We start from the raw sequence: 57371 nt of genomic DNA on the forward strand, positions 1-57371 counted from the left end.
TGCACCCCGTGCTGGCTGATGGTTATCACTCATGATCGGAGCGTCCTTGCTCATGCGCCTGCACTCTGGCGGTTAAGGCTGGTGGGTTTCTGGGCACCGGCCAATGCCTTGAGCACCTCGGCCGTGGGCCCGAACGCCTGGGTCCGGCCTTCATTGAGGACCAGCAATTTGTCGGTCTGGGCCAACGATGAGGAACGATGGGTCACCAGCACCACCGTGCGCCCGTCAGCCTTGAGTTGGGCAATGGCACGGCTCAGCGCTGCATCGCCCACCGTATCGAGATTGGAATTGGGTTCGTCCAGCACCACCAGGCAGGGGCTGCCATACAAGGCCCGGGCCAGCGCCACCCGTTGTTTCTGACCGCCGGACAGACCACTGCCTGCATCCCCCAGCAGCGTGTCGTACCCCTGGGGCAGGCGCAGGATCATTTCGTGCACCCCGGCCTGGCGCGCCGCTTCAACCACTAGCTGCGCATCGGCCTCGCGGAAACGCGCGATGTTTTCGGCAATGCTGCCACTGAACAGCTCGATGTCCTGGGGCAAATAACCGAGGTGGGGGCCGAGCTGGTCGCGATTCCACTGATGGATATCGGCAGCGTCCAGGCGCACGGTGCCGGCCAGCGTTGGCCATACACCCACCAGCACCCGGGCCAGCGTCGACTTGCCGGAACCGGAAGCTCCCAGCACGCCCAGCACTTCCCCGGGGTTGAGGCTGAAACTGACCTGCTGCAAGGTCGCCAGCCGCTTGCCCGGCGGCGCGGCACTGACCTGCTCGAAGCTCACCTGCCCCTTGGGCACAGGCAATGTCATGTTGTCCTGGGTGACCGGATGCTGGCCAAGCAGGCTGTCCAGTCGCTGGTAGGCAAGTCGTGCCGAACTCCATTGTTTCCACACGCCAATCAACTGATCGATGGGGCTCAATACCCGGCCCATCAGGATGGAACCGGCAATCATCATCCCGGCGCTCATCTGGCCCTCAATCACCAGCCAGGCGCCCAGGCCGAGCACCAGCGATTGCAGGCATAAACGCAAGGTTTTGCTGATGGAGCCGATCACGGCCCCGGTGTCACTGGCCTTGTTCTGTTCAGCCAGAAACCGCGAATGCAGGTTGAACCAGCGCTTGCGCAACACACTCAGCATGCCCATTGCCTGAATGGTCTCGGCGTTGTGCAGATGGCTGCTGGCCAGTTGGCTGGATTGCTGGGAGTAGACGCTGGCCCGGGCCAGAGACTGGCGGGTCATGAGTTCGTTGATGCACGCCAGGCCAATTAACAGCACGGCACCGGCCGTGGCCAGCACCCCAAGCCAGAGATTGAACCCATAGATCACAAACAGATAAATCGGAAACCACGGCGCATCGAAGAACGCAAACAGCGCAGGGCCAGTGACAAATTGACGAATCAGGGTCAGATCGCCCAGCGCCTGGCCGGCCTGGGCCTGACCGTTGAGCAGGTTGCGCTCGAATGCCGCCCGATACACCTGTTGGTTGAAGCGGCGCTCCAACTGACTACCGATGCGGATAACAATAAAACTACGGACCGTTTCAAGCATCCCGATAAAGATAAAAAAACCCACGACCATTAATGACAACATGGCCAGTGTCGTGGTGTTTTGCGAAGACAAAACCCGGTCATACACCTGCAACATATAAATGGACGGCACCAGCATTAATATATTGATCAAGGCCGTGAAACAGCCGACGCTGATCAAAATACTTTTATAGTCAGCCAGCACATGTATTAACGGTGCGACAGGCGTATTGTTCAGCCGCTTCATGCATCTTCCTTGATGAATAAATCAGGTAGTACCCAAACACGTAAAACTGCTACGCAGATTAAACCAGCCACTGATCTGCCCACGCAGCGCTTTACGATTTCAAATAAATGCTTGTGCCCGGTTTATTCAGGCAACCGTTTCATCATCAGAACTTTGCTCCCCGCCAGTTGCGCTTCATAAAGACCGGGTTCAATACGATCCATATGCACCAGATCCGTGCCGTCCTTGCCCATCAGAAATATCCCGTCCGGAGTCGCAGACCAGCTCACGGGCGCTTGCCCCAGCCAGACTTCAAGACATTTGATTTCAGGGCTGAAGGTTTTGTCGGCAACCAGTTGCACCTGACAGGCCTGTGTGACGTCATCCTGGGGGTAAAAGGTCCAGCTGCCCGCCAGTTGCGCGGGGCTCAGTAACAACAGGGAATTGGCCATGGCGCTCTCTATGGTGAAGGTCAGCAATGCGGCGACATAGCCCGTTGCCTTGAAAAACCTGAATGCTCTTCGCGTGTTGTGCATGGGTGTGGAATTCCAGGCAAAAGGCAGCGCTTGCGCGCTGCCCATCCAGCGGCTGACTTAAACGACGATGTCGTACGTTGCCATTTGGCCCACGGTGTTCACCAGGAAATCGGCCACAGCGTGACCGCTGAAGTCGACGGCAAAGTGCCCCAGATTACTGGCCTGGTCGTAGCTGACGATCGCTTCACCGGCATGGCCGGTGAAGGTATCGACAAAATTCAGAGCGGCCAGGTTGCTGATGGCCGAGACGTCAATTTTGTCGATACCGGACTGGAAGTCCATGATGATATCGGCTGCCTGCGGCGCTGAGTCTGACACCGCTGCGAACACAAACACATCGGCCCCTGTGCCGCCCCACAAGGTGTCGGCACCACCGGCGCCGTAGATGATGTCGTTACCGGCACCGCCCTTGAGCACGTTATCGGCGCTGTTACCGATCAACAGGTCGTTGCCCGCGCCGCCAATGGCGTTTTCGATAATTACGCCCTGGGCAATCGAGACGTTACCGGTCATGCCACCGACGTCGGAGAACGAACCGGCAGTGAGGTTGATCTTCTGGTTCTGGCTGAAACCCGAGAAGTCCAGGGTGTCGTTGCCGCCGCCATCCCACACCGAGAAAATCAGCTTGTCGCTGGCTGAAGTTGCGCTGTAGTGATCACGGTCCGCCGTGGAGTTGAAGCCATAAACGGTGTCCTCGGCACGGGTTTGCAGGTTGGCACCGTACAGCTTCTGGATGGCTGCAATATCATCCATCTGCGGTGCTGATGCGTAGGCACCTTCACCGCTGTTGGTGAAGTGCTGACCGGTTTTACTTTCACTCCAGTAGCTCATCACGCTGTAGGCACGGGTGTCTTCGCCATAGACCGCATCGCGATAGGTGGGGTTGCCATTACCCGCGTTGTAGTCACCCGGGTGCGACAACCCCAGGGTGTGCCCGATTTCATGGGTCAGGGTTTGACGGCCGTAGTTGCCCTCGCCCGGTGTCTTGTTGACCTCATAGTCCTTGTTGATCAGATACCACGACTCGCCTTTGCGGGCGCTGTTTGGCAGGTAGGCAAAGGCCGCGCCGCCATTGCTGGCACTGAAATTGGCGAAGGTCATATGGCCGTCATCGCCACGGGCAGCCGGCCCTTCGGTGAAGGTCACTTTGGCCACGTCGGCCCAGGATTCCAGCGACAGCTTGGCCTGTTCCTTTTGCAGCGCCGAGAATTGGCCGAACGTGCCCAGGCCACGGGTGGCATAGCCCACAGGTGGCGCCGTGAGGAAGCTGTAGCTGAGGTTGATCACACCGTCGCCGTTAAGGTCATGCCAACTGGCACCGGAACGCGTCAACTGATCAGCCGCCTGATCGGTGGTCAACGAAGGCTTGCCGTTGACCAGATGATCGCCGCGGTCATAGAAGTGACTGAAGTTATCAATCTGGGTAAAAGCGGAACTGCTGCTGATTGCGGCCTGACTCTGGCCAACCGACAGTAACGCTTTCTCTTTAAGTTTCGACATGTAAACACTTCCTTGTTTAACAGTAGAAAATTTTGACAGACCACGACGACCCCATGGCGAGATCGTCCTATCACTCGCCGTTTATGGCCGGGCAAAACTGACACAAATCGAAATATTTAGTCCAGTGTTTTTTTGCCATCAAAACTCCAGAGCCGGATAAACAACAGCAAACATTGAACACCCCGGGAAATATTTTTTTCAGTCATCGAATATTAGAATCATCATATTCACTTGAGGAATAACAATAGCGATTTTATCGATAATGGCCTTTTGCAACATGACTGACCGGTCAGCACTTTTTTATTTAAATAAACCTGTCGCCAGTTCGTCTTTATATAGGGTTTTTAATTAACCAAAATACAGCAGGCACCCCACATTCCACATTCCACACTTGTGGGAGCGGGCTTGCCCGCGATGGCATCAGCGCGATCCTGCAGGTGTACCCCGTCGCCTGCATCGCGAGGCAAGCTCGCTCCTACAGCAGACACCCCACACCCACACCCCGCCACTGTGGGAGCGGGCTTGCCCGCGATGGCATCACCACGATCCTGCAGGTATGCCCCGTCGCCTGCATCGCGAGGCAAGCTCGCTCCTACAGCAGACATTCCACACCCACACCCCAGCACTGTGGGAGCGGGCTTGCCCGCGATGGCATCACCACGATCCTGCAGGTATGCCCCGTCGCCTGCATCGCGAGGCAAGCTCGCTCCTACAGCAGACACCCCATACCCACACCCACACCCACACCCACACCCCACCACTGTGGGAGCGGGCTTGCCCGCGATGGCATCAGCGCGATCCTGCAGGTATGCCCCGTCGCCTGCATCGCGAGGCAAGCTCGCTCCTACAGCAGACCCCCCACACCCACACCCCACCACTGTGGGAGCGGGCTTGCCCGCGATGGCATCAGCGCGATCCTGCAGGTATACCCCGTCGCCTGCATCGCGAGGCAAGCTCGCTCCTACAGCAGACACCCCACACCCACACCCCAGCACTGTGGGAGCGGGCTTGCCCGCGATGGCATCACCACGATCCTGCAGGTATGCCCCGTCGCCTGCATCGCGAGGCAAGCTCGCTCCTACAACAGACATTCCACACCCACACCCCGCCACTGTGGGAGCGGGCTTGCCCGCGATGGCACCAGCGCGATCCTGCAGGTATGCCCCCGTCGCCTGCATCGCGAGGCAAAATCGCTCCCTGTAACCCTGGTCCAGGGCACCGATATTACAAACGGCACTTGACTCGAACCGGTGATTTGAGTTTTCCTGAAACCGGTTTCAGCGCCCTCACGCGAAATCGCCTGCGATAACTCAAATAAAAGGTTTCAGGCCGTGAACAGTTTTTCTGCCGCCCAGCGCACCCGCGTGACCATGCTTGATGTTGCCCGACTTGCCGGTGTATCCAAGGCCAGCGTGTCGCGTTTTATCGGCGAAGACCGCGCCTTGCTGTCCGAAGCCATCAGCCAGCGTATCGAACGGGCAATCAACGAGCTGGGCTACCGGCCCAATCAAATGGCCCGCGGCTTGAAACGCGGACGCACCCGGCTGATCGGCATGCTGGTGGCCGATATCCGCAACCCCTACTCGATTGCAGTGATGCATGGGGTCGAAACCGCCTGCCGGCAGCACGGTTACAACCTGGTGGTGTGCAACACCGACCGCAACGATGAACAGGAGCGCCAGCATCTCGCTGCCCTGCGCTCTTACAATATCGAAGGCCTGATCCTTAACACCCTCGGCCATGATCCTGTGGCCCTGCAACAGTTGCATCAGGAAATGCCCATCGTCCTGATCGATCGCAAGGTCGAGCAACTGCAAACCGATCTGGTCGGCCTCGATAACGCCCATGCCGTGCGCATTGCCCTTGATCACCTTGAGCAACAGGGCTACCGCGATCTGTTGCTGGTCAGCGAGCCCGTCGATGGCACCAGCTCACGGATCGAGCGCATTCACAGCTTCACCACGCAACTGGCTGCACGCCCGGCACTGCGTGGTGCCGTGGTGCAAACCGGTACGCAACTGCGGGCCGACATCCAGTCCTTCCTGCAAACCCCCGGCAACGGCCCCAAGGCACTGTTTTGTGCCAATGGCGTGGCCGCGCTGGCCTGCACCCATATCTTGCGCGAGTTGAACTGTCGCTTGTTCGAGGATGCCGGCCTGATCGCCCTGGATGACCTGGAATGGTTCCCTCTGGTCGGCAGCGGTATCACAGCCCTCGCCCAACCCACCCAACAGATTGGCGCCAGCGCTTTTGACTGCCTGCTCAGACGCCTCAAGGGCGACAAGGCACCCGCTCGGGTCCTGGATTTTGCTGCAAGCCTGATCAAGCGCGGCTCCACTCAACGCCCTGCTACCTGACGCTTTATTGCCGCCGGTTGCCTGTTTAAACCTGCGGCACTTCCTAACAACAAAATGAAACCGGTTTCAGAGATTAATGACAATGACCACATTTCCCGTATCCATCAGCCTGTCGAGCTACGGCGCCGACCTGGTTCGCCAGCGCGGACAACACAGCTTCATCGAGGTACTGGCCAATGCCGGTGCAACCCGCATCGAGCTGCGGGAAGAATTGCTCACCGGCGAAGACCCGGTAGCCTTCAGCCAGGCCGTGCAGCTGCATGGACTTGAGTGCGTGTTCTCTTCGCCAATGGAGCTGTGGGAAGCCGGGCAGTCGCGCCCCAATCCACAATTGATCACCACCCTGCAGCGGGCCCATGCCTTCGGTGCGAAATGGCTGAAAGTCTCACTGGGCTATTTCACCGAACACTGCGATCTGCAAAACCTGGCTGCCTGCCTGAACCAGCAGTCCGTGAAATTGCTGGTAGAAAACGACCAGACGTCCCAGGGCGGTCGGATCGAGCCGATGCAGCGTTTCTTCGACAAGGTCGATCAACAGCAGGCTCCGATCAGCATGACCTTCGACATTGGTAACTGGCAGTGGCAGGACCAGTCAGCCGGCACCGCCGCCCGCCTGCTCGGCCGTTACGTCAGCTACCTGCACTGCAAAGGCGTGGCCCGGCGCCCGGACGGCAAGCTGATTGCCATAGCGCCAACCGCCACCGACCTGCAAATGTGGCAGCAACTGATGACCCACATGCCCCATGGTCTGACCCGCGCCGTCGAATATCCGCTGCAGGGCAGCGACCTCGACCGGCTGACCAAAGAGCATGTCGCGGTACTGGCCAAACTGAGCCAACAGCAACAGGAGCTGAGCCATGTCTAAGTTTGATGTGTTGTCGTTTGGCGAAACCATGGCCATGTGGGTGGCTGAACACTGCGGCGATCTGGACCAGGTCGAGCTGTTTCACAAACGCATTGCCGGGGCCGACAGCAACGTCGCCATCGGCCTGGCTCGCCTGGGTTTCAATGTTAAATGGCTGAGCCGCGTAGGCAACGATTCCCTCGGCCGTTTCGTGCGCAACACCCTGCAAGCCGAAGGGCTGGACTGCCAGCACGTGGCCATCGATCCGCAGCACCCCACCGGTTTTCAACTCAAGTCACGGGTAGATGACGGCAGCGATCCGCAAGTGGAGTATTTCCGCCGCGGTTCGGCCGCCAGTCATCTGGGCCTCGACGCCATTACCCCGCAATTGCTCGATGCCCGCCATTTGCACGCCACCGGCATTCCTCCAGCCCTCTCGGCCAGCTGCAATGAATTGTCCTTTGAGCTGATGAAGTCCATGCGCAAAGCCGGCAACAGCGTGTCGTTCGATCCCAACCTGCGACCGTCGCTATGGGCCAGCGAGCAGCAAATGATTCGCGACATCAACGCCCTCGCCGCCCACGCCGACTGGGTACTGCCAGGGCTGAGCGAGGGCCGGTTGCTGACCGGCTACGACGATCCGGGCGACATCGCTGCGTTCTACCTCGACCAAGGGGCAGAAGCGGTGATCATCAAGCTGGGAGCCAAGGGCGCTTACTGGCGCACCGCCGAGCTTGAACAATTCGTGCCCGCCGTACCGGTTGCCCGGGTGATCGACACCGTTGGCGCCGGCGATGGCTTTGCTGTGGGCGTCATCAGTGCCTTGCTGGAAAACCTCGACTTTGCCGAAGCCGTGCAGCGTGGCAACTGGGTTGGCAGCCGTGCCGTGCAAAGCCGTGGCGATATGGAAGGGCTACCGACCCGGGCCGAACTGACGCACCACAACGCGCAGACTGCGCCCGAATAAACACCGTGATTTTGCTGCACCCGTTACCTGCTGCGACAAAAAAAACAAGCTCAGGAGCACCACCATGCACTCGTTAAAACTCGCCGCCCGTCGTTGGTGGTACATCATGCCGATCGTATTTATCACCTACAGCCTGGCCTACCTGGACCGGGCTAACTACGGGTTCGCTGCGGCCTCCGGCATGGCCGAAGACCTCAACATCACTCCCGGGCTGTCGTCGTTGCTCGGCGCCCTGTTCTTCCTCGGGTATTTCTTCTTCCAGGTCCCGGGGGCGATTTATGCGCAGAAAAACAGCGTCAAGAAACTGATATTCGTCAGCCTGATCCTCTGGGGCAGCCTGGCGACCCTGACCGGCGTGGTGTCCAACGCCTACAGCCTGATTGCCATTCGCTTCATGCTCGGAGTGGTTGAAGCCGCAGTCATGCCGGCAATGCTGGTGTACCTGTGCCACTGGTTCACCCGTGCCGAACGCTCGCGCGCCAACACCTTCCTGATTCTCGGCAACCCGGTCACCATGCTCTGGATGTCGGTGGTCTCGGGCTACCTGGTGCAGCATTACAGCTGGCGCTGGATGTTTATCGTCGAGGGCCTGCCTGCTGTGCTCTGGGCATTTATCTGGTGGCGCCTGGCCGATGACCGTCCAAGCGAAGCCAAATGGCTCAGCACTCAAGAGAAACACGACCTGCAAAGCGCGCTGGATGCCGAACAGGTCGGAATGAAACCGGTAAAAAACTACGCTGCGGCCTTCCGCTCGCCGAAAGTGATCCTGCTGTCCTTGCAGTTCTTCTGCTGGAGCATCGGGGTGTACGGTTTTGTCCTGTGGCTGCCGTCGATTCTCAAACACGGCGCGCAGATGGACATGATCGAGGCCGGCTGGCTCTCGGCCCTGCCCTATCTGGCTGCAGTGATCGCGATGCTCGTGGTGTCGTGGGGCTCGGACAAACTGCAAAAACGCAAACGCTTCGTCTGGCCGCCGCTGCTGATCGCCTCCATCGCCTTCTACGGCTCCTACGTGCTGGGTGCGGAACACTTCTGGTGGTCCTACAGCCTGCTGGTGATTGCCGGTGCCTGCATGTATGCACCCTACGGTCCATTTTTCGCCATCATCCCGGAAATACTGCCGTCCAACGTGGCCGGGGGCGCCATGGCGCTGATTAACAGCATGGGGGCCCTGGGTTCGTTTGCCGGCTCCTATCTGGTCGGATACCTGAACAGCGAGACCGGTTCACCGGGAGCTTCCTTCCTGTTGATGAGCGGCGCGCTGATGATTTCCGTGCTGCTGACCCTGATGCTCAAACCCACGGTCAATGACACCCCTGCGCCCAAGCAATTGGCTACGCAGGGTCTGGCCCACTCTTGATTTCAACGTCGGTGAATACCTTGAAAAAGAATGTCGTGCTGTACAAAGAACTGTCCGCGCCCCTGATGCAACGCCTGGAAGATCAGGTCAATGTCACCCTGATCAAGCGCCTTGATGCCCAGGGCCTGGAGCAACTGCGGGCGGCCCTGCCCCAGGCCCAGGGATTGCTGGGGGCCAGCCTCAGGCTGGATGCGCAGCTGCTGGAGCTGGCACCGGCACTGGAGGCCGTGGCCAGCGTTTCGGTGGGGGTTGATAACTACGACATCGACTACCTGACCGAGCGCAAAGTCCTGCTCACCAACACCCCCGACGTGCTCACCGAAACCACGGCCGACACCGGTTTCGCCCTGATTCTGGCCAGCGCCCGGCGCGTGGTGGAGCTGGCCAACCTGGTGCGCAATGGCCAGTGGCAAAAAAACGTCGGCCCCGAGCAGTTCGGCACCGACGTGCATGGCAAAACCCTGGGCATCATTGGCATGGGCCGCATCGGCGAAGCCCTGGCCCAGCGCGGCCACTTTGGCTTCGGCATGCCGGTGATCTACCACAGCAATTCGCCAAAACCTGCAGTAGAGGCACGCTTCAACGCGCAGTACCGCAGCCTCGATGAACTGTTGCAGCAAGCCGACTTTATCTGCCTGACCCTGCCCCTGACCGCGCAAACCGAAGGCTTGATCGGCGCAGAGCAATTTGCCCTGATGCGCCCCGAGAGCATCTTTATCAATATCTCCCGGGGCAAGGTGGTGGACGAAGCGGCACTGATTCAGGCCTTGCAAGAGGGCCAGATTCGCGCAGCCGGGCTGGATGTGTTCGAGCGCGAACCGCTGGAGCTGACCTCGCCGCTACGGCAGCTGGATAACGTGGTGGCCACCCCGCACATAGGTTCGGCCACCCACGAAACCCGCGAAGCCATGGCCCGCTGTGCGGTCGATAATCTGTTGGCAGCACTGGCCGGTGAACGCCCGGCCAACCTGGTTAACCCACAAGCACTGGGCTGATCATTCACCGGCCTTGATTTTGGTCCATAGCCGCGTGCGGATGCGGTCGATATTCAACGGCATGGCCTGGAGGGCAAACAGCTTGTCCATCATCGCCGCCGTTGGATAGACCTTGGTGTCAGCCTTGATCTCGGGGCTGACCAGGGCATCGGCCTGTTCATTGCCATTGGCGTAATGCACATAGTTGGTGATACCGGCCATCACGTCCGGGCGCAGCAAGTAGTTCATGAAGCTGTAAGCGGCCTTCTCGTCCGGCGCGTCGACGGGCATGGCCACCATATCAAACCAGATCGCCGCACCTTCCTTAGGTATCGAATAACCGATATCCACCCCGTTACTGGCCTCTTTGGCCCGGGTTTCGGCCTGCAGAATGTCTCCCGAAAAGCCTACCGCCACACAAATATTGCCATTGGCCAGGTCGCTGGTGTACTTGGACGAGTGAAAGTAGCTGATATAGGGCCGTACTTTCATCAGCAGCGCTTCGGCTTTTTTGTAGTCCTGCGGGTTCTTGCTGTGATGGGGCAAGCCCAGGTAATTCAGCGCCGCGGGCAGCACTTCCGGACCGTTGTCCAGTATCGCGACCCCGCATTTACTGAGCTTTTCCATGTTTTCAGGCTTGAAAATCAGGTCCCAGGAATCCACCGGGGCATTCTCGCCCAGTACCGCTTTGACCTTGGCCACGTTGTAGCCGATACCGGTACTGCCCCACAGGTACGGAAAACCATGCTGGTTCCCCGGATCGTTGACCTCCAGCGCCTTGAGCAGCACCGGGTTGAGGTTTTTCCAGTTGGGCAACTGGCTTCTGTCGAGCTTCTTCAGGGCCCCACCCTGAATCTGCCGGGCCATAAAGTGGTTGGATGGAAACACCACGTCATACCCGGAATTGCCGGTCATCAACCTGCCGTCCAGGGTCTCGTTGCTGTCAAACAGGTCGTAGGTAAACGCAACTCCGGAATCACGGGAAAAGTTCTTCATCGTGTCGGGTGCGATGTAGTCGGACCAGTTATAGACCTTCACGGTCTCGGCGGCCTGACACAAAGTCCCGGCCAACATCAGGGGCAACAGGGTCATACGGATCATGATTCGATTCCTTGCATGTTCTGGCAGCTTTTTTATAGGCAGGTATCGGCAGTTTTAAGTGAGCAAAGGCTTACAGGATCAGGACATAGGTCTTGCGCACGATCTCCTGAATGTCCCAGATGCCGGTGCTGTTGGCAGGCAACATCAGTGCATCCCCTGCTTCTATGGTCAGGGTTTCTCCGTCATCCGGAGTGAAGGTGCAGCGCCCTTGAATGAAGTGACAAAATTCTTGCGCCACAATCTGTCGGCGCCAGCGACCCGGCGTGCATTCCCAGATGCCGGTTTCGACCCCGTCGTTACGCTCGACACAGGTGACCGAGGTGATAGCCACCGGCGTACCCAGCGGCACGGCCACCGGGAAGGACTCTTGTAGCGGTACCAGGGCCGTGTTTTTGAATTGAGTGATGCTCATGAAATGCTTCCTGATCAAGACGACGTTTAATTACTGCATGAAACCTTCCATAAACCCGGCCACGCGGCTGGCCAGGCGCCGACGCAAGGGCGAGCTGTGGGGGTTGGCCAGGGTTTGGTCTTCGTAGACGAAGCTGCGGATAATTGCGTTGTAACCCAGCCAGCGGCAGGGCTCCGGCTCCCAGGCCTTGAGCGCAGCGAGTCCGCCTTCGGTCAACACCCAGGGCTGTGTCACCTCGAGGGTGTCGCGTTGCAAAATCAGGTCGGCCAGGGTGCGGCCGCCCAGATGACTGGCGCCTACCCCTTCGCCGCCATACCCGCCGGCCAGGGCGATGCCTTGCTGGCGATCACAGAGCATGTGTGGCTGAAACCGCCGCGACATGCCCAGATTGCCGCCCCAGGCATGGCTGATACGCACGTCTTTAAGCTGCGGGAACAGTTCGCCAAACAAATAACGGCGCAGTTCAATTTCGCTTTCGCTGAGGTCGAAATTGCCTCGCAGGCGTCCGCCAAACTGATAACCGCCCCGCGCACCGAACACCAGGCGGTTATCCACCGTGCGCTGGCCGTAAGTGACCTGACGGCTGCTCTCGCTGAAGGCCTGGCCCCGGGACAGTCCGATCTCGTCCCACACGGCCTGGGACAAAGGCTCTGTGGCCACCAGCAGGCTCTGTACCGGCAGTTGATAGCGGCCCAGGGTTGGCAAGGTATTGGCGTAGCCTTCCACGGCCGGCACCACCCAACGGCTGCGCACCCGGGCTTTGGCTGTGACCACCTGGCCCGACTGCCATTGCGTGACCGGGCTTTGCTCGAATATCTGCACCCCCATGCGCTCAACGGCGCGGGCCAGGCCGCGTACCAGTCTGGCCGGGTGAATGGTTGCAACATGGGGAGTGAAGATGCCGCCATAGGGCCTGGCGACGCGGATCTGTTGCGCCAGTTCGCCCGGGCTCAGCCAGCGGTAGTCGGATTCGTTCAAGCCCTGGGCGTAGAGGCTGGCCAGATAACTGCGCAGACTGGCTTCTTGCTCGGGGTAACGGGCCGCGCAATACAAAGCGCCCCCTTTGCGGTAATCGCAGTCGATGCCTTCACGATCGATGACGTTTTTCACTTCATCAGGTATGCCGTGCAGCAAATCGAAGGAGGCCCGACGCTGCTCGGCAGACAAGCCCGCCAGCAACCGGTCCTCGCCCAGCAAATTGCCCATCAGCCAGCCGCCGTTGCGACCGGAGGCGCCAAAGCCCGCCGTTTGCGCTTCAACAATGGCAATGTTCAGTTGCGGCGCATGGCGCTTGAGGTAGTACGCGGTCCAGAGCCCGGTGTAACCGGCGCCGATGATGGCCACATCGACGTCCAGGTCGTGTTCGAGCGCCGGTCGGGGAGCAAGCTCATCCCCGAGCTGGTCCATCCATAAACTGATTGAGCGCCATGCTGGCATCACCGACTCCACACTGCTTCAAAGAATGGGTCGACCCTACCTCCTGGCGTCAGGAAAAGTCTTGCGCGCGTGCCCGCAAAGAAATTTGTCTGGCGTAAGCCTTGGGTGACTGGCCGGTGTGTTGGCGAAAACAGCTGTAGAACGCCGAGATCGAATTGAACCCTGCCGAGAACGCCACCTCATCGACTTTGATCGGCGACACCGCAGCATCCATTGCCGCCAGTACATGCCGCAGCCGTGCCTGATTCACATAGCGGTAAAAGCTTTGTCCCAATACCTGGTTGAGCAAATACGACATCTGGTTACGTGTATAGCCGCAGGCACTGGCCACTTGCTGCAGATCGAGCTCAGGGTCGAGATAGGGTTGTTGGCGCTCGAAGTAGCTTTGCAGGTCCCGGGCCATGAAACTCAATTGCCGCGCCGAGAGCCCAAGACGGCTGACGGCCGGTCTCAATGAGGGTTTGAGCGCCGGATTGATCGCGGTTTCATGGACCAGGGATGCGTACTCATTGACCCGCCAGATCAGCCCGTCGCGCACCGTAAGCGCCTCACTGGCGCGGAATGACACCAGCCCCTGGCTGCCACGCAGGGTCATGCGATATTGAATGAGCGCCGTATTGCCATCCAGACGGATACGATCGCTATGCTCCAGCGCTTCATCCGGCTCCCTTGGCATGGACAGACGCACGTACTCGCGCAGTTCGTGGAGGGCCATGACCCGATTCTGAAAAAAATCGTGATAGCACACGTCCGGGTGATAAAGCGCCATCACCCCGTCCAGGTCACGGTGCTTCCAGCACAAGTGGTAACGCATCACGGTCTGACCGGTAGCGCGGGTCTGTTCGGGGCCGTCATCGGGGTCTGACATGGAACGCTCGTAGGCAAAAATAGCAGAGAGTGCCGAGTTTGTGCGTTGGCAGCAATGGCCAGGTGCAGGGGTAAACGGCTTAAAAAACGCTTCAGGGCTTGATGTGCATCAAAACCGGATTAAACAGTCTATCGGTATGTAACAAAAGGCTTAGCGCCACAGAATATGGATGATAGGTTTAAACACGAAACACTCGCTAAAACATCTGCCGGAGATTGTTCTCTGGCTGTTTAAATTCAGAGCAAAAGGAAGTGCTCCATGAACAAAACACGCGACATGCACAAGGTTACCTTCCCCAATGCCTGCCAGCTGATGCGCTGGCATTTTCATCCAATGGGCTTCGAGGCGACCATGGATGCGCCGGGAAGCCTGGTTGCCCGTCTGTTTGATCGTGCCAGTGGCGAAACCCTGATCGCCATCGCCGGCATCCCCTGCGCAACCACCATGACCCCGGGTCAGGTGAGCAATATCATCCAGGCGGTGGAAGACGAACTCGAAAGCTTCGTCCCGCCGATGACCTGGCAGGCGCAGGCCTGACCGCGCCGCCTGCATCGCTGGCAAGCCAGCTCCCACAGTGAATCTCACCGGTGCATGACTTTGTGGGGGTGGGCAAGCCAGCTCCTGCAGTAAATCTCACCGGCACATGACTTTGTGGGGCTGGACTTGCCAGCTCCTACAGTAAATCTGAGTGGCACCTGCCACCTGTGGGAGCGGGCTTGCCCGCGATGGCATCGACCCGGTCTACCCGCCTGACCTTGCCGCCTGAATCGCTGGCAAGCCAGCTCCCACAAGAAATCTGACCGGTGCATGACTCTATGGGAGTGGTCTTGCCAGCTCCTGCAGTAAATCAGAGTGGCACCTGCCACCTGTGGGAGCGGGCTTGCCCGCGATGGCATCAACCCGGTCTACCCACCTGACCTTGCCGCCTGAATCGCTGGCAAGCCAGCTCCTACAGTAAATCTGAGTGGCACCTGCCACCTGTAGGAGTGGGCTTGCCCGCGATGGCATCGACCCGGTCTACCCACCTGACCTTGCCGCCTCAATCGCTGGCAAGCCAGCTCCCACAAGAAATCTGAGCGGTGCATGACTCTATGGGAGTGGACTTGCCAGCTCCTGCAGTAAATCTGAGCGGCGCATGACTTTTTGGGGCTGGACTTGCCAGCTCCTGAAGTAAATCTGAGTGGCGCCTGCCACCTGTGGGAGCGGGCTTGCCCGCGATGGCATTGACCCGGTCTACCCGCCTGACCTTGCCGCCTGAATCGCTGGCAAGCCAGCTCCCACAAGAAATCTGACCGGTGCATGACTCTTTGGGAGTGGGCAAGCCAGCTCCCACAATAAATCTCACCGGCCCATGAATCTGCAAGCCAGTTCCTGCAAAAGGTCTATCCGGCGGGCTCAGATACCTTGCGCAGATCCTCAAAGAACACCTTGCCCCGAGGGATGCGGTCTGAGGCCCTGGGGATGTTCGGACCCTGGGCATCCGGGTTTTCCAGATACCAGTAACAATGCGTCACCGCCCGGGTAATGCCCACATAGGCCAGGCGCAGGATTTCATCCTTCTGCGCCGTGTCGTAAGGGTCCGGGTCGCCATCCTTGCCCAGGCCCGCCATGCGATAGACCTGGTTTTTATACGGCGAAGACGTCAGGTGCTGACAGTCCCCCAACAGGAACACCGCGTCAGCCTGCAAGCCCTTGGAGCTGTGATAGGTCAGTTGCTTGAGCCGACGGTCTTCAGGCGCCAACCTAGAATCCACATTAACTACCGACTGAATATCCTTCTCAATCAATAACTTATCGCTACTTTTTCGATACAACATTAAGACGCTATCCCCAGCGTTGTAATGTTCGATCAACCGCGCTGCCAAAGCCTGGTCATCGCGGCTCAATACATTCACCGGTACTGGCACCTTGGGCTCACCACTGGCTTTGGCCCGTTTGCCGGCAATCGAAGGGGCTGCCCGCACGATATGCTCGGCAGCATCGATGATGTGCTGATGGCTACGAAAGTTGTCGCTGAGCATCACCCGGGTGGTGGCGGGCGACGGGAATTCCTTGTTGAACTCCATGAAGTACTTGGGCGAACTGCCGCGCCAGCCATAGATTGACTGCCAGTCATCACCCACACAGAGTAACGATGAACGCTGGGCACCACGCCCGACATGCATCGCCGGGCCTCGACTGCGGTTTTCCCGCAGGCTGGCCCTTAACCAGGAAACGATTTGCGGCGAAACGTCCTGGAACTCATCGATCATCAAATGCGACAGCGGGCGCAGTTGCTCATGGCTCAGCAATTTGAAGTTTTGCGGGGTGTTCTCGCCGAACAGCGAAAACATGCGGTTATAGGTCATCACCGGCGGCGACTGTGCCAGCAAGTGATCTTCCAGCGCGCGCCAGTACAGGCTCAGGGCCTCGAAGAAAAACCGGTCCGGATCATCGGCGGCAAATGCCATGTCCCCCACGGCCGCGGCAACGTCCAGCCCCAGGTTCTCTATAAAGCTGGCAGCCGCGACAAAACAGTCCAGCAACGGCGCCGAACTCAGTTCGCCCTTGAGCTTGTAATCAAAACCCGGCCCCGCACTGGCATCACCCGCCAGCGAGGTAATAACACGCTTTGCAGCATCATAGCTTTCCAGCCAAATCAAAGGCTTACTGCAAAAAGCTCGAAACAGAGTGCGCTTTACTGCCCATTCTGCGCGCACGCTCAACTTGGCCCCCGGCCTGCAGATTTGCGGGTTTTCCCGCGGATCAAACCCGAGCACCACCCACGCATCCAGTTGCGGCACATACCCGTGGCAATGGAACTGCGCACCATTGATCTGCACGGTTTCCCGGCTCGGCTCAATGCCCTGGATCGGCCAGGCGCCCGCGGCAAACCACAGGTCTTCGAGGGTGTCGCACAGCTCTTCGTCGCGCTTGGCGGCCAGCTCGGTCACTGCCATGCGTTTTTGCACATCCGGGTGATCGCGTTCCAGCTCCTTGAGTTGCAGGGCATGCCGGCAGAGGGGTGCCAGGGTCTCGCGAAAACGCTGATCCCGGGTGTAAAGCCCGTGATAGCAGGCATTCAGTTGCTGGCGCTGGGCATCATTGATCCGCAGGTCAAACGGGTTGCTGTCGCTGTCATCGTCATTGAGCAAAGTGCGCGTGCTCAGGGTCTCGAATGCCTGCAACTGGCTGTAGCCGGGCAAGCTGCGGACCATGGGCAAGATCCGCGAATGGAAAGTGCGCACCACATCCCGCGCTTCCTTGAGGCTCAGTGTGCGGCCCCACAAGGCAAAAATGGATTGCAGTTTGCTGATGAAGTCCTTGCGCGACTCGCGGGTGAAGGTCACCACCGTCATCGAACCGAGTTCAAAACCCAGGTAATGGCTGAGCAGCAGAATACGCAGCACCAGCGATGTCGACTTGCCAGCCCCGGCCCCGGCAACCACCGAGGTCGAAGGTGTATCGCTGAGGATCATCTTCCACTGGGCGGCACTGGGCTGTGCCTGTTCGGGCAGGATCGCCGCAACATCGGCCTTGATCCGCTTTTTCAGCTCGGCGGTCAGCGGCAGGCGCCAGTCATCGAACAGGTTGTCGTCGATGCCCGGCGCACGCAGCACCTGCGGGCGGGTATCACTGATGAACAATACTTGCCGGCCTTGTTCCAGCCCCTCGGCATGCCCTTCCTCAAAGCCGTAATCCACCCCGGCGCTGTGCCCGCTGCGAAACCCGTCGGCCTGCCCCTGCAACCAGGAGGCGGCATGTTGCGCACGCAAATGGTTCAGGCCGCTGCCAAAGAGTCTGGCGGCCAGGCGCTTGAGCAAGGGTAATCGGGTTAGAGGGGCGAGTTCTTCAGGCAAATCGGGAATGTGTTGCGGCACGCTGACTCCAGGGTGTGAGGCTGTCCGGGCGGATGGGCTATGGTCGCTGCATTGCGCCAAGATATCTAGGAGCATCAGCTCTTTAGAGCATTTTATGAAAGTAGGCAGGGATGTGTTGACGGAAAAATACATCTAACAAATAGATAGTTTTAAAGCATATTTTCAGCTTTTTATCGATATGTTCTTGATGGAAAATCACTCCATCAGCAACCGGGTAACCGTCCACAGCGCACGGGCCACCTGAACAGGAGAAGCATCATGCTTGAACTCAGACCCTTCAACACCCTGGGCGGCGCAAACCACGGCTGGCTGGACGCTCACCATCACTTTTCGTTCGCCGAATACTACGATCCGACCCGGATGAACTGGGGCAACCTGCGGGTGTGGAACGACGATGTGATTGCCCCCGGCACAGGTTTCCCGAAACACCCCCACCGCGACATGGAGATCATCACCTATGTCCGCGAAGGCGCCATCAGCCATGAAGACAACCTGGGCAACAAAGGCCGGACTGAAGCCGGCGATGTGCAAGTCATGAGCGCAGGCACCGGGATTGCCCACAGCGAATACAACATGGAGTCGACGCCGAGCAAAATCTTCCAGATCTGGATCATTCCCAATCAGCAAGGTGACGCACCGGCCTGGGGCGCCAGACCCTTCCCCAAAGGCCGGCGCGAAGGTTTTGTAACCCTGGCCAGTGGCAAGGACGGCGATGACCAAAGCTTGCGCATCCGCGCCGATGCACGCCTGGTGGCGGCCAACCTGAAGGCCGGGGAAACAGCGGAGTATGCACTGGACAGCGGCCGCCGGGCGTATCTGGTGCCAGCCACCGGGATGATTGAAGTCAACGGCTTGCGCGCCGGCGCCCGGGATGGAGTGGCCGTGGTTGATGAGACCCGGTTGCGAGTCACGGCCATAGAAGACAGCGAGATCGTGCTGGTGGATATCGCCTGATTGATGACTTGAAAAAAGGCCGGCACCTTCACGGGTGTCCGGCCTTTTTCATAGCCTGCACGCTTGCGCCGGCCGTTCCGGCGACAGGCTTCAGCTCAGGGGATTGTCGATCTGGATGTAGAGAGAAAATGCACCCAGCACCAGCCAGAAACAGGCGAACAACCAAGGCGAGCGCACGGAAAACATCAAGGATTTTTTATAACCCTTGTGGGTGGACTCCATCTCGCAAAACAACGGTGATTCATCGTAGGCCATGCCCATGACCGGCTGACTGCTGAGCAGTTCGCTCTGTTTTAAGTGCCAGTGATCGATGATGTCGTAGGCCGCCCGGATCCCCGGCCACGCATTAAGTGAGATCAGTATCCCGAGCACCGCCAGCATGGGCGGTACTGTGAGGGTGAAAAACTTGCCCCACTCCGGGTTGAGGTTAGCCATGCAGGATGCAAAGGCGATCACCAGAAATGACTGGGCCGCCAGATACGCATCGGTGCGGTGGGACAGGATGCTGGTCTCGTACTGGATTTCACGCCGGTAGAAATCCAGCCGGTCCTTGGGCGAGCCGAACATTTTGGCATCGTGCTCGCTCTGAATCTGTAACTCACTGTGCGACGTAATTATTTTGTTCATCCGCAGCGCCCGGGCAATGTCTCGAACACTGTTGGATAGACCCGTCCATTACAAAGTTCAGCCTGTGACACAGCTCGCTGCAGGTGATTTGCGGCGCTGGATCAGATACCCCAACACAGCCAGGGGAGCCGTGGCCAACATCACCTCAACGGTGATCTGCAGGGGCTCGGTGATAAAACCCGACACCAGCAGGCTACCGAGAAAACACAGACCCAGTTGCAGGGTGTTTTGCAAAGCGGCGGCCTTGCCCGAGTTTTCCGAAAACGGCATCAGAGCATGGGCCACGACGATGGGGTAGCTCGCGCCGTTGACCAATGCCATCAAACAAAACGGGATCAGCAACGTGGTCAAGGTGGGCTCGGTCATTGTGGCAACGCAGTACAGGCCCACCATGCTGATGCAATACGCCAGCAACAGCCACGGCAACAGCGTGTGACCCTTGATCCGCTGCAAGGCACTGCGGCAGCTGTAACCGCCGATCATGAAGGCCAGGGTCGGAAACGCGTAGCTCAAGCCGATATCACTGGGGCTGTAGCCCATATCGCCAAGGATGAAAGGAGAAGCCGTCAACCAGGCAAAGAAACTGGCCGAGCAGGCGGCAAAGATCATCACGTTGCCGCTGAAACCGGGCGAGCGCAGCAGCTGCCAATAGCTCACTTTAGAGGTGACGATTGTTGCCGGGGCGCGGGCTTTTTCTTTGAGCAACAGGGTCGGCACTATCAACAGCACCGCCAAACCGAGCAACACACTGAAAATCGCCTGCCAGCCCAAATGGCTCAGCACCACAGCCCCCAACAGCGGTGCCAGCGCAGGCGACAAGGCCATCAACGGCATGATGCTGGCAAACACCCGATTGGCTTTATCGGCCGGGAAGCGATCGATTACCAATGCTTGCCAGGTCACAGCCGCCGCGCAGATGCCGATCGCCTGGATAAACCGCAGGCTCAGGAGCAACACACTGTTATCGACCCACAACATCCCCAGGCACCCCAGGGCAAACATCGACAGCCCCGCCAGCAGCACCGGCTTGCGACCCAGGCGGTCAGACAGCGGTCCCCAGAGCAATTGGCCAAAGGCAAAACCGGCCAGAAAGATGCTGAGACTGGCGCCAACCGCGCCGGAAGACAGCCCCAGCTCGCTGCGCAACGTGCCGAAGGCCGGCAAGTACATATCCATGGCCAGGTAGCCCAGCATGCTGAGCCCCGCGAGGTAACAGGTAAAACCAAAAGAGTTTTTCATGGGCTTCCAAAACTTGCCATCAAACAATTTGTTGACTGGCGTGCATTATCCAGCTGCACATTTGCTTGTGAAGCGATAATAATTGCCTAATGACATCAATTATTTTGAAGGCAAGCTATGTGGTCTGAATACTCGCTGGACGTAATCGATGCCGTCGCCCGCCACGGCAGCTTCAGCGGTGCCGCCCAGGAGCTGCACCGTGTGCCTTCGGCCATCAGCTACACAGTGCGCCAACTGGAGCAGTGGCTGGCCGTACCCCTGTTTGTGCGTCGCCATCGCGATGTCGAGCTGACCCCGGCCGGACAGGTGTTTGTCAAAGAAGCCCGTGATGTGATGAAGAAAATGCTCGGCACCCGGCGCCTGTGCCAACAGGTCGCCAATGGCTGGAGCGGCCAGTTGCGGGTGAGCGTGGACTCGATCATCAAACACCCGCGCTGCCGGCAAATGGTGATCGACTTTTATCGGCACTTTCCCGATGTGGAGCTGATTGTTCAGTACGAGGTATACAACGGAGTGTGGGATGCGCTGGTGGATGGGCGTACCGACCTGGTCATCGGCGCCACCAGGGCAGTGCCGGTGGCAGGCAGTTTTGCCTTTCGCGACATGGGCTTTCTGCACTGGCTGTGCGTGGTCAGCCCGCAGCATCCACTGGCCCGGGTTGACGGCTTGCTCGGCGATGAGCAACTGCGCCCCTACCCTTCACTGTGCATGGACGATACCTCGCGCAACCTGCCCAAACGTGACACCTGGACCCTGGATAACCAGCGCCGGATGATGGTGCCCGACTGGACTACGGGGCTGGCCTGCCTTAGCGATGGACTGTGCGTGGGCATGGTGCCTGCCCACCTGGCCCAGCCCCTGATCGAGCAAGGCCGATTGCAGGCACTGCATCTGCAACGCCCTTTCCCGGCCAGCCCCTCATGCTTAGCCTGGGTACAGAACAATCATTCTCCGGCGATGAACTGGTTGCTGGAATATTTGGGGGACACGCCCACCCTGAGCCAGGAATGGCTTAATGATGCGGGCGCTGAGGAGTCATGAACGAACAGGCCGGGGGCTGAGCCCGGGCCATCATCAGGGCCGTGCAGGCCGGATCTGAAATCGTCATAAATTGAGAATTAATTGCGTTTTGCCTACATGCTTTTCACGCCACTTTCACATCGACTGGCCTAGATTGGATCCACTCCTTTTGTGAATCCCATTTGGCCCGCTCCCCTCAGCGGGCCTTTTTTTGGCCCTGATTTAACAGGCCTCAATCATCCAGCTGTGCAGGAGCCTTGACCGGTTTTGCAGCCTTGCCCGGCTTGCCGGCCGGCGCTGTTTTATCCGGCGTCACCACCTCGGCCTGGGCCTGAATCTGGTTTTCGGCAGCGGGCAAGGCGTCTACGGTTTTGAACAACTCAGCGAGGTTTGCATCACCCTCGGTTTCGAGCTTCTTTTCGCCATCCTTGCCAATCAGAATCACTTTGGCCTTGTCGATAATCATCCCCGGCTTGAGTCCGCGAATCAGCGACATCGTGCTCTGGGGTTCAAGGTCTTTGCCATCACGTTTGCCGGTAATGCCAACAATCGTATAGAGCACCATGTTGCGCTCTTCGAAGCCCTTCTGATTGGCCGGATCGGCCAGCGCTTGCTTGAGTGTGGTCAGGGTTGGATCGACTTCTGTACGAGCGACGATGATCAATGGGCGAAATTTGCCGCGATCCTGTTCAAGGGGGCTTGGAACTTCAACAGCCTGCGCCATGCCAGTCACCAGCAGGCCGGTAAGGATCAATAAACGGATAAACATCCAGAACTCCTTTTATTAGCGGACCGGGTTCGTGGGTGTGCTGCCAATACCTTGAAACCCGTGGCGTTGAGCTTGTCATTCAAAGCGTAGGCCACGGGCTTGATCACGCAACCGGGTACCCGGACTTTGCCTTTCAAGCCTGTTTTTTGCAACAGCATCCGGATCTGTCGCCCATGGCGAAATGCTCATCACAAGCCATGCCCGGCAACCAGAAACCTGGCGCCCCAAGGCTCAAAGCGATTTGGCCGGCGACCGGTTTTTCGCCCTAAAGTGACGCACCAGGGCTACCACCACCATCAATACGATAACGCCCAGGGCAATCGGCAAACGATAGGGTTTGAGATCCCCCAGCAAGCCCTCGAGAAACTCTCCGGCCCAGTACCCGCCGCTGGCGAACAGCGTCGCCCATACCGCCGCGCCCACCAGGTTGATGCAGGTAAACTTGACCGGTGAAACCTGGCTTGCACCAATGACCATCGGCCCCACCAGACGCATGCCATACAGAAAGCGCACGGAGAAAATCGACGCCGTAGGGTACTTGTTGATCAACTGCGTCACCCGCTCGATGGCGGCTTGATGCTTGTGCAGTTTGGGCAACAGCCGGGCACCGAAGTAGCGACCGGTCCAGAACAGCAACTGGTCACCCAGCATCCCGGCCAGACTCGCATACATAATGACCGGCAACAGCTTGAGCACATGTTGATGGGCTGCCATGCCCCCCAGAATCAGGATGGTTTCACCTTCCAGCAAACAGCCGATAAAGATGGCCAGGTAACCATAGGTCGCCAGCAAGTAGTTGAAATCGATGTGTTCAAACATGTGCACTCTGTAGCTCCATTGGAAGAGAGTATTGCTGCATCCAGCCGGCGCAATCTAACACGCAGCCAGTCAGTGCCGGTGCCTGTGGTGAATATCCGGAAAGTGCGGATGGCTATGCCGAACTGGAGAATGCACATGCCCATGGCTGTGGGCGGCACCCGGCGGTACATCCTCGGCATGCTCATGCTGATGGTGCTCATCGTGGGTATGGCGATGGGTGTGCTGCAGCGGCTGGTGTTGATGCATATGCTCGTGCCGCTCGGTGAGGTGCAGCCAGACCCCGAACAGCATAAACGCGGCGGCCAGCCAGAACAGCAGCGAGACTGATTCCCCCAGCAGCACAATTGCAATCGCAGCGCCCAGAAAAGGCGCGGTCGAGAAGTACGCCCCCGTGCGCGCCGCGCCCAGTCCGCGCAAGGCCAGCACAAACAGCACCAGGCTCACGCCGTAGCCCAGAAAGCCGATCAATAAAGTGGGCGTCAGCGCCACCAGAGGCGGGATTTTGGCCCCCAGGGTCAATCCGATCGCGCAGTTGACCAGCCCGGCAAACAACCCTTTTACCCCGGCAATAAAGAGCGCATCGCAAGCCGATACCTTGCGCGTCAGATTGTTGTCCACCGCCCAGCACAAACAGGCAAACGCCACGGCCAAGGGCCCAAGCCAGGATTGCGCGACACCCGCTGCCTGGCCGGACGGCCACGACAAAACAATGCCCCCGGCAATAATTGCCAGCATCCCCACGACAATCCTGCGGTCTGCATTTTCCTTGAACACCACCCACGCCAGCACGGCGGTCAGCACGGGTTCCAGATTGAGCATCAATGACGCCGTGGCGGCACTGGTCAGAGTCAGCCCCACCATCAGTGCGACCGGGCCAAGAATCCCGCCGAACACAACCGCCCCGACCAGCCACGGCCACTCGCTGACACTCAGCCCGGACCTTTTCCAGCCCCGATCGCGAAGCAAACGCAGCAACACCAGGCCCGTGCCGCTGCCCAGATACAACAGCCCGGCCAACAGCACTGGCGGGATTTCTGTGCCCAGCAACTTGGCCAGCGGGGTACTGGCCCCGAACAGCGCCGCCGCCGCCAAGGCATAAATCACACTTGTATTCATCACATCCACTTCTGTTTCAGTCGTGCAAGCAGCCTAGACCAGCGCGCAGGCAAAGCGACCTGAATCAGCAGCAGCCAGCGGCAGCACTTGGCATTACCCCTTGGTACCCACGGCTTTCTGGCAATGGACGAGCCATATCCCCCCTCAAACCCCCACTGGTTACCTAGCCCTATGATTTTTCGACGGTTTTATTAAGCCAAGGAGCAAAAAAAACTCACTCAATCAGCACTAACCAACTTGCCTCATCGGTGCAGGCTCTATATATTCGTCCACCTGTCACGCAGGCTCTTGAGTACTTTGATCTCGAAGCACCTTCCTTCCTGACCCGCTTTATAGCGCTACCGCCCGAATGGCGAAATTGGTAGACGCATGGGACTTAAAATCCCCCGTTCGAAAGGACGTGCCGGTTCGATTCCGGCTTCGGGCACCAAACAAATCAAGGGCTTGCATGAGATTCTTCGTGCAGGCCCTTTGTTTTTGCACCGCAAAAATTCAAACCGCTGCGCAATTCCTTTTTTACCCCTCCCCTAGCGTCCTGCCGAATGAACACAAACCCGAAATAACTCATGTCCACTACAACGGATTTGCAATCCGAGCTGGAAGCCTTTTAAAGCCGTGGTCTGGAGCCTGGTTGGCGTTCCATTAGCACCGACATTGCGCAAATCTGGAGCAACAAGGATAATGCAAATCATTATCAATTGTTGCTATTGGTTTGTCCTCTCATGCCTGCTCCCGATTATTATGCCCTGCATCTAATGTACAGCGAACATAACGGCTGGCTCAAAAGCTGGTTGCGCGCCCGCATGGGCAACGCCGCCGATGCAGCAGACCTGGCCCAGGATACCTTTGTGCGTCTGCTGACCTCCCGCGACGTCGAACAGATTCGCGAACCGCGCACCTACCTGAGCGCTATCGCCCGGGCACTGATGATCGACAAATTCCGTCGCCGCGCCTTGGAGCAGGCTTACCTCGAAGTCCTGGCCCTGCGCTCGGAACCGCTGGATATCTCACCTGAAACACGCCTGATGATTCTCGAAACCTTGGTAGCCATCGACACCATGCTTGATGGCCTGGGCGAGCGTACGCGGCAGATATTCCTCGCCGTGCAATTGGAAGGCCTGAGTTATGTGGCCACTGGCGAACGCCTGGGCGTTTCGGTGACCACCGTCAAGAAACACGTGATCCGCGCAATGACCCATTGCCTGCTGCTTACGGAGGACTGATGGCTGCGCCCCTGGATCTGCTCACCCTCGAAGCCGCAGCCACCTGGTATGTGCGCCTTAACAGCATGCCGCCCACAGAGGCTGATCAACAGGCCTGGCGCCACTGGCTGGCCGCCAACCCACAGCACGCGCGAGCGTGGGCACGCGTAGAAAAACTGCAAAGCCAATGGGCTCGGTTGCCCGCAGACGTGTCACTGCCGACGCTGGCCGGGGTAAAGGCCCGCCGCCGCGCTGTGCTCAAGACCCTTGGACTGTTGCTCGCCGTGGGCGGCAGTGGCTGGCTGGCCACCGAGCATCTGCCCTACCTGGCGATGCTTGCCGATCAACGCACCGCCACCGGCCAGCGTCGGCACATGCGTCTGGACGACGGTAGCCAACTGGACCTCAATACCGACAGCGCCGTAGACATTGCCTTCAGCGCCGACTTGCGTCTGATCCGCCTGCACCGCGGCGAAATCCTGGTAGACACAGCCAGCGATAGTCGCCCGTTTATCGTCGAAGCCCCCCAAGGCTCGGTGCGTGCCCTGGGCACGCGTTTTGTCGTGCGTTGCGGGCCGACGTTCACCGATGTGTGCGTGCTGGATAAGGCGGTAGAGCTACGCCCTCTGAATCATCCTTCACGGGTTCAGCGCCTGAATGCCGGCCAGCAGGCCCACTTCGACCGCGACCAGATCAGCGCCGTGACCCCCTCCCCGGCAGGTGTCGGTGCCTGGAGCCAAGGCATGTTGACTGTCATCGAGTGGCGCCTGGGGGATTTTATCGCCGAGCTCAGCCGTTACCGTCGCGGCGTGCTGCGCTGTGCCCCGTCCGTTGCCAGCCTGCGGTTGAGTGGTGCATTCCGTATCGACGACACCGATACCATTCTGGAAAACCTCAGCCAATCCCTGCCGGTCAGCGTACGTTTCGTGACGCGTTACTGGGCCAGTGTCGAAGCGGCCTGAAGTTTTTTGCGAATTATTCCCATCCCGGGTTGCCGATTCCTATTTTCGTTCGGCCATGTACAGAAAGCAGCGTTTACGACTGCTTGCCTGCCCTGCCAACGGAAGGAAACCTGTATGTCACGATTCACCCTCAACGCCGCCCGGCCGCTTGCGCATGCCGTTCACCTGGCTGTGGCGCTTGGTGTATTTTCGGCCTTGAGCCTGGCGCCAACCCATGCGCTGGCGCAAAACCAGACCCACACTTACCAAATCAATGCGGGCTCGCTCGGCGCGGCGTTGAGCCTGTTCGCGACAGCGGCCAATGTCACGCTGTCGTTCAACGCCGAGCAGACCCACGGCATGACCACACCGGGATTGAGCGGCACTTATAGCACCGACGAAGGCCTGGCACGCTTGCTCGCGGGCAGTGGCTTGCAGGCTCAACGCCAGGCTAATGGTGCTTATGTGCTGGTGCCCGTGCCCAAGAGTGATGAGCTGCAATTGGGCGCTACAACCATCTCCGGCCAGGCCCTGGGCTCAATCAGCGAAAACACCGGTTCCTACACTACCAGCTCCATGAGTACCGCGACCAAACTGGCGGCCTCCATGCGCGAGACGCCGCAATCGGTCACGGTAATCACTCGCCAACGCATGGATGACCAGAACATGCAGTCTCTGGAGGACATTTCGACATACACCCCAGGCCTGACCATGCGCAAAACCGGTGGTGAGCGCCCTGAGTTCTATTCCCGCGGTTCTGCCATCGACAACATTATGATCGACGGACTGCCAGTCGCGTATGACAGCGACACCCTTGGCACCTCGACCCTGGCGATGTTCGACCGGGTTGAAGTTGTGCGCGGTGCGTCGGGCCTGATGCTCGGTGCCGGCAACCCGTCCGGCACCCTTAACCTGATCCGCAAACGGCCCACTGTCGAGCCGCAAGTTTCTGTCACCCTGGGTGCCGGTTCATGGGACAACTATCGCACCGAAATCGATGCCAGCAGTGCCCTCAATTCCAGCGGTTCGATCAGGGGCCGCGTAGTCGGTGCCTTCCAGGACAAAGACAGCTTTACCGATGGCTACAACAGCAAGCGCCAGTTGTTGTACGGCATCACCGAGTTTGACCTGAGTGAAGCCACTACCCTGACCCTCGGAGCGTATTACAACCGTGAGGACAACCCGGGGGCCGACTGGTCAGGCATTCCGACCCGTGCCGATGGCACGTTCCTGCCAATATCCCGTTCGACGCGCATGAGCCCGAACTGGACCTACTGGAACAAGAAAAACACCAGCGCATTTGCCGAAATTGAGCACCGCTTCGACAACGACTGGAAACTGCGCCTCAATACCACGTGGCTGCGAGGCGACCTGGACATGCTGGGCACCAGTTTCTATCGACTGGATCCCAGTGCAGATCAGTTGAACCTGAACGTGGGCCGCTACACCTACCAGCACACGCAAAAAAGCGTCGACGGCTACGTTTCCGGCCCCTTCACCCTGCTTGGTGCGACCCACGAATTGGTGCTCGGTGGCAGTTATCGAAATGATAAAACCGACGATGGCCCCGGCGGTGGTTTCCTCAACGACCCGAATATCGTGCTCGATCCATCAAACTTCGACTATCACGGCGTAGAGAAACCGGCTATCAACTACAACTGGTCACGCAAGGGCAAGGTCGATCAATACAGCACTTACGCCACCGTACGCTTCCATCTGCGCGACGACCTAAAACTGATCCTCGGTTCACGCCTGGACTGGTACGAATACGAACAGAACACTATTTCCGGCGATTACACATTCGGCGCCGACTACAAGGCGACGCGGGAATACACCCCCTACGCCGGCTTGATCTACGACATCAACGATACCTACTCGGTGTACACCAGCTGGACCAGAATCTTCCAGCCGCAAGCGAACGTGGACTTCCAGGGCAGCCTGCTGCCGCCGGTCACCGGCACCAACCGCGAAATCGGGATCAAGGGCGAGTACTTTGACGGTGCGTTGAACGCCAGCCTGGCCTACTTCCAACTGAACCAGGAGAACCTCGCCCAAGGGCTTGATGCCTGTGCCGAGGGTGTTGCTTCCTGCTCCGTGGCCTCCGGCGAAGTGGAAACCAAAGGCGTTGACCTTGAGCTGCAAGGCATGCTTGCCCTTGGCTGGCAGGCCTCGGCGGGCTACACCTATGCCGGCGCCAAGAACGTCAAGGGCGGCAGCGGTCGCTTCGACAGCGACACGCCATACAACCTGCTCAAGCTGTCCACCACCTATCAATTGCCGGGCGATCTCGAAAAATGGTCGATCGGCGGTTCATTCCGCAGCCAGAGCAGCACATACACAACCTACGGCGTATCTCAGGGCGGCTACAGCATCGTCGACCTGATGACCGGCTACAACGTGAACAAAAAACTCAAGGTGCAAGCCAACCTGAACAACGTGTTCGACAAGCATTACTACCAGAGCATCAGTAACCCGGCGGGCGCAAACATCTTCGGCGACCCGCGTAACGTGGCCGTGACCATGAAGTGGAGCATGTAAGCTACGCACTTCTGAGAATGACAACATCCTGCTTGGGCAGGTGTTGTCATCCGGACGCTGAACCGCCCCGTATTCTCTAGACACCTTGCAAGCTCATTGCGTAACGTGCTTGGTTACGGGCTGCCAGCCACTGCTCAAGGGCAAAGCGCTTGCCCTGCTCGCCCGGCACTAACGCGGCGTTGGCCAGATTTGTGCGCTCTGTTTGGAGGGCGGCGTCCTTGGCGGCCAGTCGCCGTTCATAAGCGTTGGCCTGCCATGCCCATGCGGCCCACGCGCTGCCAGCCATCAGGGCCAGGATGATCAACTGCACCCCGCCCCACTTCGCCGCATCGATCTTCACGCCAACACGTTGTGCGCCCGGGCGTACAGCGCCTGCCGATAGGCCGCGCCATCCTGGCCAACGTTGATGCGTTAATACCTGCTCAACAGCAGCCATTCCTGAAGGTGTGGGTTCGACCAAAATGGACGCTCAAGCGCTGGAGATGCGCAGGCGCATACATTCATGTATTGCCATCATATATGGAAATGCATATATTCGTTTATCCATATGTTTCGAGCTTTGAAGTAATGACTTCAAGGGCGGTGCTCTGCTGACCTTCCCGGTTTAGTTGATCAGCCTTTGTGCCCTGGCTCGGCGCCTCAGCCTCTGACGTCCGCCTGAAGCGGAAGGATAAACCCATGCGAATCCTGTTCATGTGCACGGCCAACAGTTGCCGCAGCATCCTTTCAGAAGCCCTGTTCAATCACCTGGCACCGCAGGGTTTCGAGGCAGTGAGCTCCGGGAGTTTGCCCAAGGGCCAAGTGCTGCCACGCAGCCTGTCTACCTTGCAGCAGGCCGGCATCTCGATCGACGGTTTGTACAGCAAAGGCAACGACGCCTTCGAAGGCCACCCGCCGGATATCGTGATCAGCGTCTGCGACAAAGCCGCAGGCGAAAGCTGCCCGGTGTATTTCGGCCCGGCACTGAAGTCCCATTGGGGTCTGGAGGATCCGTCCGAAGTGACGGGTGATGAATTTGCGATTGATGCTGCCTTCCGCGCCACGCTGGCGCATATCGAACGACGCTGCAAAGCCTTTCTCGAACTGCCCCTCAACCGCCTCAGCCGCGACGAGCTCAAAACCGAGCTCGATCGGATCGGCGTGCTTTAAGGAAAATGTATGTCTGAACATCTACCCAATCTGGACCTGACTCTGTTCGACGGCTCTCGGGCTTCTACGCCGGCATCGCACAAACCACGCATCTTGTTGCTCTACGGGTCGACCCGCGAACGCTCCTTCAGCCGCTTGCTCGTGGAGGAAGCCGCGCGCTTGCTTGAGCACTTTGGCGCTGAAACACGCATCTTCAACCCATCGGGGTTGCCGTTGCCTGATGACGCCCCGGTGGATCATCCCAAGGTGCAGGAATTGCGTGATCTGGTGTTGTGGTCGGAAGGCCAGGTTTGGTGTTCTCCGGAACGCCACGGCGCGATGTCGGCGGTGTTCAAGGCGCAGATCGACTGGGTTCCGCTGGAGCTCGGCGCAGTTCGCCCCACCCAGGGCAAAACCCTGGCGGTGATGCAAGTATGTGGAGGTTCGCAGTCGTTCAACGTGGTCAATCAACTGCGCGTATTGGGGCGCTGGATGCGTATGTTCACTATCCCCAATCAGTCCTCGGTACCTAAGGCCTACATGGAGTTCGACGAAGAGGGGCGGATGAAACCTTCGCCTTTTTATGACCGCGTTGTCGACGTGATGGAAGAGCTGGTGAAATTTACCGTGCTGCTTCGCGACCGACAGGAGTTTCTGGTGGATCGCTATTCAGAGCGTAAGGAATCGGCCGAACAGTTGATGGCCAGGGTCAACCAGCGCTCAATCTAAGAGGTCGGCCAGTTGCGGCCCTTCACGCAAGCCAGCGGCGAAAAACGCAAATTGGCCTACGCTACTTCTCAGTGCGTTTCTGACTCGATTGCTCTACTCGTAAGAATCATCATCGTTCGCCTTAAAGAGCCCCCTGATGACAACAAACAGACTGATTGGCTTTATTGCCCTACTTACTGCTTGCACCGCCCACGCTGATGACGGTGGCATCAGTTTCTGGCTACCGGGCCAATTCGGCACACTTGCGGCGGCGCCCACTGCCCCGGGCTGGAGCCTGCCACTGGTCTATTACCACGTTAACTCCAGCGATGGCGGCAGCAAGCCATTTCCAAGGGGCGGCCGAACCACACTTGGGCTGGATGCGAAAGCTGATTTGTTATTTGCCAGTCCCACCTACACATTCGCCGAGCCGTTGCTCGGGGCTCAGGCGGCGATCTCGATGGTAGCCGCCGTTGGAAGGTCCGAAGCCAGCGTTGATGCAACATTGAGCGGCCCCCGTGGCAAAAGTTTTTCCGGTGGCACGGACGACAGTTTAAAGGGTGCAAGCGACGTTTACTTGTTGGGTACCCTGAAGTGGAACCACGGCGTGCACAATCTCATGGCGTACAGCATGGGTAACCTGCCGGTCGGTGCCTATGACCCTGACCGCCTGGTGAACATCGGGCTCGGCCATGCCGCGCTGGACGCCGGCGGTGGTTACACCTACTTCGACAAAACCAACGAGTTTTCCGTTGTGGCGGGCATGACCTACAACTGGAAGAACCCGGACACCCATTATAAAAATGGCATCGACGCCCACCTGGATTGGAGTGCTTCGCACTTCATCACAAGCCAGACTCAGTTGGGCGTGGTTGGCTACTTCTTCAATCAGATCACAGGGGATAGCGGCAGCGGTGCCACCCTGGGCGACTTCAAATCAAAAGTCAGCGCCGTAGGGCCTCAGGCCGGGCATTTCTTCAAGGTTGGCAAAGACCTCTGGTACGTCAACCTCAAAGGCTACTACGAGTTTGATGCAAAGAACCGTCCGGAGGGCTGGAACACCTGGTTATCTTTGGCCATACCTTTGCCTGGTTAATCGTGTTGCGTAACTGTCTGCTTCGGGGCGGTTGGCTTGGCGATTCTGAGTAACTGGCGTCAGTGGGCCCATTGGAACCCACTGACGATTGATTTACTTGGCTGTGGTGAGCTTGGTATAGCTAGTGATCAGGTTTCTGTAGTCAGGAATGTGGTTTGAAAACAACGCCCCCAGTCCTTCCACATCATTGCGCCAGTCTCGGTGTAGTTCACAAGCCAGACCGAACCAGGTCATCAATTGGGCACCAGAGCTGGACATACGATCCCATGCCGAGTGCCGGGTGATTTCGTTGAATGTTCCGGAAGCATCTGTGACCACAAACACGTCAAAGCCTGCCTCCAGCGCAGAAAGTGCCGGGAACGCGACGCACACTTCGGTAACAACCCCAGCAATAATCAGCTGTTTTTTACCTGTAGCCTTGATTGCTTTTACAAAGTCTTCGTTATCCCAGGCATTTATCTGCCCTGGACGGGCGATGTAAGGCGCATCAGGGAAAATTGCCTTTAACTCAGGGACTAACGGGCCATTGGGTCCGTCTTCGAAACTGGTTGTCAGAATCGTAGGAAGGTTGAAGTACTTGGCAAGATCGGCCAATGCCAATACGTTGTTTTTGAACTTGTCGGGGTCAATATCACGCACCAGAGACAGCAGGCCTGTTTGATGATCGACTAACAATACGGCAGCTTGATCTTTGTCCAGACGTTTGTATTTGACAGACATTCGATTTCTCCTAGACCACTGTGAAAGCCAAGGCAGCCTCCACGGTAAAGTTAGTTTCCTGTGAGTACGTTAGTGTCTTGCGTACCCTTGGAGTCCAGCTCTTCGTGATGCCTGACCACCTCCCGAGCTCCGATGTAGCGCTCGGGCGGCAGCTGATAATGAGTTATCGCGCGTGTGAACCTTAGCCTACTCGCCAGCATCTGAACGATTGCAACCCATCGTGACTGGCTGCAGTCGGCCCGAAGCCTGCGTGCATGGGTTACAGCTCAAAACCTGGGCTATCTTTCTGCGACTCGCCTACAAAAGGTGATCCGGCAAGCAAGCATGCCTAATGAGTCAGTCGCCCCATCGCCTGAATCTTTTCGCACTGATATTGCCCGGTGCATGGGCAACCACAACTCTGCGGCTACTGCGCTGAACATGATGTGCTGCTGATGGGTGCCTGGAACAACAAACCGGATCGCGGGAGCAGTGCGATCATTTGATCAAAGGCCGCCACCGCATATCTTCCATCAAGGCTTTTCACGGTGGGCATTTGTGCAGGAAACCCGAATCGCACTCTGCCGGGGAGCACTTCATCCATAGCTGAGTACCAGCCAAGCAGAGCTTGCTGGAGGCGCAGGTGCAGCTCGAACTTGCTCCGGCGGCGGGAGGCGTCGGATCTGGCTCGCTCGCGTGCGAGCCAAGGATCTATGTGGCCGACAATGTAACAGTCAGCAAAGCCGATACGTCCTTGGGCGATCGTTTCTCTTGTGGCCTCCAGCTCTATTCGCCAGTCGTGTTCGCTCGCCTCGCCGATCTGCCAAAGAGTCCAAATGTAGTGGAGCTTGAGGGGGTCACTGTCACACACCGCCCATGAAGAAGCGGCCTCCATGGCCAGCGCCGTTTGCCAGCGATCCACGTTTCGCTCTGCCCAAAAAGCCGCTGCACCGGCTGGATCTTTTATCCGGTCCGGCTCGTTGTCAAAACGGCCGTTTTCAGGGATGACATGCTGCCCTCCATGCTGGGCGCACCAGGTGGTTTTCCCGCTGGCACTGATACCTTCAACAACCACAATCATCGTTATGCCTACTCCGTTAACTACGCCATCCCTGCATGCAAATAAACCTGTAAAAAACAGTGCAGATCATTGCAATCAAGCTTCAATCAGATATGAAGGTTGCCATAGAACAACCAGCGCCAACGACAGCCTGTCGCTAACTGCCCGATCCCTCACGGGAGGTCGCATCGGAGTGTAATCTGAATGTCGTCCGGCAGATCGCACTCCGATGCAGACCTGGAAGCCTGGCAAATTACCCAATTCCCCCACAGTTCAATGACCCCGGGTTTACGAGGCAGTCGTGGCTTTGTGCGGGTGGCCATGGTGCCGCATGCCGCGACCAACCTGTGGGAGCTGGCTTGCCAGCGATGGCGGTGAGTCAGTCAATACATCCGGCAATGACATTGCGCCATCGCGAGGCAAGCTCGCTCCTACAGTGGGGTGGGTGGGATGCAGATAAACCGGCTCCCACAAATGCCGCTACCAACCTGTGGGAGCTGGCTTGCCAGCGATGGCGGTGGGTCAGTCAATACATCCGGCAATGACATTGCGCCATCGCGAGCAAGCTCGCTCCTACGGTGGGGTGGGTGGGATGCAGATAAACCGGCTCCCACAAATGCCGCTATCACCCTGTGGGAGCTGGCTTGCCAGCGGTGGCGGTGGCGGTGGCGGTGGCGGTGGCGGTGGCGGTGGCGGTGGGTCAGCCAATACACCCGGCAATGACATTGCGCCATCGCGAGCAAGCTCGCTCCTACAAATGCTGCTATCGCCCCTCCTCTGTGGGAGCTGGCTTGCCAGCGATCGGTAGGTCAGTCAATACATCCGGCGCTGACATTGCGCCATCGCGAGGCAAGCTCGCTCCTACATATGCTGCTATCACCCCTCCTCTGTGGGAGCTGGCTTGCCAGCGATGGCAGTGGGTCAGTCAATACATCCGGCGCTGACATTGCGTCATCGCGAGGCAAGCTCGCTCCTACAAATGCTGCTATCGCCCCTCCTCTGTGGGAGCTGACTTGCCAGCGATGGCGGTGGGTCAGTCAATACATCCGGCGCTGACATTACGCCATCGCGAGGCAAGCTCGCTCCTACAAATGCTGCTATCGCCCCTCCTCTGTGGGAGCTGGCTTGCCAGCGATGGCGGTGGGTCAGTCAATACACCCGGCAATGACATTGCGTCATCGCGAGGCAAGCTCGCTCCTACAAATGCTGCTATCACCCCTCCTCTGTGGGAGCTGGCTTGCCAGCGATGGCGGTGGGTCAGTCAATACATCCGGCAATGACATTACGCCATCGCGAGGCAAGCTCGCTCCTACGGTGGGGTGGGTGCGATGCAGATAAACCGGCTCCCACAAATGCCGCTATCACCCTGTGGGAGCTGGCTTGCCAGCGATGGCGGTGGGTCAGTCAATACATCCGGCAATGACACTGCGCCATCGCGAGGCAAGCTCGCTCCTACAGTGGAGTGGGTGGTATGCCGGCGATGGCGGTGTGTCAGTCACCAGCCTCAATCGCCCAATGCTGTACCTTCGCGGCGGGGATCGGCACCGGCGGCCCAGCCGTTCTGATCACGAACGATGATCTGGGTCCCGCTGGTCATTTCGATGGCGGACACCTCATGCCCGCGATCTTTCAACTGCTGCATCAGTGCCGGGCTGACTCGTCCGGCCTCGACCTCGGTGACCACATTGCGACTGCCAAAGTTGGGCAGCCCGATGGCGTCCTGCGGGTTGAGCTTCCAGTCCACAAGCCCCACCACCGCCTTGTTCACGTATTCGATGATCTGCGAACCGCCAGGGGAACCAATGGTGGCAACCAGGGCGCCGGTGTTGCGATCAAACACCAGGGTCGGCGCCATCGAAGAACGTGGTCGCTTGCCCGGTTCGATACGGTTGGCAACCGGTTTGCCGTTTTCATCCGCAACAAAGGAAAAGTCAGTGAGCTGGTTGTTGAGAATGAAGCCGTTGCTCATGACATGTGAACCAAACGCCGATTCAACCGAGGTGGTCATCGAAATGGCGCCCCCCTGATCGTCGACAGCCGCTATTTGCGAAGTCGAAATGCGCAGCGGCGAGCGATCAGGCGCCAGCACGAGATTGATTCCCGGTGGTGTACCGGCTTGCGCACGGCCCATGCTCTTGTCACCGATCAGGGTCGCCCTGGCCTCCAGATAGGCTCTGTCGGTCAGGCCTTTAACGTTCACCGGAACGAAGTCGCTGTCCGCCAGGTACTGCGCACGGTCGGCATAGGCCAGACGCTCGGCCTCTGCCATCAGGTGCACTGCAGTGGCCGTTGGCTGCAGACCAACAGGAGGCATGGCGGCCAGGTCCAGGGCGGCAGATTTGCGTTGCAAGGCATCAAGAATGCCCAGTGTCTGCAACACGGCAACGCCACCGGAAGAAGGCGGCGGCATGCCGCACACACGCCACTGTTTGTAATCACCACATACCGGGTGACGCTCTTTGGCCCGGTAACCACTGATATCGGCTAACGACAACGAACCCGGGTTGGGATGGGCGTTGACCTGATCAACCATCCCTTGTGCAACGGCGCCCTGATAGAACGCATCCACGCCCCGATCGGCAATGGCCTGGAGGGTTAGTGCCAGTTCCGGATTCTTCAGCAACGTGCCCACCGGCAAGGGCTGACCCTGGGCCGTGAGCAGGTATTTGGCCAGTGCCGGCGACCGGGCGATGAACTTGTCAGAGGCGATTTGCGCGTGCAAACGGGGAGACACCGGAAAACCGTCTCTGGCCAGTTGGATCGCAGGCTGGAACAGCTCATTCCAGGGCAATTTGCCATGTTGGGCATGGGCCATTTCCAGCGCCCTCAGCACTCCAGGCACGCCCACCGACAGCCCACCGATCTGGGCGTCGGCAAAGGCCATCGGCTGGCCGGCCGGATTGAGGAACATGCGCCCGTCGGCGCCGGCCGGTGCCGTTTCCCGGCCATCGAAGGCTTGCACTTTGTGTCCGTCCCAATACATGATGAAAGCACCGCCGCCGATGCCGCTGGCCTGGGGTTCAACCAGGGTCAGTACCGCCTGCATGGCAATGGCCGCGTCGATCGCTGACCCGCCTTTGCGCAGCATCTGCTGACCCGCCGCGGTTGCCAGCGGGTTCGCTGCCGCAGCCATATGACGCGCCGCATGCACAGGAACCATATCGTTGCGATAACCAGAGGCAATCTCGGGGGCGGGCGGCAATCCGGAGGTTTTTTCAAGCCCCGGAGTCTCGCTGCGGCACCCCCCGATCAAGAGGGCCAGAGCCGACAAACCAATCACATAAAGATTATTTTTTTTAGCACACAGGGTAATGGTCAAAAGGGCTTCCTTCTTCCTTGCTTGGTAATGCGCGGCCCAACGGCCTGAACGCAAACCCTCAAAAGTCGCGACTTGAGAGGTACGGCTGGACGTGATCCTGCATCACATCGCCAGCCTGGCAAAGAAAAAATTATGGCCTGAGACTGCCTGCCCTCGATCCTTCAGCGCCGATGGGCCAGTGACCGCACCAGCCCGTCACCCAGGCTTTGCACGCTCTGTACCAGAATCACCAGCACCACCACCGTGGCCACCATCACCTGATTATTGAAGCGCTGATAGCCATAACGGATCGCCAGGTCACCCAGGCCGCCACCACCAATGACCCCGGCCATGGATGAAAAGCCGATCAGCATCACCAGGGTCAGGGTAATGCCCGCCAACAAGGCCGGCAGCGCTTCGGGCAATAGCACCTTGAAAATCACATGGCCAATGTGGCCGCCCATCGCCAGGATTGCTTCGATCCGGCCCTTGTCCACTTCATCCAGCGCGTTCTCGACAATCCGGGCAAAAAACGGAAAGGCCCCGATGGTGATCGGCACCACCGCAGCCGTGCTGCCCAGGGTGGTGCCCACCAGCAACCGGGTCAGCGGGATCAGGGCAATCAGCAGCACCACAAAGGGCAGCGAGCGCCCCAGGTTGATCACCGCCCCCAGCACCCGGTTAAGCCGTGGCAAGGGAAACAACCCGTCGCGACGGCTGATGAACAGCAGCACCCCCAGCGGCAGGCCGATCAGCACGGTGAAGAGTGCGGCCAGCAGCACCATGTACAGGGTTTCGCCAGTGGCGGTGAGCAACAGTTGAAGAATGTCATGCCAGTCCGTTTTCATCCTGCCCTCACCACTTGCAGACCCGGAGCCAGTAAACGCCCCAGTTTTGACGATGGGTCAGCCTGCAACTGCACCAGGCTGCCGCTCTCCACTATGCGTCCGGCGGCCAGGGACACTGCGCTGTCGCAAATGGCCTTGACCACCTCCAGTTCGTGGGTGATCAACACGATGGTCACCCCCAATTGCCGGTTGATATTGCGCAGCAATTGCAGAATCGAATCCGTGGTTTCCGGGTCCAGAGCGCTGGTGGCTTCATCCGACAGGATGTAAGCCGGGCGTCCAGCCAGGGCCCGGGCAATACCGACCCGCTGTTTTTGCCCGCCGGACAGCTGCGATGGAAACGCCTGTGCCTTGTCGCTCAGGCCCACCAGATCCAGCAACTCGCGGACCCGGCTGTGGCGCTGCTCTTTACTCACCCGGGCAATCTCCAGGGGCACGGCCACGTTGTCGAAGACATTGCGTGAGTGCAGCAGATTGAAACCCTGAAAAATCATGCCGATGCGCTGACGCTGGCGGCGCAGTTCAGCGTCAGACAGGGCCGTCAGGTCAGCACCATCCAGCAGAATGCGCCCGGAGCTGGGGCGTTCGAGCAGATTGAGACACCGCAGCAACGTCGACTTGCCCGCCCCGCTACGCCCGAGAATCCCGAAAATCGCGCCATCGGCAATGCTCAGCGACACCTGATCCAGCGCCGGCGGCTGCCCGGGCGCGTAGGTTTTGCTCAACTGCTCGACGACAATCATGGCTTGCTGTCCGGGACCGCGACCGCAAGCACCGAGCCCGAGAAAGTGTCGTTGATGTACTTGGCAACCTCCGGGGAAGTCAGGTCTTTGGCCAGTTGTCTGATTCGCGGGTCGTCCTGCAGTTTCGGGACGGTCACCAGAATATTGGCGTAGGGGTTACCCTCGGCTTTCTCCAGCCCCAGCGCATCCTTGGCCGGCACCAGGCCTGCTTCCAGCGCGTAGTTGCCGTTGATCACCGCCAGGTCCACATCATCCAGGGCGCGGGGAATCTGCGGCGATTCGATTTCCAGAATCTTCAGCTGTTTCGGGTTTTCGGCAATGTCCTTGAGCGTCGCCTGATCGGTGGCCGGGTCATTGAAACCGGACTTGAGCTTGATCAGCCCGTTGTCCTGCAACAGGTACAGTGAGCGACTGAGGTTGGTGACGTTGTTAGGCACGGCGACCGTACCTTGTTGCGGTACCTCGGCGAAGGTCTTGTGACGATGGGAATAAATCCCCAGTGGCTCGATATGCACCGTGGCGGCCACCACAAATTTTTGCCCGAGGGCCTGCTCCTGGGTTTTCAGATACGGCAGATGCTGAAAATAGTTGGCATCCACCTCACCATGGGCCAGCAGCTCATTGGAGTTCACCCCATTGGGGATCTCGATCACCTTCAGATTCAACTGCGGATCGATTTTTTGTACATACGCCAGGATTTGCGCATGGGGTACCGGGTCCACTGCCACCCGCAACGGTTCCTGGGCCAGGGCACCGAAGGAAGTCAGCAACGTGCCAAGCACAGCCAGGGTCAAGCCAGTTTTTTTGAACATGGTGCAGTCCTTAATCAAGCGCTCAGCGCGTTGGGAATCAGGGCGTCGGCGTAGTAGCGCCGGGCAACATCAGGGTGCGAGCGCAGGCGGCCCTTGAGATAGTTCCAGCCCACATCACGGAACAACGGGTTATCCGGATCGCTGACCGGTCCCCGCGCCTCACGCAGCAATACCGTGGGCAATGGATACAGCGGCACCACGGCATCCAGTTGCGCGCCGAGGAAGAATGCAATCGACAGCCGCTCACTGCCCACGGGCGGTGACACCACCCGGTGCACCGTGGCACGCAGATAGCCGTTGGTGGCCAGCTCCAGCAGCTCACCGATATTCACCACCAGGGTGTTGTCCAGCGGCAGTGCATCGATCCAGCGCCCCTCTTCAATCTCCACTTGCAGACCGCCCTGGCGGTCCTGCAGCAGAAAGCTGAGGAAGCCCGAATCCTTGTGCGCCCCCACCCCCTGATTGCTTTGCTCTGGCGCCTGTCCCGGATAGCGCATCAACTTGACATGCTCATTGGGCTTATCGCCGTACAGGCGGTCGAAAGCGTCCTGCGGCAGCGACAACGCCTCGGCAAAGGCCCGCAGCAACCGCAGTGACATGCCGGTCATGGCTTGCTGCCAGTCAAGCAGCAACGGTTTCAGTTCGGGCAGCGCCGCCGGCCACTGGTTAGGGCCTTGCAGGCGAGCCCACCAGGGGCTGTTGTCAGCGCTGGGCAGCACTGCTCTTTCGGCGCCCACATCGAACTGCTCACGCAGATCGGGCTGACCCCGGGTGATCTCGGAAGCGGCGCGGTTGTAGCCGCGAAAGTGCGGTGAATTGATCATGCCGACTGCGGTTTTTTCGCTCTCCGGCAAGGCAAAAAATTGCCGGGCGCTGGCCTGTACCTGCTGCAACAACCCGCTGTCGATGCCATGCCCGGTCAGATAGAAAAAACCGACATCACGCGCGGCGTGGCGCAGATCGTCAAGAAACCCCTGACGCTGGAGCGCACTACCGTCCAGCAAAGACAGATCCAGAATCGGCAAGGCGCTAATGTCCCGTGTATACGGCATGGCTTACTCCCCCAAGAATCAACAAAAAGACGTTTAGCGGTTTGTAACCGGCGATGACTTAAAGCTAAACGATCTTAAAAAGAGTCAGCCAATAACTTATTCGCATTACCTTAGGCATAAAAAAAGCCCCGGGCGGGGCTTTTCGAATTTATGATTTTTTGCCCTTCCAACCTGTAGGAGCGAGCTGTTTCAAGACCAGGAGCTCGCGAGCAAGCTCGCTCCTACAGAGTCATAGCAGCGCCGGCACGGTCAGTACGGCGGTGTAGTAGCCCATGAACTGCACACCGATGTTGAAGCCCAGAAAGCGCGAGAGGAACCCGCCCAGCAGCCCCACGGTGACGATCACCAGCAGCCCCAGCAAGCCACCTTCCCAAATGCCGATCACCAGTATCAGCCCCACAAAGGTGGCGATTACCGCCTCGTGGCTGATCTTGCGCGTGACCCAGGAAGCCGCACGGTAGGCGTAGTTCATGGTGAATGGATAGGCGATCAGAATCGCAACGACCACCGCCAGCATGCCGTAGCCGAAAAACTCCCAGGTGCTGAGCAGCGTGTGCAGGTTGTGCACCTCACCGGTGGCCGAGTCCACAGTAAAGCGTGGCGGTGCATTGAACAGCGGTGCTGCCGGGCCCGCCGCCACCGGGCTGAGGGGCAGTCCGAAGGCAATCAGCGGGATCAGCGCTTCGGCGATGTAGGTCGACTCCGTCACCCCGTTGCGCGCAGTGATCACCGTGGTCAGGCGATGGTAGACATGCTTGATTCTGGAACCGACCAGTTCCCCCAGAATCACGGTCATGGCCACCGGGCTGAAGACAAAGGTGGCGCTGGAAATTACCGCGGTGATGGCGGTCCAGCGGCTTTGCTGGCTGTCGAGCACCTTCAACGGATTGGGGAAGTAGCCACCGGCGCTTTTGACATCCGGTGACAGGGAGAAAGTGCGCACTTCGCTGCGACGCATGCTGCGGCGCTCGTCAGGTGCAAGCAAGGCGAACAGGGCCGCGATCAACGGGCCTATGGCAATGCCCAGAAAGTAACTGACGCTGAGCTTGACCCCGAATTGCCCGGTGAGGGCTTGCAAACCGAGGATGATCAGCACAAAGGGAATCAAGGCCAGTACGGCCGCCAGCCGGCCCTTGGAAAACCAGGCAATGGCGATCGCCGCCGCCAGGAAAATCCACGGTGCACTGCGCTTGATGGCATCGCCGAACGGCGCCAGCATCACCGCGAACAACACGGCCATCGGCACCGCGATCAAGGCGGCGATCACCGCCCCCGAGATCATCTTGCGCAAGGCGATATGCGGCACCCCGAGCTTGCGCAACAGGTTGGCTTCGCGCATCAGCGGTGTGGCCAGGGTGTCGCCGGGGATACCCAGCAGTGCAGTGGGCACGGCGTGGGTCATGTGTTTGGCCACGGCGCCGGCGAGAAAAAAGGTCAGCACGCCGGGGGCCGGAACTCCTAGCAACACCACCAGCAGGGTCAGGGGGGCCAGGGTCGTGGTTTCATCGCTGCCGGAGATCAGCCCGATACCGGCAAAAATCACTGCGCCCAAAATGCCCATGCCCAGGGCGATAACAATCTGCTCCAGCAAGGGCGCGATCATGACCGGCTCCCACTGACACTCAGGCCACTGGCCGCATCAGCGACCGGGGCTGCAGCCAGGTCCTTTTCATAGTTGGCGAACAGATCGTAGAGGTCCATTTCTCGAAGCTCGGCCACGGTTTCTGGCGGCAAGTCAGCGAGTCGCCCGAGGTCGCCGAACTCGTTCTGCAATTCCACCAGCACTTGCGCGCGCCATGCCGGGTCAGCCTGATGTTCCACCACATGGCGCTTGGGTTTAAACAGGGTGGCACTGATGGCCCCGCCTGCCAGACAGCCGAGGATGCCCACCAGCATGGCGTAGGCCCGTGCCATCTGCGCCGACTCCACCCACATCAGCAGAAAGTGCTGGGCGACGAAAAATGCGCTGAGGCTGACCACTGCGCCAATGCCAATGGCGTACACCAGGTGACGGGCATCGACCGTGTCGCCCCATACTTCGTAGAGTTCGGGTTTCAAAGAGTTCTCCCACTTTTATTGTTATGGAGATGAAGAGATGGCGCCTACCCCGGCAGGGGCCATCTTGTCTGTAGGAGCGAGCTTGCTCGCGAGTTTTTTCAACCCGGCGACCAAGAGCTGTTGTGGCTCAATATTTATGGACCATCATGTAGGAGTATCAACTTAAGGATTCATCATGGGATTTCGGGTCGTAACTGCCGAAGAAAAAGCCGAGGCCATTCGCTTGGTCGTGGAAATGAATTACTCCGTGCCAAAGGCGTGCGAACAAACCGGCGTGGGACCGACGGCTTTGCGGCGGTGGGTTTCCCGATGGCACAAGGAGCATGTAGGAGCCTCGCAAACCACCCGCCCGCAGAATCAAGATCTGATTGATTCGCTTCAGGCCAGATTAGCGCTGCTGGAGGCAGAGAATGACGTCTTAAAAAAGCAGTTGCCCTCTCATCTAAAGGTGCTTTTCAGCCGAATAAAATGATCGAGGGCACCAAAGGCGCGATGTCGGTACGACACCTGTGCTGTCTTTTCGGTGTCCCTCGCAGCAGCTATTACGCGCAACGTCATCCCAAGCGACCGCGCGGAGTTGAGCGTCAGTTGGAGAAGAAAATTCGCCAACTGCATAAAGAGCATCGTGGTGCTTTGGGTAGTAGGGGTTTTAGCAAAGCGCTGAAGAAACAGGGGATGAAAGTGGGGCGTCATCGAATGCGTGGCCTGATGAAAACCCTCGGGCTGGTCAGGCGGCGCGCACGTTACGCCCACTATCGGCGAATGACCAAGCCCTCCAACATCGCACCTAATATCCTGGCCCGTCGCTTTAATCCCGCGGCCCCGAACACTTTTTGGGCAGGAGATATTACTTACATCAGGGTCGGTGGGAGCTGGCTGTATTTGGCGGTTGTCATGGATCTTTTCTCGCGCAGGATTGTAGGCTGGGCGTTTTCGAGAACGGCGGATACGGAGCTTTCACTTAAGGCGTTGCAGCTGGCTGTGGGCATACGCCGTCCTACTTCTGAGCTGGTTTTCCACTCGGACCAGGGCTGCCAGTACACCGCTGAGCGTTTCGTAAAATATTTGGCTGAAAAGAACATTGTGCAGAGTATGAGCCGACGCGGTAATTGCTGGGATAATGCCGTCGTTGAGCGCTACTTCAGATCACAGAAGCACGATTGGTCACCGGAAAACGGCTACCAGAATCATTTCGAGGCAGAGCGGGACGTGATGGATTTTATTGCCCATTACAACCACCGGCGTTGTCACTCCGCCTCGAATAACCTGCCGCCAGTTACTTTTGAGGAAATGGCGGCTTAATACTCCTACGCAATGGTCCAAAAAAACTGGACCACTACAAGCTCGCTCCTACAGGGTTGGCGGGGCAGTCCTACAGCCCGCGCTTGTGTTTGAGCAAGGTGGCCGCATGGTCGGCACGCACATCACCGGCCTCGACCATTTGTGCCACCAGCCAGCTCACCTCTTCGCCACGAGCCCCCGCAGACAGGGCGATGTTGCGGGCGTGCAAGGCCATATGTCCACGTTGAATGCCTTCGGTAGACAGCGCCCGCAATGCGCCGAGGTTTTGCGCCAGGCCTACGGCCACGGCAATTTCGGCCAGTTCCTGGGCAGTCTTCACCCCCAGGATGCGCAACGATAGTTGGGCCAGCGGATGGGTTTTGGTGGCGCCGCCCACCAGGCCCACAGGCATGGGCATTTCCAGGGTGCCCACCAGATTGCCTGCGGTGTCTTTTTCCCAGGTGGTCAGGGAGCCGTAATGACCATTGCGACAGGCATAAGCGTGGGCACCCGCCTCCACCGCCCGCCAGTCATTGCCCGTGGCAACGATCAGCGGGTCGATCCCGTTCATGATGCCTTTGTTGTGGGTGGCGGCGCGGTAAGGGTCAACCACCGCAAAATTGTAGGCATCGAGAATGCCCTCAATCACGTCCTCGCCCTTGAACGAAGCCGTGGTCAGCAGCTGCGGTGCCACGCGGATCTGGGCCCGGGCCAGACGCAGGTCGGCGAGGTTGGAAAGAATCCGCAGCCGCACCTTGCCGCCGGTGATCTCTTCCATCAACGGAGCCACGGCCTCGGCCATGGTGTTCACGGTGTTGGCGCCCATGGCATCGCGTACATCGACGATCAAGTGGGCAACCAGCATCGGCCCGCGCGGGCTTTGGGCGAAGGTATGCACCTCGATATCGCGGCAACCGCCGCCGAGCCTGTTGAGCAACTGATCCTTGCGGTTGGCCAGCTCGATGATTTCGTCCTTGCGCCGCATCAGACTCAGGCGGGCGTTGTACGGGTCCGGAACCTCGACAATCTGTACCTGGGCCCGCATCAGCGGTAGCGAACTTGAAGTCTGAAAGCCCCCGGCCTCGCGCGCCAGTTTCGCCATGAAGGACGCCGCAGCCACCACCGAAGGTTCTTCCACCACCATCGGCACTATCACATCGCGGCCATTGATCTGGAAATTGCTGGCAACCGCGTAGGGCAGTTCAAAGGTCCCTATGACGTTTTCGATCATCCCGTCGGCGACTTCCAGCGCCAGTGCACCCGCATCGCTGAGCAGGGCAACGTCCTCGGCGCTCAGTTTGAGCACCTCTTGCAAGTGCCCCAGACGCGCGGACGGGGTCATGCTGCGGAACATCGGAAGGCGCGAATCAAGGCTCATAAACAAATCCTGTGGTCTTTATTGTTTGACCTGCACCCTAATTCGCCTTGGCTCCGGGTAAAAGGTACAGTTCGGACAAACAGTACCCAAGCTGTACCCTCCTCTGATTTCAGGGACTCCGGACCATGACGCGCCTGACACTCCCCCAGCAACTGGCTGCTTCGTTGTGCGAGCAAATCGGCAATGGAACCTATCGCGCAGGGGATCGGTTGCCGTCGCTGCGTGAATGCATGCGCCTGTTCGGCCATTCGAAAAACACGGTAATCAATGCCTACGAATCGCTGGCGTCCCAGGGGCTGGTCGAAGCCCGCCACGGGCAGGGATTTTTCGTGCGTCAGGGGGCGCTTGCCAGCCACGAAGCCGACGAACCCTTGCCCTACGCCAGGGCCATGGACACCGTCTGGCTGATGCGCCAGCAATTTGTCCGCGAGCCGGGGCATTCGCCCCTGGGTGAGGGCTTCCCGCCGGTGGAATGGCTGATGGATATGCGCCTGGACAAATTCACCCGACAGATCATGCGCACCGGCGTCAGCACGCTGTTTCGCTATGGCAACCGCCTGGGCAATGCCGGCTTGCGCCAGCATCTGGTGCAGAAACTGGCCAGCTATTCGATTAACGCCACACCCCGGCAAATCGTCACCACCCATGGCGCCAATCACGCACTGGACCTGATCATCCGGCGCTTCATTGCCCCCGGCGATACGGTGCTGGTGGAAGACCCCGGCTACTACCCGCTGTTCGGCAAGCTGCAACTGCAAGGTGCGCGCATGCTGTCGGTACCGCGGCGAGCCGAAGGGCCGGACATCGAAGTGCTGGAGCAGCATCTGCGCCTGCACAAGCCCAGGCTGTTCTTCATTCAATCGGTGGGTCACAACCCCACCGGCTCCGATATCTCGCCAGGCATCGCCCATCGTCTGGTGCAACTGGCCCAGGCGCACAACTTGATTCTGGTGGATGACGATGCACTGGCCGACTTCAAGCCGGCTTCGGCCATCAAGGTATCGGCACTGGATCAGCTCAGGCACTCGCTGTATGTGGGCAGCTTTTCGAAATCGGTCTCGGCGGCGCTAAGGGTCGGTTTCATCGCCGGCAGCAAGGAACTGATAGACGAACTGGGTGACCTGAAGATGCTGTTGCACACCAGCTCATCGGAGTTCTGCGAGCGCACGGTGGATGTGATTTTGACCGAGGGGCATTTCCTGCGGCATCTGATCCGCCTGCAGGAGCGGCTCAAGGCTGCGACGGCGGCCGGCCTGCAGATGCTCGACGAGATCGGCGCCGAAGTATTCTGCCGTCCGGAGCAGAGCCTCTACCTGTGGGCCAGGTTCAAGCACATCGACGATGCCCGGGAGCTGACCCGGCAGCTGCTGCCCAAGGGTTTCATGATCGCCCCGGGGCACATCTTTTCCCCCGAGCAGTCGCGGATCAACCCCTGGACCCGGCTCAATGTGGCGTACCTGAATGACCCCTTGCTGATGGCCGTATTCAAAGACACCTGAGCAACATCGCGGCCCCTGCAGGAGCGAGTTTGCCCGCGATGGCAACGATGGTGGCCCGGCGCCAATGCCCGGTAATCGAACACTATCGGCCGGCTGCCTTTGAACCCCTCAGGGCAACCACATACCCTGAGCGGATCCACAACAACAAGAAGTGAACAGCATGCCCATGCCGCTACGACCTGGCCTCTTATACCTTGCATTGATCAGCGCAATGATTGCCACCACCACCCAGGCCGCCGACCTGAGCTGGGTTGACCCGGCGGTTGCCTCGGTCAACCAGGACGTCATCGATCTGCGCCACACCATTCACCAGAACCCCGAACTGGGCAATATGGAGGTTAAAACCGCTGCGCTGGTGGCCGATCGGCTCAAGGCGCTGGGGATCGAAGTGCGGACCCAGGTCGGTAAAACAGGCGTGGTCGGTGTGCTCAAGGGCGGCCTCCCCGGGCCGGTGGTTGCACTGCGTGCCGATATGGACGCGCTGCCCGTCAAGGAAATGAACGACCTGCCCTATGCCAGTAAAGCCACCGGCATACGCCTGGGTAAAACCGTGCCGGTGATGCATGCCTGTGGTCATGACACCCATACCGCCATGCTGTTGGGTGCCGCCAGGGTACTGGCCGAGCATCGGGACCAGGTGGCCGGTACCGTGGTGTTCCTGTTCCAGCCGGCCGAAGAAGCTGCCGCCGATGTGGATGACTCGCAGACCGATACGCTGATCGGTGCCCAGGCCATGATCCGTGACGGCGCACTGGACGCGCCCAAGGTTGAAGCCATATTCGGGGTTCACGTTATGGCGGGCTACCCCACCGGGCACCTGTACTACAAGGCCGGCACGGTGCTTAACAGCAGCGATCAGTTCCGCATTACCCTGAACGGTCAACAAACCCATGGCTCGGCACCCTGGAGCGGAGCCGATCCGATTGTTGCCAGCAGCGCCGTCATTGGTGGTCTGCAGACCTTGGTGAGCCGCCGTGCGGATCTGAGCCAGGGCATGGCCGTGGTCAGTGTCGGAACCATCAATGGCGGCTCGGCCAGCAACATCATCCCGCAGTCAGTCGAGCTCACCGGGACCATTCGCAGCAACAGCCCGGCGATCCGCGACACCATCCTGAAAAAAATGCCGCCACTGGTTCAGGGCATTGCCAGTGCCTATGAGACCCGGGGCGATCTGTTGCTGCTCAACCATACCCCGGTAACCGTCAACAACCCGGGCCTGACCGAGGCCATGGTGCCGGCACTGGAGCTGGCAGCACCGGGCAAGGTTGAGCGGCTGCCCGCCTCGCTGTCGCCCAGCGAAGACTTCTCGTATTACGCGCAAAAGGTCCCGGGGCTGTTCGTGTTTCTGGGGGCCACTCCCGCAGACCAGGACATGGCCTCGGCCCCCAACAATCACAGCCCCTACTTCACCGCCGATGACGCGACCCTAGCCACAGGGGTAAAGGCGCACGTGCAGTTCGTGCTCAATTATCCGGGGCGAGCCAACAGCAAGTCGTGACCGCTGCAAAACCGCAGGTTACTGAACAGACTGCTCTTCAGTAACCTGCGGTATGCCGAGGATGTCGTTGACGATGGCGTTGTATTCCAGCCGGGACGTGTTCCTGAACTCGATGGTGACGATTTCCGTGTCATGCACCGGCCCCCGCTCAGTCACCAGATGCTTGATGTTATCGGCCCGGGCGCCCAATACCTCCTTGAGCCGGCTCATTGTCAGCGTAGCGGTCGGCGCCACCAGCCTGACCACATGCACCTTCAGGTAATCGCGGTACTTGCGCTCCAGCGGCCCGAGAATTGCCAGAATCACCAGGATCAAGGCTGCGGCCGCCACCGACAAGGTATACAGCCCGCCGCCCACCGCCAGGCCAATGGCGGCCACTGCCCACAAGCTGGCCGCGGTGTTCAGGCCCCTGATCACGGCACCACGCTGCAAAATTGAGCCCGCACCCAAAAAGCCGATGCCGGTCACCACCTGTGCCGCGATCCGTGAAGGGTCCAGCTGGGTACCGGGCATGGTCAGGGCCTGCTGGAAACCAAAGGCCGAGACCATCATGAACAGGCAGGCACCGGTACACACCAGCATGTGGGTACGCAACCCTGCGGACCAGAACAGATGCTCTCGTTGCAGCCCGATCAGACAGCCCAGCAAGGCCGCCAATAACAAACGTAAACACATCTCCGGATCTGAAATCATCGCCCGCGTCCCCCCGCAAACTTTCGAGCATAGCCAAGCTTTGGGGATCGGCCACAGATCATCGGCATCACGACACAATGAGACAGATCCGCGGCCAGGGGAGTGACTTTAGCCAGCGTCAAATCTAGTATCGCCCCGCCCTATTACCTCCCTAAAAATAAAGTATGGAAACGCTGATGATGCCCTTCACTCGCACCCTGCTCGCCCTCTCTCTGGGTATGGCTCTGCTGCAAAACCCGGCCTTCGCCGCCCCGCCCCTGACGATGACCGATGGTGTGGCACAGGTCAGTACCCAGGACAGCAATGCCTGGGTCGAAATCAACAAGGCTGCCTTTGAAAACAATATCCGGGTGCTGCAAGCCACTCTGGATGGCAAGTCGAAAATCTGCGCCGTGCTCAAGGCCGATGCCTACGGTCACGGTATCGGTCTGCTGATGCCGTCGGTGATTGCCATGGGCGTTCCCTGTGTCGGGGTTGCCAGCAACGAAGAAGCCCGTGTGGTGCGCGAGAGCGGCTTCAAGGGCCAGTTGATCCGCGTACGCACCGCCGCCCTCAGCGAGCTGGAAGCAGCGCTGCCGTACAACATGGAAGAACTGGTGGGCAACCTCGACTTCGCGGTCAGGGCCAGCCTGATTGCCGAGCAACACGGTCGCCCGCTGGTGGTCCATCTGGGGTTGAACTCCAGCGGCATGAGCCGTAACGGCGTGGAAATGACCACCGCCCAGGGGCGCCGTGACGCGGTGGCCATCACCAAAGTGCCGAACCTTGAAATACGGGCGATCATGACCCACTTCGCCGTCGAGGATGCCGATGACGTGCGCGCCGGGCTCAAGGCTTTCAACCAGCAGGCGCAGTGGCTGATGAACGTCGCCGGGCTCGATCGCAGCAAAATCACCCTGCACGCGGCCAACTCGTTCGCCACCCTGGAAGTGCCGGAGTCGCATCTGGACATGGTCCGCCCCGGCGGCGCGCTGTTCGGTGACACCGTACCGTCCCACACAGATTACAAACGGGTGATGCAATTCAAGTCCCACGTGGCCTCGGTCAATAGCTACCCCAAGGGCAATACCGTCGGTTACGACCGCACCTACACCCTGGGTCGTGACTCGAAACTGGCCAACATCACAGTCGGTTACTCCGACGGTTACCGTCGTGCGTTCACCAACAAAGGCATTGTGCTGATCAACGGCCACCGCGTGCCGGTGGTGGGCAAGGTATCGATGAACACCCTTATGGTTGACGTCACCGATGCCCCGGACGTGAAAAGCGGTGATGAAGTGGTGCTGTTCGGCCAACAGGGCAAGGCGCAAATCAGCCAGGCAGAGGTCGAAGACATCAACGGCGCGCTGCTGGCCGACCTGTACACCGTATGGGGCAACTCCAACCCGAAGATCCTGATCGACCAATAACAACCTGAACCCTGAACCTGTAGGAGCGAGCTTGCCTCGCGAGCTCTTGGCGATTTATGCGCCACGCGCAAAAAGCTCGCGAGGCAAGCTCGCTCCTACCGTTGGGTAGACCGCAGCATGATCGCCTCTCCGGTAAACGCGAATCGTAAAGATTGGTAAATGGCATTGATTGTTATTTGCGAGAATGTAAAAATTTGTAACCCATTCTCGTTTACGCAGTTCCATGCCCGGAGTATTCGCAGATCATGCGCAAAATGTTCACCCTGCCCACGTCAGCCCTCACCCTGATCGCCCTGGGCATTCTCAACAGTGCCGTTGCCGACACCCTGGACCTGCCCACCACGAGCATCACTGGCGACGGTGAAGACGCGCCGCAGGGTTATCAGGCCAGGCCGAATGCCAGCACCACCCGCCTGAACCTCAGCGCCGGGCAAACCCCTCAAGGCGTGACCAGCATCAAGCGCGAGCAACTGGATGACTTCAAACTCAACAGTATCCGCGACGTGCTGGGCAGCACCCCGGGGGTCAACGTGCAGAAGATCGAGACCGATCGTACTTACTTCACCGCCCGCGGCTTCGACATCACCAACTTTCAGTACGACGGCATGGGTATGCCGTTGAACGGCGGGTTGCTGGTGGGCGATATCGACATGGCGCCCTATGAGCAAGTGGACATTTTGCACGGCGCCAACGGCCTGATGACCGGCAGCGGCAACCCCTCGGCCACGGTCAACTTTGTGCGCAAGCGCCCCACCTATGACACCGAAGCCAAGGTCAGTGTCAGTGCCGGGTCCTGGGACAAGCGCCGCGTCGACCTCGATGTCTCAGGGCCGCTGACCGACTCGGGAAATGTCCGTGGACGGGTGATTTATGCCAACGAGACGGGCAATTCCTACCTCGACCGCTACTCCCGGGAGAAGAATATTTTCAGCGGCCTGCTGGCCTTCGACCTGAGCGATAGCGACACCCTGACCCTGGGCATCGAAGACCAGAAGAGCAATGCCAACGGCGCCAGCTGGGGCGCGCTGCCGCTGACCGATGCCAGCGGCAAGGCGCTGCACTACAGCAGCACCCGTTCCAGCATCGCCCAACCCTGGGTGTACTGGGACGTGCATACCACCCGCGCCTTTGCCGAGTGGCAACACAGCTTCGCCAATGACTGGAAGTCGACGCTGACCCTGACCGCCATGGAGCACCGCGAAGACACCGACATGTTCTACGTGTATGGCAACAGCGGCTCGGCCACCGGGTTCACCGGTCTTGCCTCCAACTACAAGGACAAGACCCGCGAGCTGGATGGCGACATTTCCTTCAGCGGGCCTTTTACCCTCGGCGGTCGTGAACACCAACTGACCTTCGGCGCCAACGTGGCCCGCTCGCGCACCCAGGAGACCTCGCTGTATGGCTCCTCGTCGTACGACACCGACGTCTCGCTGCAAGATGCCCTCAACGGGGTAATTCCCAAGCCCACCTACAACATCGCCAATGCCGCTGATACCTCGAACTACACCGACCGGCAGAAAAGTGTCTATGCCGGCACACGTTTGAGCCTGACCGACGATCTGCACCTGATCATCGGGGCGCGCATGCTCAGCGCCGACAGCGACGGCGAGAACTACGGCTCGGCCCGGGATGTGAGCATCCATGGCAAGGTCACGCCCTATGCGGGCGTGGTTTACGACCTGACCGAGCAATACTCGCTGTATGCCAGCTACACCGAGATATTCAATCCCCAGTACTACCTCAACACCCAGGGCAAAGTGATCGACCCGCTGCAAGGCAAGAGTTACGAAGCGGGCATCAAGGGCCATTTGCTGGATAACAAACTGGATGTCAGCGCGGCGGTATTCCACACCAGGCAGGACAACGTGGCCACCTATGCCGGCTTTAATCCGGCGCTGGGCGGGTATCTGTATGACGGCATGTCCTACAAGAGCGACGGGATAGAGCTTGAGGCGTCCGGGGAACTGGCGCCGGGCCTGCAAATCAGCGGCGGCTACACCTATGTGTACATCACCGATGCCGACAATGACCGCGGGCGCAAATTCATCCCGCGCAATGCCCTGACCTCATCCATGACCTACAAACTGCCGATGGCGCCGAAGGTCAAGGTAGGTGGCAGCCTGAAATGGCAAAGCAAAATCGAGAACGACGATGCCCCGGCGGCCAACCAGGCGGCCTACGCGCTGGTGGGCCTGATGGCCAGCTACGACATCGATGCGCACTGGAGCACCCAGCTCAACCTGGACAACCTCACCAACCGCAAGTACCTGCAAAGCGTGCGCTACGGCCAAAGCAACTATGGCGATCCGCGCAACGTGACGGCGTCGGTCAGCTGGAAGTTCTAGGGAAGGCCTGGCCGATCCCATCGCCGGCAAGCCGGCTCCCACACAAGCCAGTTCTCACTGCTGGAAGGCCCCCCTCCTCCTGTGGGAGCTGGTTGCCACTGATGGAAGGCATCCCTTCTCCTGTGGAAGCTGGCTTGCCACTGATGGAAGGCATCCCTCTCCTGTGGGAGCTGGCTTGCCAGCGATGGAAGGCATCCCTCTCCTGTGGGAGCTGGCTTGCCAGCGATGGAAGGCATCCCTCTTCCTGTGGGAGCTGGTTTGCCACTGGTGGAATGCATCCCTCTTCCTGTGGAAGCTGGCTTGCCAGCGATGGAAGGCATCCCTCTTCCTGTGGAAGCTGGCTTGCCACTGATGGAAGGTATCCCTCTTCCTGTGGGAGCTGGCTTGCCAGCGATGGAAGGTATCCCTCTTCCTGTGGAAGCTGGTTGCCACTGATGGAAGGTATCCCTTCTCCTGTGGAAGCTGGTTGCCACTGATGGAAGGCATCCCTCTCCTGTGGGAGCTGGCTTGCCACTGATGGAAGACATCCCTCTTCCTGTAGGAGCTGGCTTGCCAGCCATGGAAGGCATCCCTCTTCCTGTGAAAGCTGGCTTGCCAGCGATGGAAGATATCCCTCCTCCTGTGGAAGCTGGCTTGCCACTGATGGAAGGCATCCCTTCTCCTGTGGGAGCTGGCTTGCCAGCGATGGCATCAACCCCGGGCCGCTGCCGGGGTCATGCGAAAGGCCACACCGAAGCGGTTGAAGGCATTCATCAGGCCGATGGCATAGGTCAGGTCTGCCAGTTCCTGGTCGCTGAATTCGGCGGTTGCTAGTTCATAGTCCGCATCGCCAACGCCGGTTTGCTCGACCCGGGTGACGCTTTCAGCCCACCTCAATGCAACCCGTTCCCGTGCGCTGAACAACTCCCCCCCTTCCAGCCACACCGGCACCAGCACCAGTTTTTCCACGGCCATGCCGTGCTTGAGCAAATCCCGCGAGTGGAGATCGATGCAGTAGGCACAGCCGTTTATTTGTGAAACCCGCAGATACACCAGGTCGATCAGGGCTTTGGGCAGGCTGCTGTTTTGCACACAGGCATAGACATTGGCAAATGCCCGGTTGCCCTCCGGTGACGCCTTGGAGTAATCGATACGCTGACTCATGAACTGTCCTTGCAGTGGCACATTAGGTGGGGCCATAGTGCCGATTCTTGGCCCTGCCCAAAAGAGCCAAGAATCGTCTTTATCCATAGGCCATGATTCCTTCAGGCAGACCATGAAAACCACCGCGCCGCGCATTTCCCCCCTGGACCCGGGCTCCAGCGAACCCATCTACCGTCAACTTTATGAGCATTTGCGCGCGGCCATTGCCAGCGGCTCGCTTAAACCCGGTGAACGGGTACCCGCAGCACGGGCTCTGGCCAAAGAGTTGGGCCTGGCCAGAGGCACTGTGGACAGCGCGTATTCACTGCTGACCGGCGAAGGCTATCTGCAGGCGCGGGGTCAGGCAGGCACAGTCGTGACACCGGGGATCAGCCTCAATCCCGGACCGCTACCTGCCCTTGCCGCCGCCAGCCCGGCCCTGCCCCGGCTACCGGCAATCATGCCCTTTCAAATGGGCCTGCCGGCGCTGGACGTTTTCCCGCGAAAAACCTGGGCCCAGATCAGTGCTCGGTGCGTGCGCAGCGCCACCATCGAGGACATGGCCCTGCCTTCGGACCAGGGCCTGGAATCGTTGCGCACCGCCATTGCCGGTTACTTGCAGGTTGCCCGCGGGATTAGCTGCACGCCGTCCCAAGTGTTCATCACCTCGGGCTATCGGGACAGCCTGTCGCTGATCGCCCATGCCTTGCTCAAACCGGGGGAGCAGGTGCTGGTGGAAGACCCGGGGTATCCGCCCACCCGCCAGTTGCTCGAAGCCCTGGATATACAAGCGGTCCCCGCCGCTGTGGATCAGGACGGCATGGCCCTGCCCGACGACATGGGCCAGGGATACCGGGCGGCCATTGTCACGCCGGCCCATCAAAGCCCGCTGTGTGTATCCCTGGCACTGCCGCGCCGCCTGCAATTGCTGGCATGGGCCAGCCGGCAACAGGCCTGGATTGTCGAAGACGATTACGACGGCGAGTACCGCTACAGCAGTCGCCCGCTGCCGGCACTCAAAAGCCTGGACCGCGATGGCCGGGTGATTTACAGCGGCACCTTCAGCAAAGTGCTGTTCCCCGGGCTACGCCTGGCCTATCTGGTGGTACCCGAAGCGCAAATCCAGCGTTTCGAAAGCATCAGCCAGGTTTTTCGCAGCGGTTGCCCGCCACTGACCCAGGCCATCGTCGCGGCCTTTATGAGCCAGGGTCACTTTGCCCGGCATATCCAGCGCATGCGCAAACTCTATGGCGAACGCCGGGCCATGGCCGTGAGCGGGCTGAGCAAAGTGCTGGGCGAACACATCCGGATTGATGCCAACCCCGGAGGCATGCATCTGATCCTGCGCCTGGCAGATCCGCAACCAGACCGGTTACTGGTACAGCGCATGCGCCAGCACGGCCTGTTCGCCGAAGCACTGAGCGAATGGAGCCTGCAGAGCACACCTCAGTCGGCTCTTCTGCTCGGCTTTGCCAACATCCCGTCACAAGCCAGCGCCGAAGCTCTGGGCCAGCGCATTCTGGCACTTATGTAGCAGCGGCCAGGGCACTGAAAGAATTAAAGATAGTTAGCTAAACATTTGTTATTCTTGCCTCCCCCTACCGCTGGCGACTAACCACCGCCAGCGTCCCCCCCGCGCCATCACTTCGCTGATTGCGCAAGCTTCACTCCTATAACGAAAACCTGCCACGACAGGAAGTACCATGAATTGCCTGAATGAACTGAAGAAGCCTACGCGGCGCGTGCTGCTGCAAGGGCTCTTGACTGCTTATACCGCGTCCCTGATTCCCTTCGCCCTGGCCGAAACGGTCGACACGCCAGAACAGGGTGCCTTTGTGGCGCTGTCAGCGATCATCGCCGGGCGTCAAAGCCTCGATCCGGTGCTGGCCGGCATGCTGTACAAAGCCCTGGTTGAACAAGACCCCGGTTTTCCCCAGGCGGCCAAAGAGCTGCTGGCACTGATCAATCAACGCCAGATTGATCCCATGCAACTGCAAAAGACCCTGGACGACGAAAAATCCTCCCTGGCCAGCGTGCCGCGCAAAGTGGCCATGGCCTGGTTCATGGGCGTAGTCGGCAGCGGCGCCCAGGCCCGTTGCCTGGCGTACGAGCATGCCCTCAATGCGCAGATCGTGGCTGACGTGCTCAAGCCACCGACCTATGCCTATGGCGCTTATGGAAGCTGGGCTCGCAACCCGACAGTCGAATTGAAAAAAGAGGTGAACAATGTCTGATCAACTGTCCGCGGACATCGTCATCATCGGCTCGGGTATCTGCGGCGCCATGGCTGCCACTCACCTGCTCAAGCAAGGCGCTTCGGTACTGATTCTCGAAGCCGGCGGTCCTATCGATCGCGGGCGTGTGGTGGCCGCGTTCCGCAACTCGACACGTAAAAGTGACTGGATGTCGCCCTACACCTGTAGCGACATTGCCCCGCACCCGATCTACAAGCCCACCGACAACGGTTATCTGGTCCAGGGCGGCCCTTATCCGTACCCGGCCGAATACATCCGTGGCGTCGGCGGCACCACATGGCACTGGGCAGCGCAGGCATGGCGCCTGGTACCCGGCGACATGCGGATCAAGACCCTATACAACCTGGGCGTCGACTGGCCCATGAGCTACGAAGAACTCGACCCTTTCTATCAGCAAGCGGAAGAGATCTGGGGCGTGTCAGGCGCCGAAAACACCGGTTCACCCCGCAGCCAGCCGTTCCCGATGGAGCCCGTGACCGAACCCTACGCCATGCGCCGCATCCGCGAACGCCTGGCCCCGGCGTTCCCGGTAGTGGGTAACACCACGGCCCGTAACAGCCGCGCCTATGACGGTCGCCCGGCCTGCTGTGGCAACAACAGCTGCCAGCCGATCTGCCCGATTGACGCGCAATACCATGGCGGCATCGCGATCCAGACCGCAGTGGACGCAGGCGCCCAACTGCAGGTCAACGCCGTGGTTTACCGCATCGAACATGATGACAAGGGCCATATCGTGGCCGTGCACTACTTCGACGCGGACAAACAGTCGCACCGGGTCACCGGCAAGACTTTCATCCTCGCGGCCAACGGCATCGAAAGCCCGAAACTACTGCTGATGTCTGCCAGCGACAAGTACCCCAACGGCCTGGCCAACAGCTCGGGCATGGTGGGTCGCAACCTGATGGACCACCCGAGCACCTCGCTGACCTTCGATGCCGATGAAGAACTGTGGCTGGGTCGCGGCCCGCAAAGCCCGAGCTCGATCAATACCATGCGCGATGGCGAGTTCCGCTCTGAGCACGCCCCGTATCGCCTGGATTTCACCAATATTTCCCGGGTCAACAGCGCCACTGACGCGCTGATCACGGCCGGGGTCTACGGTGCCGAATTCGAGAAGCAGTTGCGTCACCGCGCCGCCTTTGAAATGAGCCTCAAGGACGTGCTGGAAGTACTGCCCAACCCTGAGAACCG

Annotated in this window: 51 protein-coding genes and 1 tRNA gene (2 of these 52 only partly in view); 25 read left to right on the forward strand and 27 right to left on the reverse strand. The window is 59.3% G+C overall.

Annotated elements, in window-relative coordinates; translation table 11 throughout:
* The 4 genes from JQ848_RS12525 to JQ848_RS12540 all read right to left on the reverse strand — a co-directional run.
* A protein-coding gene (locus JQ848_RS12525; protein WP_003445839.1) for an HlyD family type I secretion periplasmic adaptor subunit crosses the window boundary here: on the reverse strand, positions 1–54 show its beginning. The gene continues 1269 nt to the left of window position 1, outside the view; 54 of the gene's 1323 nt are visible here — the first part of the coding sequence; its start codon is at positions 52–54; its stop codon lies off the left edge, out of view.
* Positions 51–1775, reverse strand: a complete 1725-nt coding sequence (locus JQ848_RS12530; protein ID WP_202210779.1) for a type I secretion system permease/ATPase — start codon at positions 1773–1775, stop codon at positions 51–53. The genes JQ848_RS12525 and JQ848_RS12530 overlap by 4 nt, the downstream gene beginning before the upstream one ends.
* Positions 1776–1897: 122 nt before the next feature.
* The gene (locus JQ848_RS12535) at positions 1898–2290 is read right to left on the reverse strand and encodes an AprI/Inh family metalloprotease inhibitor (protein WP_010657162.1); all 393 of its coding nucleotides are present in this window, start codon (positions 2288–2290) and stop codon (positions 1898–1900) included.
* Positions 2291–2347: 57 nt separating this feature from the next.
* Complete coding sequence (locus JQ848_RS12540) at positions 2348–3790, reverse strand: serralysin family metalloprotease (protein WP_010657163.1); 1443 nt, start codon at positions 3788–3790, stop codon at positions 2348–2350.
* A gap of 1331 nt (positions 3791–5121) precedes the next feature.
* On the opposite strand from JQ848_RS12540, the gene JQ848_RS12545 reads away from it, so the two are divergent.
* From JQ848_RS12545 to JQ848_RS12565, 5 genes are all read left to right on the forward strand, one after another.
* Entirely contained in the window at positions 5122–6147 is a 1026-nt protein-coding gene (locus tag JQ848_RS12545) for a LacI family DNA-binding transcriptional regulator (RefSeq protein ID WP_003445845.1), read from the forward strand.
* A gap of 82 nt (positions 6148–6229) precedes the next feature.
* The gene (locus tag JQ848_RS12550) at positions 6230–7012 is read left to right on the forward strand and encodes a sugar phosphate isomerase/epimerase family protein (protein ID WP_161719369.1); all 783 of its coding nucleotides are present in this window, start codon (positions 6230–6232) and stop codon (positions 7010–7012) included.
* Positions 7005–7958: a sugar kinase gene (locus JQ848_RS12555; protein WP_202210780.1), complete on the forward strand. Its 954-nt coding sequence runs from the start codon at positions 7005–7007 to the stop codon at positions 7956–7958. Before JQ848_RS12550 ends, JQ848_RS12555 begins: the two co-directional genes overlap by 8 nt.
* 64 nt (positions 7959–8022) lie before the next feature.
* Positions 8023–9318: an MFS transporter gene (locus JQ848_RS12560; protein ID WP_003445850.1), complete on the forward strand. Its 1296-nt coding sequence runs from the start codon at positions 8023–8025 to the stop codon at positions 9316–9318.
* 20 nt (positions 9319–9338) lie between these two features.
* Positions 9339–10313 carry an NAD(P)-dependent oxidoreductase gene (locus JQ848_RS12565; protein WP_161719373.1) on the forward strand — a complete coding sequence of 325 codons (975 nt, stop codon included), beginning with the start codon at positions 9339–9341 and terminating at the stop codon, positions 10311–10313.
* Here JQ848_RS12565 and JQ848_RS12570 read toward each other — a convergent pair whose 3' ends face one another.
* The 4 genes from JQ848_RS12570 to JQ848_RS12585 all read right to left on the reverse strand — a co-directional run bounded on the left by JQ848_RS12570 (position 10314) and on the right by JQ848_RS12585 (position 14110).
* On the reverse strand, positions 10314–11393 hold the full coding sequence (locus JQ848_RS12570) for a polyamine ABC transporter substrate-binding protein (protein WP_003445852.1): 1080 nt from the start codon (positions 11391–11393) through the stop codon (positions 10314–10316).
* Positions 11394–11463: 70 nt separating this feature from the next.
* A complete protein-coding gene (locus JQ848_RS12575) occupies positions 11464–11805 on the reverse strand; it encodes a cupin domain-containing protein (RefSeq protein ID WP_202210781.1) in 342 nt (113 codons plus the stop codon).
* A gap of 30 nt (positions 11806–11835) precedes the next feature.
* Positions 11836–13242 carry an NAD(P)/FAD-dependent oxidoreductase gene (locus tag JQ848_RS12580; RefSeq protein WP_202210782.1) on the reverse strand — a complete coding sequence of 469 codons (1407 nt, stop codon included), beginning with the start codon at positions 13240–13242 and terminating at the stop codon, positions 11836–11838.
* A 49-nt stretch (positions 13243–13291) separates the two neighbouring features.
* A complete protein-coding gene (locus tag JQ848_RS12585; protein ID WP_202210783.1) occupies positions 13292–14110 on the reverse strand; it encodes a helix-turn-helix domain-containing protein in 819 nt (272 codons plus the stop codon).
* Between the two features lie 258 nt (positions 14111–14368).
* Here JQ848_RS12585 and JQ848_RS12590 point away from each other — a divergent pair, with 258 nt between their 5' ends.
* Positions 14369–14647 carry a DUF1652 domain-containing protein gene (locus JQ848_RS12590; protein WP_003445856.1) on the forward strand — a complete coding sequence of 93 codons (279 nt, stop codon included), beginning with the start codon at positions 14369–14371 and terminating at the stop codon, positions 14645–14647.
* An 845-nt stretch (positions 14648–15492) separates the two neighbouring features.
* On the opposite strand, the gene JQ848_RS12595 is transcribed toward JQ848_RS12590, so the two are convergent.
* On the reverse strand, positions 15493–17970 hold the full coding sequence (locus tag JQ848_RS12595; RefSeq protein ID WP_202210784.1) for a UvrD-helicase domain-containing protein: 2478 nt from the start codon (positions 17968–17970) through the stop codon (positions 15493–15495).
* Between the two features lie 258 nt (positions 17971–18228).
* Here JQ848_RS12595 and JQ848_RS12600 point away from each other — a divergent pair, with 258 nt between their 5' ends.
* Positions 18229–18924, forward strand: a complete 696-nt coding sequence (locus JQ848_RS12600; protein ID WP_127195335.1) for a pirin family protein — start codon at positions 18229–18231, stop codon at positions 18922–18924.
* A 90-nt stretch (positions 18925–19014) separates the two neighbouring features.
* On the opposite strand, the gene JQ848_RS12605 is transcribed toward JQ848_RS12600, so the two are convergent.
* Positions 19015–19551, reverse strand: coding sequence for a hypothetical protein (locus JQ848_RS12605; RefSeq protein WP_202210785.1), 537 nt, complete (start codon positions 19549–19551; stop codon positions 19015–19017).
* Between the two features lie 57 nt (positions 19552–19608).
* Positions 19609–20790 (reverse strand): purine nucleoside transporter PunC, encoded by a 1182-nt coding sequence (gene punC, locus JQ848_RS12610; RefSeq protein WP_010657170.1) that lies wholly within the window; start codon positions 20788–20790, stop codon positions 19609–19611.
* Positions 20791–20907: 117 nt separating this feature from the next.
* Here punC and punR point away from each other — a divergent pair, with 117 nt between their 5' ends.
* Positions 20908–21831, forward strand: a complete 924-nt coding sequence (gene punR / locus JQ848_RS12615; protein ID WP_003445862.1) for a DNA-binding transcriptional activator PunR — start codon at positions 20908–20910, stop codon at positions 21829–21831.
* A gap of 211 nt (positions 21832–22042) precedes the next feature.
* Here punR and JQ848_RS12620 read toward each other — a convergent pair whose 3' ends face one another.
* The 3 genes from JQ848_RS12620 to JQ848_RS12630 all read right to left on the reverse strand — a co-directional run bounded on the left by JQ848_RS12620 (position 22043) and on the right by JQ848_RS12630 (position 24514).
* Positions 22043–22579, reverse strand: coding sequence for a DUF4174 domain-containing protein (locus JQ848_RS12620; RefSeq protein WP_003445863.1), 537 nt, complete (start codon positions 22577–22579; stop codon positions 22043–22045).
* Positions 22580–22810: 231 nt separating this feature from the next.
* Positions 22811–23398: a DedA family protein gene (locus tag JQ848_RS12625; RefSeq protein WP_003445864.1), complete on the reverse strand. Its 588-nt coding sequence runs from the start codon at positions 23396–23398 to the stop codon at positions 22811–22813.
* A 69-nt stretch (positions 23399–23467) separates the two neighbouring features.
* A complete protein-coding gene (locus tag JQ848_RS12630) occupies positions 23468–24514 on the reverse strand; it encodes a DMT family transporter (protein ID WP_003445865.1) in 1047 nt (348 codons plus the stop codon).
* Positions 24515–24857: 343 nt separating this feature from the next.
* Between JQ848_RS12630 and JQ848_RS12635 the strand changes: the two genes are divergently transcribed.
* The 4 genes from JQ848_RS12635 (at position 24858) to JQ848_RS12650 (ending at position 29195) form a co-directional block, all read left to right on the forward strand.
* Positions 24858–24944, forward strand: a tRNA-Leu gene (locus JQ848_RS12635).
* Positions 24945–25236: 292 nt separating this feature from the next.
* Complete coding sequence (locus JQ848_RS12640; protein ID WP_003445866.1) at positions 25237–25737, forward strand: sigma-70 family RNA polymerase sigma factor; 501 nt, start codon at positions 25237–25239, stop codon at positions 25735–25737.
* Complete coding sequence (locus JQ848_RS12645; protein ID WP_003445867.1) at positions 25737–26678, forward strand: FecR domain-containing protein; 942 nt, start codon at positions 25737–25739, stop codon at positions 26676–26678. Before JQ848_RS12640 ends, JQ848_RS12645 begins: the two co-directional genes overlap by 1 nt.
* A 114-nt stretch (positions 26679–26792) precedes the next feature.
* Positions 26793–29195, forward strand: a complete 2403-nt coding sequence (locus tag JQ848_RS12650) for a TonB-dependent siderophore receptor (RefSeq protein ID WP_202210786.1) — start codon at positions 26793–26795, stop codon at positions 29193–29195.
* A gap of 76 nt (positions 29196–29271) precedes the next feature.
* Here JQ848_RS12650 and JQ848_RS12655 read toward each other — a convergent pair whose 3' ends face one another.
* The gene (locus JQ848_RS12655) at positions 29272–29535 is read right to left on the reverse strand and encodes a hypothetical protein (protein ID WP_202210787.1); all 264 of its coding nucleotides are present in this window, start codon (positions 29533–29535) and stop codon (positions 29272–29274) included.
* A 338-nt stretch (positions 29536–29873) separates the two neighbouring features.
* Here JQ848_RS12655 and JQ848_RS12660 point away from each other — a divergent pair, with 338 nt between their 5' ends.
* The 3 genes from JQ848_RS12660 to JQ848_RS12670 all read left to right on the forward strand — a co-directional run bounded on the left by JQ848_RS12660 (position 29874) and on the right by JQ848_RS12670 (position 32127).
* Complete coding sequence (locus tag JQ848_RS12660) at positions 29874–30344, forward strand: arsenate reductase ArsC (RefSeq protein WP_010657175.1); 471 nt, start codon at positions 29874–29876, stop codon at positions 30342–30344.
* A gap of 9 nt (positions 30345–30353) precedes the next feature.
* The gene (gene arsH / locus JQ848_RS12665) at positions 30354–31052 is read left to right on the forward strand and encodes an arsenical resistance protein ArsH (RefSeq protein WP_202210788.1); all 699 of its coding nucleotides are present in this window, start codon (positions 30354–30356) and stop codon (positions 31050–31052) included.
* Between the two features lie 136 nt (positions 31053–31188).
* Positions 31189–32127 carry a SphA family protein gene (locus JQ848_RS12670; RefSeq protein ID WP_202210789.1) on the forward strand — a complete coding sequence of 313 codons (939 nt, stop codon included), beginning with the start codon at positions 31189–31191 and terminating at the stop codon, positions 32125–32127.
* Positions 32128–32220: 93 nt separating this feature from the next.
* On the opposite strand, the gene ycaC is transcribed toward JQ848_RS12670, so the two are convergent.
* The gene (gene ycaC, locus JQ848_RS12675; RefSeq protein WP_003445884.1) at positions 32221–32847 is read right to left on the reverse strand and encodes an isochorismate family cysteine hydrolase YcaC; all 627 of its coding nucleotides are present in this window, start codon (positions 32845–32847) and stop codon (positions 32221–32223) included.
* A gap of 406 nt (positions 32848–33253) precedes the next feature.
* Positions 33254–33907 carry a hypothetical protein gene (locus JQ848_RS12680; protein ID WP_202210790.1) on the reverse strand — a complete coding sequence of 218 codons (654 nt, stop codon included), beginning with the start codon at positions 33905–33907 and terminating at the stop codon, positions 33254–33256.
* A 183-nt stretch (positions 33908–34090) separates the two neighbouring features.
* Here JQ848_RS12680 and JQ848_RS12685 point away from each other — a divergent pair, with 183 nt between their 5' ends.
* A complete protein-coding gene (locus tag JQ848_RS12685; RefSeq protein ID WP_202210791.1) occupies positions 34091–34264 on the forward strand; it encodes a hypothetical protein in 174 nt (57 codons plus the stop codon).
* Between the two features lie 1126 nt (positions 34265–35390).
* Here the strand turns inward: JQ848_RS12685 and ggt are convergent.
* The 7 genes from ggt to JQ848_RS12720 all read right to left on the reverse strand — a co-directional run bounded on the left by ggt (position 35391) and on the right by JQ848_RS12720 (position 42697).
* Complete coding sequence (ggt, locus tag JQ848_RS12690) at positions 35391–37205, reverse strand: gamma-glutamyltransferase (protein WP_202210792.1); 1815 nt, start codon at positions 37203–37205, stop codon at positions 35391–35393.
* A 161-nt stretch (positions 37206–37366) separates the two neighbouring features.
* Positions 37367–38032: a methionine ABC transporter permease gene (locus JQ848_RS12695; protein WP_003445889.1), complete on the reverse strand. Its 666-nt coding sequence runs from the start codon at positions 38030–38032 to the stop codon at positions 37367–37369.
* The gene (locus JQ848_RS12700; protein WP_003445891.1) at positions 38029–38775 is read right to left on the reverse strand and encodes a methionine ABC transporter ATP-binding protein; all 747 of its coding nucleotides are present in this window, start codon (positions 38773–38775) and stop codon (positions 38029–38031) included. The genes JQ848_RS12695 and JQ848_RS12700 overlap by 4 nt, the downstream gene beginning before the upstream one ends.
* Positions 38772–39587 (reverse strand): MetQ/NlpA family ABC transporter substrate-binding protein, encoded by an 816-nt coding sequence (locus JQ848_RS12705; RefSeq protein ID WP_202210793.1) that lies wholly within the window; start codon positions 39585–39587, stop codon positions 38772–38774. Before JQ848_RS12705 ends, JQ848_RS12700 begins: the two co-directional genes overlap by 4 nt.
* 14 nt (positions 39588–39601) lie before the next feature.
* On the reverse strand, positions 39602–40639 hold the full coding sequence (locus JQ848_RS12710) for an isopenicillin N synthase family dioxygenase (RefSeq protein ID WP_003445896.1): 1038 nt from the start codon (positions 40637–40639) through the stop codon (positions 39602–39604).
* Between the two features lie 229 nt (positions 40640–40868).
* Complete coding sequence (locus JQ848_RS12715; protein ID WP_202210794.1) at positions 40869–42242, reverse strand: tripartite tricarboxylate transporter permease; 1374 nt, start codon at positions 42240–42242, stop codon at positions 40869–40871.
* On the reverse strand, positions 42239–42697 hold the full coding sequence (locus JQ848_RS12720) for a hypothetical protein (RefSeq protein ID WP_003445900.1): 459 nt from the start codon (positions 42695–42697) through the stop codon (positions 42239–42241). The genes JQ848_RS12715 and JQ848_RS12720 overlap by 4 nt, the downstream gene beginning before the upstream one ends.
* Before the next feature lie 175 nt (positions 42698–42872).
* Between JQ848_RS12720 and JQ848_RS12725 the strand changes: the two genes are divergently transcribed.
* Together JQ848_RS12725 and JQ848_RS12730 are read left to right on the forward strand one after the other, a co-directional pair.
* Positions 42873–43169 (forward strand): transposase, encoded by a 297-nt coding sequence (locus tag JQ848_RS12725; RefSeq protein WP_202210795.1) that lies wholly within the window; start codon positions 42873–42875, stop codon positions 43167–43169.
* Positions 43166–43999 (forward strand): IS3 family transposase, encoded by an 834-nt coding sequence (locus JQ848_RS12730; RefSeq protein WP_202210380.1) that lies wholly within the window; start codon positions 43166–43168, stop codon positions 43997–43999. Before JQ848_RS12725 ends, JQ848_RS12730 begins: the two co-directional genes overlap by 4 nt.
* Before the next feature lie 70 nt (positions 44000–44069).
* Here the strand turns inward: JQ848_RS12730 and JQ848_RS12735 are convergent, their stop codons facing one another.
* Entirely contained in the window at positions 44070–45356 is a 1287-nt protein-coding gene (locus JQ848_RS12735; RefSeq protein WP_003445902.1) for a hydroxymethylglutaryl-CoA reductase, degradative, read from the reverse strand.
* Between the two features lie 125 nt (positions 45357–45481).
* Here JQ848_RS12735 and JQ848_RS12740 point away from each other — a divergent pair, with 125 nt between their 5' ends.
* Positions 45482–46855 carry an aminotransferase-like domain-containing protein gene (locus tag JQ848_RS12740; RefSeq protein ID WP_003445906.1) on the forward strand — a complete coding sequence of 458 codons (1374 nt, stop codon included), beginning with the start codon at positions 45482–45484 and terminating at the stop codon, positions 46853–46855.
* Between the two features lie 211 nt (positions 46856–47066).
* Entirely contained in the window at positions 47067–48353 is a 1287-nt protein-coding gene (locus JQ848_RS12745; protein WP_202210796.1) for an amidohydrolase, read from the forward strand.
* Positions 48354–48371: 18 nt separating this feature from the next.
* On the opposite strand, the gene JQ848_RS12750 is transcribed toward JQ848_RS12745, so the two are convergent.
* Positions 48372–49046, reverse strand: coding sequence for an MgtC/SapB family protein (locus JQ848_RS12750; protein ID WP_003445922.1), 675 nt, complete (start codon positions 49044–49046; stop codon positions 48372–48374).
* Between the two features lie 179 nt (positions 49047–49225).
* Here JQ848_RS12750 and alr point away from each other — a divergent pair, with 179 nt between their 5' ends.
* Together alr and JQ848_RS12760 are read left to right on the forward strand one after the other, a co-directional pair.
* Entirely contained in the window at positions 49226–50455 is a 1230-nt protein-coding gene (gene alr / locus JQ848_RS12755) for an alanine racemase (protein WP_029612909.1), read from the forward strand.
* Positions 50456–50700: 245 nt separating this feature from the next.
* Positions 50701–52803, forward strand: a complete 2103-nt coding sequence (locus JQ848_RS12760) for a TonB-dependent siderophore receptor (protein WP_202210797.1) — start codon at positions 50701–50703, stop codon at positions 52801–52803.
* Between the two features lie 690 nt (positions 52804–53493).
* On the opposite strand, the gene JQ848_RS12765 is transcribed toward JQ848_RS12760, so the two are convergent.
* On the reverse strand, positions 53494–53946 hold the full coding sequence (locus JQ848_RS12765; protein ID WP_202210798.1) for a carboxymuconolactone decarboxylase family protein: 453 nt from the start codon (positions 53944–53946) through the stop codon (positions 53494–53496).
* A gap of 112 nt (positions 53947–54058) precedes the next feature.
* Between JQ848_RS12765 and pdxR the strand changes: the two genes are divergently transcribed.
* The 3 genes from pdxR to JQ848_RS12780 form a co-directional block, all read left to right on the forward strand.
* Positions 54059–55459 (forward strand): MocR-like pyridoxine biosynthesis transcription factor PdxR, encoded by a 1401-nt coding sequence (pdxR, locus tag JQ848_RS12770; protein WP_161719403.1) that lies wholly within the window; start codon positions 54059–54061, stop codon positions 55457–55459.
* 169 nt (positions 55460–55628) lie between these two features.
* The gene (locus JQ848_RS12775; protein WP_003445934.1) at positions 55629–56159 is read left to right on the forward strand and encodes a sugar dehydrogenase complex small subunit; all 531 of its coding nucleotides are present in this window, start codon (positions 55629–55631) and stop codon (positions 56157–56159) included.
* Positions 56152–57371 carry the 5' portion of a GMC family oxidoreductase gene (locus tag JQ848_RS12780; protein WP_003445936.1) on the forward strand. 403 nt of this gene lie beyond the right edge of the window, so only the first 1220 of its 1623 coding nucleotides appear in the window; it begins with the start codon at positions 56152–56154; its stop codon lies beyond the right edge, outside the window. The genes JQ848_RS12775 and JQ848_RS12780 overlap by 8 nt, the downstream gene beginning before the upstream one ends.

It is taken from the genome of Pseudomonas paraversuta, from assembly GCF_904067025.1.
GTDB classification, from domain to species: domain Bacteria; phylum Pseudomonadota; class Gammaproteobacteria; order Pseudomonadales; family Pseudomonadaceae; genus Aquipseudomonas; species Aquipseudomonas paraversuta.

What these genes read in the sequence shown, in the direction of transcription:
- JQ848_RS12575 (WP_202210781.1), bottom strand. Translation starts at nt 11,805, where the DNA reads ATGAGCATCACTCAATTCAAAAACACGGCCCTGGTACCGCTACAAGAG.
- JQ848_RS12705 (WP_202210793.1), bottom strand. Translation starts at nt 39,587, where the DNA reads ATGTTCAAAAAAACTGGCTTGACCCTGGCTGTGCTTGGCACGTTGCTG.
- JQ848_RS12650 (WP_202210786.1), top strand. Translation starts at nt 26,793, where the DNA reads ATGTCACGATTCACCCTCAACGCCGCCCGGCCGCTTGCGCATGCCGTT.
- JQ848_RS12750 (WP_003445922.1), bottom strand. Translation starts at nt 49,046, where the DNA reads ATGATTTCAGATCCGGAGATGTGTTTACGTTTGTTATTGGCGGCCTTG.
- JQ848_RS12630 (WP_003445865.1), bottom strand. Translation starts at nt 24,514, where the DNA reads ATGAATACAAGTGTGATTTATGCCTTGGCGGCGGCGGCGCTGTTCGGG.
- JQ848_RS12725 (WP_202210795.1), top strand. Translation starts at nt 42,873, where the DNA reads ATGGGATTTCGGGTCGTAACTGCCGAAGAAAAAGCCGAGGCCATTCGC.
- pdxR (WP_161719403.1), top strand. Translation starts at nt 54,059, where the DNA reads ATGAAAACCACCGCGCCGCGCATTTCCCCCCTGGACCCGGGCTCCAGC.
- JQ848_RS12585 (WP_202210783.1), bottom strand. Translation starts at nt 14,110, where the DNA reads ATGTCAGACCCCGATGACGGCCCCGAACAGACCCGCGCTACCGGTCAG.
- JQ848_RS12775 (WP_003445934.1), top strand. Translation starts at nt 55,629, where the DNA reads ATGAATTGCCTGAATGAACTGAAGAAGCCTACGCGGCGCGTGCTGCTG.
- JQ848_RS12530 (WP_202210779.1), bottom strand. Translation starts at nt 1,775, where the DNA reads ATGAAGCGGCTGAACAATACGCCTGTCGCACCGTTAATACATGTGCTG.
- JQ848_RS12560 (WP_003445850.1), top strand. Translation starts at nt 8,023, where the DNA reads ATGCACTCGTTAAAACTCGCCGCCCGTCGTTGGTGGTACATCATGCCG.
- JQ848_RS12680 (WP_202210790.1), bottom strand. Translation starts at nt 33,907, where the DNA reads ATGATTGTGGTTGTTGAAGGTATCAGTGCCAGCGGGAAAACCACCTGG.
- JQ848_RS12695 (WP_003445889.1), bottom strand. Translation starts at nt 38,032, where the DNA reads ATGAAAACGGACTGGCATGACATTCTTCAACTGTTGCTCACCGCCACT.
- ycaC (WP_003445884.1), bottom strand. Translation starts at nt 32,847, where the DNA reads ATGTCTGTCAAATACAAACGTCTGGACAAAGATCAAGCTGCCGTATTG.
- JQ848_RS12710 (WP_003445896.1), bottom strand. Translation starts at nt 40,639, where the DNA reads ATGCCGTATACACGGGACATTAGCGCCTTGCCGATTCTGGATCTGTCT.
- JQ848_RS12765 (WP_202210798.1), bottom strand. Translation starts at nt 53,946, where the DNA reads ATGAGTCAGCGTATCGATTACTCCAAGGCGTCACCGGAGGGCAACCGG.
- JQ848_RS12555 (WP_202210780.1), top strand. Translation starts at nt 7,005, where the DNA reads ATGTCTAAGTTTGATGTGTTGTCGTTTGGCGAAACCATGGCCATGTGG.
- JQ848_RS12670 (WP_202210789.1), top strand. Translation starts at nt 31,189, where the DNA reads ATGACAACAAACAGACTGATTGGCTTTATTGCCCTACTTACTGCTTGC.
- JQ848_RS12625 (WP_003445864.1), bottom strand. Translation starts at nt 23,398, where the DNA reads ATGTTTGAACACATCGATTTCAACTACTTGCTGGCGACCTATGGTTAC.
- JQ848_RS12620 (WP_003445863.1), bottom strand. Translation starts at nt 22,579, where the DNA reads ATGTTTATCCGTTTATTGATCCTTACCGGCCTGCTGGTGACTGGCATG.
- JQ848_RS12550 (WP_161719369.1), top strand. Translation starts at nt 6,230, where the DNA reads ATGACCACATTTCCCGTATCCATCAGCCTGTCGAGCTACGGCGCCGAC.
- JQ848_RS12645 (WP_003445867.1), top strand. Translation starts at nt 25,737, where the DNA reads ATGGCTGCGCCCCTGGATCTGCTCACCCTCGAAGCCGCAGCCACCTGG.
- JQ848_RS12715 (WP_202210794.1), bottom strand. Translation starts at nt 42,242, where the DNA reads ATGATCGCGCCCTTGCTGGAGCAGATTGTTATCGCCCTGGGCATGGGC.
- JQ848_RS12590 (WP_003445856.1), top strand. Translation starts at nt 14,369, where the DNA reads ATGAACAAAACACGCGACATGCACAAGGTTACCTTCCCCAATGCCTGC.
- JQ848_RS12745 (WP_202210796.1), top strand. Translation starts at nt 47,067, where the DNA reads ATGATTGCCACCACCACCCAGGCCGCCGACCTGAGCTGGGTTGACCCG.
- JQ848_RS12640 (WP_003445866.1), top strand. Translation starts at nt 25,237, where the DNA reads ATGCCTGCTCCCGATTATTATGCCCTGCATCTAATGTACAGCGAACAT.
- JQ848_RS12660 (WP_010657175.1), top strand. Translation starts at nt 29,874, where the DNA reads ATGCGAATCCTGTTCATGTGCACGGCCAACAGTTGCCGCAGCATCCTT.
- JQ848_RS12540 (WP_010657163.1), bottom strand. Translation starts at nt 3,790, where the DNA reads ATGTCGAAACTTAAAGAGAAAGCGTTACTGTCGGTTGGCCAGAGTCAG.
- JQ848_RS12730 (WP_202210380.1), top strand. Translation starts at nt 43,166, where the DNA reads ATGATCGAGGGCACCAAAGGCGCGATGTCGGTACGACACCTGTGCTGT.
- punR (WP_003445862.1), top strand. Translation starts at nt 20,908, where the DNA reads ATGTGGTCTGAATACTCGCTGGACGTAATCGATGCCGTCGCCCGCCAC.
- JQ848_RS12760 (WP_202210797.1), top strand. Translation starts at nt 50,701, where the DNA reads ATGCGCAAAATGTTCACCCTGCCCACGTCAGCCCTCACCCTGATCGCC.
- punC (WP_010657170.1), bottom strand. Translation starts at nt 20,790, where the DNA reads ATGAAAAACTCTTTTGGTTTTACCTGTTACCTCGCGGGGCTCAGCATG.
- JQ848_RS12685 (WP_202210791.1), top strand. Translation starts at nt 34,091, where the DNA reads ATGTCGTCCGGCAGATCGCACTCCGATGCAGACCTGGAAGCCTGGCAA.
- arsH (WP_202210788.1), top strand. Translation starts at nt 30,354, where the DNA reads ATGTCTGAACATCTACCCAATCTGGACCTGACTCTGTTCGACGGCTCT.
- JQ848_RS12570 (WP_003445852.1), bottom strand. Translation starts at nt 11,393, where the DNA reads ATGATCCGTATGACCCTGTTGCCCCTGATGTTGGCCGGGACTTTGTGT.
- JQ848_RS12600 (WP_127195335.1), top strand. Translation starts at nt 18,229, where the DNA reads ATGCTTGAACTCAGACCCTTCAACACCCTGGGCGGCGCAAACCACGGC.
- JQ848_RS12740 (WP_003445906.1), top strand. Translation starts at nt 45,482, where the DNA reads ATGACGCGCCTGACACTCCCCCAGCAACTGGCTGCTTCGTTGTGCGAG.
- alr (WP_029612909.1), top strand. Translation starts at nt 49,226, where the DNA reads ATGCCCTTCACTCGCACCCTGCTCGCCCTCTCTCTGGGTATGGCTCTG.
- JQ848_RS12700 (WP_003445891.1), bottom strand. Translation starts at nt 38,775, where the DNA reads ATGATTGTCGTCGAGCAGTTGAGCAAAACCTACGCGCCCGGGCAGCCG.
- JQ848_RS12535 (WP_010657162.1), bottom strand. Translation starts at nt 2,290, where the DNA reads ATGCACAACACGCGAAGAGCATTCAGGTTTTTCAAGGCAACGGGCTAT.
- JQ848_RS12735 (WP_003445902.1), bottom strand. Translation starts at nt 45,356, where the DNA reads ATGAGCCTTGATTCGCGCCTTCCGATGTTCCGCAGCATGACCCCGTCC.
- JQ848_RS12605 (WP_202210785.1), bottom strand. Translation starts at nt 19,551, where the DNA reads ATGAACAAAATAATTACGTCGCACAGTGAGTTACAGATTCAGAGCGAG.
- JQ848_RS12580 (WP_202210782.1), bottom strand. Translation starts at nt 13,242, where the DNA reads ATGCCAGCATGGCGCTCAATCAGTTTATGGATGGACCAGCTCGGGGAT.